50 protein-coding genes are annotated in these 56,103 nt (G+C 72.1%); 30 read left to right on the top strand and 20 right to left on the bottom strand.

Going from position 1 to position 56,103, the window contains the following annotated elements; genetic code table 11:
• The first annotated feature begins 47 nt into the window (after positions 1-47).
• The gene (locus U9R90_RS11535) at positions 48-641 is read left to right on the top strand and encodes a DNA-3-methyladenine glycosylase I (protein WP_411056332.1); all 594 of its coding nucleotides are present in this window, start codon (positions 48-50) and stop codon (positions 639-641) included.
• A gap of 105 nt (positions 642-746) precedes the next feature.
• On the opposite strand, the gene U9R90_RS11530 is transcribed toward U9R90_RS11535, so the two are convergent.
• Positions 747-1,547, bottom strand: a complete 801-nt coding sequence (locus U9R90_RS11530; RefSeq protein WP_411056331.1) for an enoyl-CoA hydratase-related protein — start codon at positions 1,545-1,547, stop codon at positions 747-749.
• A 345-nt stretch (positions 1,548-1,892) separates the two neighbouring features.
• Here U9R90_RS11530 and U9R90_RS11525 point away from each other — a divergent pair, with 345 nt between their 5' ends.
• Positions 1,893-2,060: a DUF3117 domain-containing protein gene (locus U9R90_RS11525; RefSeq protein ID WP_003966491.1), complete on the top strand. Its 168-nt coding sequence runs from the start codon at positions 1,893-1,895 to the stop codon at positions 2,058-2,060.
• 111 nt (positions 2,061-2,171) lie between these two features.
• On the opposite strand, the gene U9R90_RS11520 is transcribed toward U9R90_RS11525, so the two are convergent.
• A complete protein-coding gene (locus U9R90_RS11520) occupies positions 2,172-2,888 on the bottom strand; it encodes an O-methyltransferase (RefSeq protein ID WP_411057713.1) in 717 nt (238 codons plus the stop codon).
• 142 nt (positions 2,889-3,030) lie between these two features.
• On the opposite strand from U9R90_RS11520, the gene sigE reads away from it, so the two are divergent.
• Together sigE and U9R90_RS11510 are read left to right on the top strand one after the other, a co-directional pair.
• A complete protein-coding gene (gene sigE, locus U9R90_RS11515; RefSeq protein WP_411056330.1) occupies positions 3,031-3,810 on the top strand; it encodes an RNA polymerase sigma factor SigE in 780 nt (259 codons plus the stop codon).
• Positions 3,807-4,763 carry a zf-HC2 domain-containing protein gene (locus U9R90_RS11510; RefSeq protein WP_411056329.1) on the top strand — a complete coding sequence of 319 codons (957 nt, stop codon included), beginning with the start codon at positions 3,807-3,809 and terminating at the stop codon, positions 4,761-4,763. Before sigE ends, U9R90_RS11510 begins: the two co-directional genes overlap by 4 nt.
• Before the next feature lie 509 nt (positions 4,764-5,272).
• On the opposite strand, the gene U9R90_RS11505 is transcribed toward U9R90_RS11510, so the two are convergent.
• Together U9R90_RS11505 and U9R90_RS11500 are read right to left on the bottom strand one after the other, a co-directional pair.
• Positions 5,273-5,818 carry a hypothetical protein gene (locus tag U9R90_RS11505; RefSeq protein ID WP_411056328.1) on the bottom strand — a complete coding sequence of 182 codons (546 nt, stop codon included), beginning with the start codon at positions 5,816-5,818 and terminating at the stop codon, positions 5,273-5,275.
• A gap of 33 nt (positions 5,819-5,851) precedes the next feature.
• Positions 5,852-6,967 carry a magnesium and cobalt transport protein CorA gene (locus tag U9R90_RS11500; protein WP_411056327.1) on the bottom strand — a complete coding sequence of 372 codons (1,116 nt, stop codon included), beginning with the start codon at positions 6,965-6,967 and terminating at the stop codon, positions 5,852-5,854.
• A 481-nt stretch (positions 6,968-7,448) separates the two neighbouring features.
• On the opposite strand from U9R90_RS11500, the gene U9R90_RS11495 reads away from it, so the two are divergent.
• The 4 genes from U9R90_RS11495 (at position 7,449) to U9R90_RS11480 (ending at position 10,727) form a co-directional block, all read left to right on the top strand.
• Complete coding sequence (locus U9R90_RS11495) at positions 7,449-8,051, top strand: suppressor of fused domain protein (RefSeq protein ID WP_411056326.1); 603 nt, start codon at positions 7,449-7,451, stop codon at positions 8,049-8,051.
• A gap of 313 nt (positions 8,052-8,364) precedes the next feature.
• On the top strand, positions 8,365-9,006 hold the full coding sequence (locus U9R90_RS11490) for a DUF6758 family protein (protein WP_411056325.1): 642 nt from the start codon (positions 8,365-8,367) through the stop codon (positions 9,004-9,006).
• 150 nt (positions 9,007-9,156) lie between these two features.
• The gene (locus U9R90_RS11485; RefSeq protein WP_411056324.1) at positions 9,157-10,020 is read left to right on the top strand and encodes a PHP domain-containing protein; all 864 of its coding nucleotides are present in this window, start codon (positions 9,157-9,159) and stop codon (positions 10,018-10,020) included.
• Positions 10,021-10,121: 101 nt separating this feature from the next.
• On the top strand, positions 10,122-10,727 hold the full coding sequence (locus U9R90_RS11480) for a MarC family protein (RefSeq protein WP_411056323.1): 606 nt from the start codon (positions 10,122-10,124) through the stop codon (positions 10,725-10,727).
• 149 nt (positions 10,728-10,876) lie between these two features.
• Here U9R90_RS11480 and U9R90_RS11475 read toward each other — a convergent pair whose 3' ends face one another.
• The gene (locus U9R90_RS11475; protein ID WP_411056322.1) at positions 10,877-11,029 is read right to left on the bottom strand and encodes a hypothetical protein; all 153 of its coding nucleotides are present in this window, start codon (positions 11,027-11,029) and stop codon (positions 10,877-10,879) included.
• Positions 11,030-11,191: 162 nt separating this feature from the next.
• Here U9R90_RS11475 and U9R90_RS11470 point away from each other — a divergent pair, with 162 nt between their 5' ends.
• A complete protein-coding gene (locus U9R90_RS11470) occupies positions 11,192-12,103 on the top strand; it encodes an NYN domain-containing protein (protein WP_411056321.1) in 912 nt (303 codons plus the stop codon).
• A gap of 20 nt (positions 12,104-12,123) precedes the next feature.
• Here the strand turns inward: U9R90_RS11470 and U9R90_RS11465 are convergent, their stop codons facing one another.
• From U9R90_RS11465 to U9R90_RS11445, 5 genes are all read right to left on the bottom strand, one after another.
• Positions 12,124-12,978, bottom strand: a complete 855-nt coding sequence (locus U9R90_RS11465) for an alpha/beta fold hydrolase (RefSeq protein ID WP_411056320.1) — start codon at positions 12,976-12,978, stop codon at positions 12,124-12,126.
• Positions 12,979-13,352: 374 nt separating this feature from the next.
• Positions 13,353-13,622, bottom strand: coding sequence for a hypothetical protein (locus tag U9R90_RS11460; protein ID WP_411056319.1), 270 nt, complete (start codon positions 13,620-13,622; stop codon positions 13,353-13,355).
• A 152-nt stretch (positions 13,623-13,774) separates the two neighbouring features.
• Complete coding sequence (locus U9R90_RS11455; RefSeq protein WP_411056318.1) at positions 13,775-14,002, bottom strand: DUF3107 domain-containing protein; 228 nt, start codon at positions 14,000-14,002, stop codon at positions 13,775-13,777.
• A 199-nt stretch (positions 14,003-14,201) separates the two neighbouring features.
• Positions 14,202-14,846 carry a TetR/AcrR family transcriptional regulator gene (locus U9R90_RS11450; RefSeq protein WP_411056317.1) on the bottom strand — a complete coding sequence of 215 codons (645 nt, stop codon included), beginning with the start codon at positions 14,844-14,846 and terminating at the stop codon, positions 14,202-14,204.
• A gap of 193 nt (positions 14,847-15,039) precedes the next feature.
• A complete protein-coding gene (locus U9R90_RS11445) occupies positions 15,040-15,252 on the bottom strand; it encodes a hypothetical protein (RefSeq protein ID WP_411056316.1) in 213 nt (70 codons plus the stop codon).
• Between the two features lie 152 nt (positions 15,253-15,404).
• Here U9R90_RS11445 and U9R90_RS11440 point away from each other — a divergent pair, with 152 nt between their 5' ends.
• From U9R90_RS11440 to moeZ, 7 genes are all read left to right on the top strand, one after another.
• Positions 15,405-16,388 (top strand): alpha/beta fold hydrolase, encoded by a 984-nt coding sequence (locus U9R90_RS11440; protein ID WP_411056314.1) that lies wholly within the window; start codon positions 15,405-15,407, stop codon positions 16,386-16,388.
• A 7-nt stretch (positions 16,389-16,395) separates the two neighbouring features.
• Positions 16,396-18,069 (top strand): DUF3152 domain-containing protein, encoded by a 1,674-nt coding sequence (locus tag U9R90_RS11435; protein ID WP_411056313.1) that lies wholly within the window; start codon positions 16,396-16,398, stop codon positions 18,067-18,069.
• 288 nt (positions 18,070-18,357) lie between these two features.
• On the top strand, positions 18,358-20,220 hold the full coding sequence (locus U9R90_RS11430) for a DUF3492 domain-containing protein (RefSeq protein WP_411056312.1): 1,863 nt from the start codon (positions 18,358-18,360) through the stop codon (positions 20,218-20,220).
• On the top strand, positions 20,217-21,605 hold the full coding sequence (locus tag U9R90_RS11425; protein WP_411056311.1) for a hypothetical protein: 1,389 nt from the start codon (positions 20,217-20,219) through the stop codon (positions 21,603-21,605). Before U9R90_RS11430 ends, U9R90_RS11425 begins: the two co-directional genes overlap by 4 nt.
• Before the next feature lie 141 nt (positions 21,606-21,746).
• Positions 21,747-22,700 (top strand): NAD-dependent epimerase/dehydratase family protein, encoded by a 954-nt coding sequence (locus U9R90_RS11420; RefSeq protein ID WP_411056310.1) that lies wholly within the window; start codon positions 21,747-21,749, stop codon positions 22,698-22,700.
• A complete protein-coding gene (locus U9R90_RS11415; RefSeq protein ID WP_411056309.1) occupies positions 22,688-23,440 on the top strand; it encodes a spherulation-specific family 4 protein in 753 nt (250 codons plus the stop codon). The genes U9R90_RS11420 and U9R90_RS11415 overlap by 13 nt, the downstream gene beginning before the upstream one ends.
• Positions 23,441-23,503: 63 nt before the next feature.
• Complete coding sequence (gene moeZ / locus U9R90_RS11410; protein ID WP_411056308.1) at positions 23,504-24,682, top strand: adenylyltransferase/sulfurtransferase MoeZ; 1,179 nt, start codon at positions 23,504-23,506, stop codon at positions 24,680-24,682.
• A gap of 109 nt (positions 24,683-24,791) precedes the next feature.
• On the opposite strand, the gene U9R90_RS11405 is transcribed toward moeZ, so the two are convergent.
• The 7 genes from U9R90_RS11405 to U9R90_RS11375 form a co-directional block, all read right to left on the bottom strand.
• Complete coding sequence (locus U9R90_RS11405) at positions 24,792-26,321, bottom strand: alpha/beta hydrolase (protein ID WP_411056307.1); 1,530 nt, start codon at positions 26,319-26,321, stop codon at positions 24,792-24,794.
• A gap of 57 nt (positions 26,322-26,378) precedes the next feature.
• Positions 26,379-27,941: an alpha/beta hydrolase gene (locus U9R90_RS11400; RefSeq protein ID WP_411057712.1), complete on the bottom strand. Its 1,563-nt coding sequence runs from the start codon at positions 27,939-27,941 to the stop codon at positions 26,379-26,381.
• A gap of 59 nt (positions 27,942-28,000) precedes the next feature.
• Entirely contained in the window at positions 28,001-29,533 is a 1,533-nt protein-coding gene (locus U9R90_RS11395; RefSeq protein ID WP_411056306.1) for an alpha/beta hydrolase, read from the bottom strand.
• Between the two features lie 95 nt (positions 29,534-29,628).
• Positions 29,629-31,704 (bottom strand): ABC transporter permease, encoded by a 2,076-nt coding sequence (locus U9R90_RS11390; RefSeq protein WP_411056305.1) that lies wholly within the window; start codon positions 31,702-31,704, stop codon positions 29,629-29,631.
• Positions 31,701-32,459 (bottom strand): molybdate ABC transporter substrate-binding protein, encoded by a 759-nt coding sequence (modA, locus tag U9R90_RS11385; protein WP_411056304.1) that lies wholly within the window; start codon positions 32,457-32,459, stop codon positions 31,701-31,703. Before modA ends, U9R90_RS11390 begins: the two co-directional genes overlap by 4 nt.
• A 71-nt stretch (positions 32,460-32,530) precedes the next feature.
• Positions 32,531-32,926 carry a TOBE domain-containing protein gene (locus U9R90_RS11380; RefSeq protein WP_411056303.1) on the bottom strand — a complete coding sequence of 132 codons (396 nt, stop codon included), beginning with the start codon at positions 32,924-32,926 and terminating at the stop codon, positions 32,531-32,533.
• Between the two features lie 111 nt (positions 32,927-33,037).
• Entirely contained in the window at positions 33,038-35,776 is a 2,739-nt protein-coding gene (locus U9R90_RS11375) for a lysylphosphatidylglycerol synthase domain-containing protein (RefSeq protein ID WP_411056301.1), read from the bottom strand.
• 119 nt (positions 35,777-35,895) lie between these two features.
• Here U9R90_RS11375 and U9R90_RS11370 point away from each other — a divergent pair, with 119 nt between their 5' ends.
• The 7 genes from U9R90_RS11370 (at position 35,896) to U9R90_RS11340 (ending at position 47,375) form a co-directional block, all read left to right on the top strand.
• Positions 35,896-36,267, top strand: a complete 372-nt coding sequence (locus U9R90_RS11370; RefSeq protein ID WP_411056300.1) for an MGMT family protein — start codon at positions 35,896-35,898, stop codon at positions 36,265-36,267.
• Between the two features lie 239 nt (positions 36,268-36,506).
• Complete coding sequence (locus tag U9R90_RS11365) at positions 36,507-40,001, top strand: ATP-dependent helicase (RefSeq protein WP_411056299.1); 3,495 nt, start codon at positions 36,507-36,509, stop codon at positions 39,999-40,001.
• 102 nt (positions 40,002-40,103) lie between these two features.
• Entirely contained in the window at positions 40,104-40,808 is a 705-nt protein-coding gene (locus U9R90_RS11360; RefSeq protein ID WP_411056298.1) for a hypothetical protein, read from the top strand.
• A 92-nt stretch (positions 40,809-40,900) separates the two neighbouring features.
• The gene (locus U9R90_RS11355; RefSeq protein WP_411056297.1) at positions 40,901-44,410 is read left to right on the top strand and encodes an ATP-dependent DNA helicase; all 3,510 of its coding nucleotides are present in this window, start codon (positions 40,901-40,903) and stop codon (positions 44,408-44,410) included.
• A 10-nt stretch (positions 44,411-44,420) separates the two neighbouring features.
• Positions 44,421-45,839: a dipeptidase gene (locus U9R90_RS11350; RefSeq protein WP_411056296.1), complete on the top strand. Its 1,419-nt coding sequence runs from the start codon at positions 44,421-44,423 to the stop codon at positions 45,837-45,839.
• A 91-nt stretch (positions 45,840-45,930) separates the two neighbouring features.
• The gene (nudC, locus tag U9R90_RS11345) at positions 45,931-46,872 is read left to right on the top strand and encodes an NAD(+) diphosphatase (protein WP_411056295.1); all 942 of its coding nucleotides are present in this window, start codon (positions 45,931-45,933) and stop codon (positions 46,870-46,872) included.
• A 56-nt stretch (positions 46,873-46,928) separates the two neighbouring features.
• Positions 46,929-47,375, top strand: coding sequence for an OsmC family protein (locus tag U9R90_RS11340; protein WP_411056294.1), 447 nt, complete (start codon positions 46,929-46,931; stop codon positions 47,373-47,375).
• 80 nt (positions 47,376-47,455) lie between these two features.
• Here U9R90_RS11340 and U9R90_RS11335 read toward each other — a convergent pair whose 3' ends face one another.
• Positions 47,456-47,698, bottom strand: coding sequence for a mycoredoxin (locus tag U9R90_RS11335; protein ID WP_411056293.1), 243 nt, complete (start codon positions 47,696-47,698; stop codon positions 47,456-47,458).
• Between the two features lie 214 nt (positions 47,699-47,912).
• Between U9R90_RS11335 and U9R90_RS11330 the strand changes: the two genes are divergently transcribed.
• The 5 genes from U9R90_RS11330 to U9R90_RS11310 all read left to right on the top strand — a co-directional run bounded on the left by U9R90_RS11330 (position 47,913) and on the right by U9R90_RS11310 (position 51,834).
• A complete protein-coding gene (locus U9R90_RS11330) occupies positions 47,913-50,105 on the top strand; it encodes an ATP-dependent DNA helicase UvrD2 (RefSeq protein WP_411056292.1) in 2,193 nt (730 codons plus the stop codon).
• Between the two features lie 161 nt (positions 50,106-50,266).
• On the top strand, positions 50,267-50,629 hold the full coding sequence (locus U9R90_RS11325; protein ID WP_411056291.1) for a hypothetical protein: 363 nt from the start codon (positions 50,267-50,269) through the stop codon (positions 50,627-50,629).
• Positions 50,630-50,802: 173 nt separating this feature from the next.
• Positions 50,803-51,174: a WhiB family transcriptional regulator gene (locus U9R90_RS11320; protein WP_411056290.1), complete on the top strand. Its 372-nt coding sequence runs from the start codon at positions 50,803-50,805 to the stop codon at positions 51,172-51,174.
• Positions 51,171-51,494, top strand: coding sequence for a hypothetical protein (locus U9R90_RS11315; RefSeq protein ID WP_411056289.1), 324 nt, complete (start codon positions 51,171-51,173; stop codon positions 51,492-51,494). The genes U9R90_RS11320 and U9R90_RS11315 overlap by 4 nt, the downstream gene beginning before the upstream one ends.
• Before the next feature lie 139 nt (positions 51,495-51,633).
• Positions 51,634-51,834 (top strand): hypothetical protein, encoded by a 201-nt coding sequence (locus U9R90_RS11310; protein WP_411056288.1) that lies wholly within the window; start codon positions 51,634-51,636, stop codon positions 51,832-51,834.
• Between the two features lie 69 nt (positions 51,835-51,903).
• Here the strand turns inward: U9R90_RS11310 and U9R90_RS11305 are convergent, their stop codons facing one another.
• Positions 51,904-53,340, bottom strand: a complete 1,437-nt coding sequence (locus U9R90_RS11305) for an ABC1 kinase family protein (RefSeq protein WP_411056287.1) — start codon at positions 53,338-53,340, stop codon at positions 51,904-51,906.
• Between the two features lie 41 nt (positions 53,341-53,381).
• Complete coding sequence (locus U9R90_RS11300) at positions 53,382-54,566, bottom strand: TOMM precursor leader peptide-binding protein (RefSeq protein ID WP_411056286.1); 1,185 nt, start codon at positions 54,564-54,566, stop codon at positions 53,382-53,384.
• Positions 54,567-54,806: 240 nt separating this feature from the next.
• Here U9R90_RS11300 and U9R90_RS11295 point away from each other — a divergent pair, with 240 nt between their 5' ends.
• Positions 54,807-55,400, top strand: a complete 594-nt coding sequence (locus U9R90_RS11295; protein WP_411056285.1) for a M48 family metallopeptidase — start codon at positions 54,807-54,809, stop codon at positions 55,398-55,400.
• Between the two features lie 104 nt (positions 55,401-55,504).
• Positions 55,505-56,103: TerD family protein (locus U9R90_RS11290; RefSeq protein WP_411056284.1), on the top strand; the 599-nt coding region annotated here is incomplete at its 3' end.

The following is a 56,103-nucleotide window of genomic DNA, read 5'->3' as shown; positions in this document are numbered from 1 at the left end:
CCCGCTGCCGCGCCCGATTCGCCCGCCCCGTCCGAGGAACCGCACCAGTGAGCGACACAGCCGCACACGCACCGGCCCCCGCGGGTCCCGACGGCACGCCCCGCTGCCCCTGGGCCCTCTCCGCGGACGACTACATCGCGTACCACGACGAGGAGTGGGGCCGCCCGGTCCACGGCGACGACGCGCTCTTCGAGCGGCTGTGCCTGGAGGCCTTCCAGTCCGGCCTGTCCTGGATCACGATCCTGCGCCGCCGTGAGGGCTTCCGCCGCGCCTTCGCCGACTTCAAGATCGCGTCGGTCGCGGCCTTCACGGACCAGGACGCGGCCCGACTGCTCGCCGACCCCGGCATCATCCGCAACCGCGCCAAGGTCGAGGCGACGCTGGCCAACGCGAAGGTGCTCGCGCAGTGGCCCGCGGGCGAGCTCGACGCCCTGATCTGGTCCTACGCCCCCGATCCGGCGACGCGCCCGGCGCCGCCCACGATCTCGGACGTACCGGCGATCACCGACGAGTCCAAGGCCCTGTCCAAGGCGCTGAAGGCCCGCGGCATCCGCTTCGTCGGCCCCACGACGGCGTACGCCCTGATGCAGGCGTGCGGCCTGGTGAACGACCACGTGGCGGGCTGCGCCTGGCGGAATTGAGCCTGTCCGGCGATTGAGGACGAGCCCGAAGGGCGATCGGGGTCTGGGGGCTTGCCCCCAGTTTCGGGAAGGGGCGGGGCTGGGGAAGAAACCCGCTTCCGCCCCCTAGCGGCCCAGATACCTCGGCTGCTCCTTCGCCACGAACGCCTGCACGGCGATCGTGTGGTCCTCCGACGCGCCCGCCCGGCTCTGCAGCTCGTCTTCCTTGTCCAGGGTCGCGTCCAGCGTGTGCCCCGCCCCGTACGCCAGCGACTCCTTGATCGCCGCGTACGCGAGCGTCGGCCCCGCGGCCAGCGAGCGGGCCACCTTCGCCGCCTCGGCCGCCAGGTCCGCGCCCGGGACAACCCGGCTCGCGATGCCCAGCTCGTACGCCTCCTGGGCCTTGATGGAGCGCGGGAACAGCAGCAGATCGGCCGCCCGGCCCGGCCCCACCACGCGCGGCAGCGTCCAGGAGACCCCGGAGTCCGCGGTCAGCGCGACCCCGGCGAAGGAGGTGTTGAAGGAGGCCGTGTCCGCGACGACGCGGTAGTCCGCGGCCAGGGCGAAGCCGAATCCCGCACCGGCGGCGACGCCGTTCACCCCGGCGACCACCGGCTTGGGCATCTCGGTCAGCGCCCGGACCACCGGGTTGTAGTGCTCGCGCACGGTGCTCATCATGTCGCCGGTGCCGGCCTCACGGGCGGCGGTCAGCGTCCCGATGTGCTCCTTGAGGTCCTGCCCGACACAGAAGGCCCGCCCGGTCGCGGTCAGCAGCACCGCGCGCACCGCCGGGTCCGCCGCGGCCGCCTGCGCCGCGTCCCGCAGGGCGACCTTGGCCTCCGTGTTCATGGCGTTCATGGCGTCGGGACGGTTGAGCGTGATCGTCGCGAGCCCGTCGGTCACCTCGTAGAGCACGGTGTCGGCCATGGCGGGGGTCCCCTTCGTCGAGATCGGTAGCGATCCGTAGAGATCACATACGTGCAGAGCACAGCATGACGGAGACCACACGGTGCCGGCAGGCGCCGAAGGGTGTGACCTGCGTCAAACAATTCGGGGTCGTCCAGGTGCCCGCGGTGGCGCAGTATCGCAGCCACATCGCCGAATTGAGTGGTTTTGGTCGAGCGCGTTGCGCAAGCGATGCAGACCGATGTTGTTCATCGGGTCCCGCGATGCGGGATAATGACCTGGAAGCAATGTGTTCGATGCCGGTGACACAGCACCTTTCATGGGGCCGCCGGCTGCGATGAGCTGGTTTCAGGAAGGGGAACGAGCATGGCGGCCATGAAGCCGCGGACGGGCGACGGCCCGCTCGAGGTGACCAAGGAGGGGCGGGGCATCGTCATGCGCGTTCCGCTCGAAGGCGGCGGTCGGCTTGTCGTCGAGCTGACCCCGGATGAAGCCGACGCGCTCGGTGACGCCCTTAAGAAGGTCGTCGGCTGAGCGGAAGCGCCCTTCACTTTTCACTGCCCCGGCACACTAACAGCGTGCCGGGGCAGTACTGCGTCCAGGTCCGGTTCGCCCGGGTTGCCACCTTCTGGCCATGGGGCGCGGTCAGCGTCTGACGGCGCAGAGCAGCCCGTCGCCCACCGGCAGCAGCGAGGACACCAGGTCGTGGCTCTCCCGCACGGCGCGCAGGAGTTCCCGCACCTTGAGTACCTCGGCCGGCTGCGGCCCCGAGTCGACCGTACGGTCGTCCGCGAAGACGCCCTCGAAGCAGACCAGACCGCCAGGTCGCAGCAGGCGCAACGATTCAGCGAGGTACTCCGGGAACTCGAACCGGTCGCCGTCGCAGAACACGAGGTCGTATCCGCTGTCCGCGAGCCGGGGCAGCACCTCCAGGGCGCGGCCAGGGATGAACCGCGCGCGGTTGCTGGCGAACCCGGCCTCGCGGAAGGCCTGGCGGGCGAACTGCTGGCGCTCGGGCTCGGCGTCGACCGTGGTCAGGACGCCGTCGGGGCGCATGCCGTGCAGCAGATGGATGCCGGACACCCCGGTCCCGGTGCCGATCTCGGCCACCGCCTTGGCGTCCGCGGTCGCCGCGAGCATCCGCAGTGCGGCGCCGGTACCGGGAGACACCGCGCGCAGCCCGGACGCCCTGGCCTGGTCCCTGGCCCAGAGCAGCGCTTCGTCCTCGGCGACAAAGGCGTCGGCGAACGCCCAGCTCGTCTGCCGGTTGGCGGTAATGAGCCTCTCCTGTCCCCGTAGTCGGCGGTAGCTCGGCGGTTGTACGGCGGTGGTACGGCGGCCTTGACCTGCCCGTGACTGTATCCGTTGGCGCCGGGAACCCGCAGATGGGACCGGGCGTTATGAGGAGGTGAAGAAGAAGCGCCCCGTCAGCGGCACCGAGCCGCGGTGCGGACTTCCAAATTCACGTAAAAACGCTTATCCGGAGCTAACGGGCGAGGTGGCTATGGTAGGGGCTCCACTGGACACCACCAGAGCCGACAGGGGAGGTGCGGCTGCGGCCGGTGATCGGGGCGGAGTGCCGCGCTGGCGGCGCCTTCTCAGGTCGGCGGGCGAGCCGAAATCCGTGACCAACACCGCTGACGTCCGTTCCCGCTTTCCCTCCGCACAGACCGCGACCTTCGCCACCGACGCGGATGCGCAGGCGTGGACTCCGCCCACCTGGGAGGAGATCGTCAGCACGCACAGCGCACGGGTCTACCGCCTCGCCTACCGTCTGACGGGCAACCAGCACGACGCCGAGGACCTGACCCAGGAGGTCTTCGTCCGCGTCTTCCGCTCGCTGTCCACGTACACGCCCGGCACCTTCGAGGGCTGGCTGCACCGCATCACCACCAATCTCTTCCTGGACATGGTCCGCCGTAAGCAGCGCATCCGCTTCGACGCACTCGGAGACGACGCCGCCGAGCGGCTGCCCAGCCGGGAGCCGTCCCCGCAGCAGGTCTTCCAGGACACCCACTTCGACGCGGACGTGCAGCAGGCGCTGGACACCCTGGCGCCCGAGTTCCGCGCCGCCGTGGTCCTCTGCGACATCGAGGGGCTGTCGTACGAGGAGATCGCGGCGACCTTGGGCGTGAAGCTCGGCACGGTCCGCAGCCGTATCCACCGTGGCCGCTCCCAGCTGCGCAAGGCCCTGCAGCACCGCTCGCCCCAGGCCCGCGCCGAGCGCCGCTCGCTCGCGGTCTCGGCCGCCGGGGCGCTGGAGGGAGGGGGCGCGACCGCGTGAACGGCTCCTGTCCGACACCTGCCGAGCAGCATCTCGGGGACCGCCTCGCCGCCCTGGTGGACGGCGAGCTGGGCCATGACAGCCGCGAGCGGGTCCTCGCACACCTAGCGACCTGCCCCAAGTGCAAGGCGGAGGCCGACGCCCAGCGCCGCCTCAAGACCTACTTCGCCTCCACCGCGCCCCCGGGCCCGTCCGCGAGCTTCCTGGCACGCCTCCAGGGGCTCCCCTCGGACGACGAGGACGACCAGGGGGACTCCGGCGCGCCGCTGGGGGGCCTCCTCGCCGACAGAGCCTTCGGGGCGCAGGCCGAAGGCGTCTTCGGCGTGCGCCAGGACCGGTTCGGCTACGGCCCCTCTGACGCCCACGGCGGGATAGTGCCCGGCGCGCCACGCGCGCGGGGCTTTCGTATCCATGAGGTCGGCCGCTCCACCTCGCCCGAGCGCTCCGGTGGTTCACGTGGCCGCCGGTTCGCCTTCGCGGCCGCGGGGGCGATGTCGCTGGCCGCGATCGCGCTCGGCGGGGTGTCCACGGGCACCCCGACACCGGCCGAGTCGGCCGAGGCGCGGGGCGCCAAGGCGAGTCCGCAGCAGCGGGTGCCGAGCGGCAGCGCCGCCAGCAGCGCCGAGGCGCAGCGCCGCCGTGGCAGCGGCCAGTCCTCGGTGTCCCAGGGACAGCGGTCCGACGTGCTCGTCGCACCGGTCGCGTCGCCCGGCATCGCGGGCCCCGCGGTGCCAGGACCGCCGCAGCGGCCGCCGCAGACGTTCACCGGACCGTATGCCACGCCGCTGCTCGCGGACGGCGGGTACGCGCTGTTCCCCGCGGACGCCGCGCTCTGGCCCCTGATACGCAGGGGCGTCGAAGCGCCGCTGTATCCGACCCGGCCCCACCCCGCCGGCACGCCGTCCCCCTCGCCGTCGGCACCGCTCGGCGACGCGCAGGCGGCCGGGCACTGACCGGCCGCTGCCCGCACCCTCGTAAACCTGATTGAATTCTCGGTGGGCGTGCCCGCCGAAGCGGGGGTGCGGCCCGTAGGCCGCGCCGTGCACCAGCTGTGGGGAGAACATGGACGAGGGGAAGCCCACCGGGGCGAAGGCGAATTGGTGGAGCCGTCCCCGGCAGGGACAGCTGGGCGCCGCCACGGAGCCGGGCACGGACCAGCCGCCTGGCAGCGAGCCCGAGGCCGCGACCGCGGCCCCCGCCGCCATGGACGAGGCACCCGCGCCGGAGGCCGAGCGCCGCCCGCTGCACGCCCCCGACCGGTACGGCACACCGCCCTACGGCGAGCCGGGCCCCTGGGCCCCNCCCCATTGAGCAGGGAGGGACCCCCTTCGACGCACGGCCGAATCACCCAAGTACGTCCAGTACGAGGGCGATCCGGCCGCACGCCGATGCACCGCACCGCGAGACATCAGCTGCTTCGCAGCGGGCGCAGGCTGATCCGCGAAGATCGGAGAGACGCCCCCTAGCGCTTGCGGCGCTTCATGAGGAGCCGGGGGAGTGCCGCGGGCGCCGACTGGCGGGTGGTCGCCGGGGTGGCCACCGGCGGCGCCGCGAGCGACCCGGTGGGCAGGTCCGTGGAGACGGCGTCCGGCTCCAGGCGCAGCACCCGGCAGTCGCGCGCCCAGCGCTCGGTGAGCTGGTCGCTGTCCACCGCGTTCAGCCGCTTGCCCTGGAGCTCCGCGACGGCCGCGTCCCACTGGGGCGACCGGGGCGCCAACTCGACCGCCTTCGCGGTCCAGACGACGAGCCGACCGCCCTTGTCCTTGCTGCGCACGGTGACCGTCACGGTCGCGCCGTCCGCGATGTCCGGCAGCGGCTGCTCGCCGGGCCCGTCGCCCACCAGATGCGCGGCGCCGTCGTGCCACGCGTGCCACAGCGCACGCTCCCGCCCGGCGCCCCGCACCCAGATCAGGCCGGACTTCTTGGTGGCCTCCTCGGCCAGCGCCCGGTCGAGCAGAAGCGCGGGAGTCGGCTCTTCAGTCGGCTCGGCGGCCGGGGCAGCAGTCATGCGCGAAGCTTAGCCACGGGTCCACGACGGGACCTAGAGCCACCCGTTGCGCTTCAGCGTGCGGTGGATGGTGAAGCAGGCGCCGATGATCCCGGCCAGCACCATCGGGTAGCCGTACTTCCAGTGCAGCTCCGGCATGTAGTCGAAGTTCATGCCGTACACACCGCAGATCGCCGTCGGCACGGCGATGATCGCCGCCCAGGACGTGATCTTGCGCATGTCCTCGTTCTGGGCGACCGTCGCCTGCGCCAGGTTCGCCTGCAGGATCGAGTTGAGCAGCTCGTCGAAGCCGACGACCTGCTCCTGCACCCGCGCCAGGTGGTCGGCGACGTTACGGAAGTACTTCTGGATGTCCGGGTCGATCAGCCGCATCGGCCGCTCGCTCAGCAGCTGCATCGGGCGCAGCAGTGGCGTGACCGCCCGCTTGAACTCCAGTATCTCCCGCTTGAGCTGGTAGATCCGTCCCGCGTCGGCGCTCCGCGAACTGCCCTTGCGGTGCGCGGAGAAGACGTCGATCTCCACCTCGTCGATGTCGTCCTGCAGCGCGTCGGCGACCGCGAGATATCCGTCCACGACATGGTCGGCGACGGCGTGCAGCACCGCGGAAGGCCCCTTGGCGAGCAGCTCCGCGTCGTCCTGGAGCCGGTGCCGCAGCGCCCGCAGCGACCCCTGCCCGCCGTGCCGCACGGTGATGAAGAAGTCCCGTCCGGTGAAGCACATCACCTCGCCGGACTCCACGACCTCGCTGGTGGCGGTGAGTTCGTCGTGCTCGACGTAGTGGATGGTCTTGAAGACCGTGAAGAGCGTGTCGTCGTACCGCTCCAGCTTGGGCCGCTGGTGGGCGTGTACGGCGTCCTCGACGGCCAGCGGGTGCAGCCCGAACTCCGCGGCGATACCGGCGAATTCGGCCTCCGTGGGCTCGTGCAGGCCGATCCAGGCGAAGCCGCCGTCGCGGCGCACCCGCAGCATCGCCTCGTGCGGGGTGAGGGTGGACTCGCTCTCGACGCGGTGGCCGTCGCGGTAGACGGCGCAGTCCACGACGGCCGTGCCGACGCCGGGGTCGCGGGTCGCGTCGTACGGGCTGTACGGGGCGCGGCTCTTGCGCAGGGACGGGCGGACGGCGGCACGCAGGTCGCGGATCATCGACATGGCAGGCTCCTTCGCGCGCAACGCGCTGCCCGCGGGGGTGGCACAGCCCGGAATGGGGACGTACGGCTCACGTCACGTCGCCAAAGCGGGCGGCACCGCACCGTCGCGGCGGCAGCTTCGCTACTGACACAGATCAAGCACAGAGATCAAGCGGAACGGATCAAGCGGAGACGAGATGCTCTTCCGTCATGCGATGCGCCGTGGGCTTCAGGTGTTTACCCGGCTGCGCGTCGGGTACGGGAAGCCTCGGTGAAAAGGAGCAGTCACCTGGCGGAAGAACGGGTGGTACTGCACGGTCGACTTCGATCCATCAGCCCCACCTCCTCCGGCCGGTCCCCCGTAGGGGAGATCCTCATGTCGGGCTCGAAAGCCACGCTGCTGTGCTCGTTGCGTGTCGCCCTGACCAGCGGCCAAGACTATCAGCCGACTGACGCGTCAAGGCGCCGCTTTGCGCGTTCCGTACGAGTTCTATGCTCGCCGCATGGCTGATGTTCTTGAGCTGGTGGAAGCCCGGCTGCGTACCGCCCTCGGCGAACCCGGCGCGCGGGCCGCGGTGACGTTCCTCGGGACCGACCGTATCGAGGTGCTGCGCTTCGCCGGACGGGATGTCGATTCCGACAGCGCGGTGGTCAGGTACGCCACGCTGGGGATGTCAGGGCAGCCGATGACCGACCCCACCGCGGCGCTCGCGGATCCGGTGCGCGGCCCGCGCGCCGAGCTGATCCTGTCGGTGCGCGGCGGCGTCGCCGACACCGACAAGGTGCTGCGCCCGCTGGCCGTGCTCGCCGCGTCGCCGCAGGTCGAGGGTCTGGTGGTGGCTCCCGGTGCCTCGCTCGACGTGGGTGAACCGCTGTGGCCCGGCGCGCAGTTCAGCTCCGTACTGGTCGCGGAGTCCGGCGGCCTGGTCGAGGACCTGGAGCTGCCGGAGCCGATGGACCCGGTGACCTTCCTGCCGCTGCTGCCGATGACGCCCAACGAGGCGGCGTGGAAGCGGGTGCACGGGGCGGCGGCGCTGCAGGAGCGGTGGCTGGCGCACGGCACGGACCTGCGCGACCCGGCACGGAAGTCGGTACCGCTCGACTGATGGCCCGTCGCGGCCCACGGTCTGCGGGGCGCTCTTAGGGGTGCCCTTCGACACCCGGTGGCCCCTGGAGGCACTCGGTCGGCCGCTGCGGTCTTGACCGCGCGGGCCTGTCACGCGACCGTGGAAGGCACCGGGTCGGCCGGTCGCGGCGGCCCGAAAGCGAGAGCCTGTGTCTGAACCCCCGTCGTCCGCGCGGAGCGCGGGCGCAGGCGGGGCGCGGGCGCAGGCGGGGGTTCAGACACAGGCTCTCACGGGCCCCCGGACGGGTGATCGTCCTTGACGCGGCGACGGCCGGGGAGGACTGTTGGGCGCTATGAGGGGCGAACCCAGTTGCCCGAAGTGCGGTGGCCGGGTCAGGGCTCCCGGCCTCTTCGCCGACGCCTGGCAGTGCGACGTGCACGGGATCGTGCATCCCCTGCAGCCTGTGGTCCCGCCCAGCGTCGAGGCACTCGGCGTCGTCGTGCACCGTACCCAGGTCCCCGTGTGGATGCCCTGGCCGCTGCCGGTCGGCTGGCTGTTCACCGGAGTCGCCATCGCGGGCGACGACCGCAGCGGCGGGCGCGCCACCGCCGTCGCCTGCTCCGGGCCCGCACCGCTCGGCGGTGTCGGCGAGCTGGTGCTGGTCGCCGAGGAGATCGGCGTCGGTCTGGGCGCGCGGTACGCGGGCATCGAGGGCCCCGACCCGGGCTCGTATCTGAGTGTCGAGAAGCCGCCGCAGGTAAAGGTGATGGCCGCCGGTCGGCCGACCCCGCTGTGGCATGTCTCCGGTGCGCCGGACGACCGGGCGGTCTTCGCCGGTGAGGCGTGCGGGCTCTGGCTCTGGGCGGTGGTCTGGCCCGAGCAGTCGGGACTGCTGCTGTACGACGAGTTGATACTGACGGATCTGCGGGACGCGGGCGCCGAGGTGGAGCTGGTGCCGTGCGGGGCATTGTCCCCGCGCCTGCTGCGCACCTGACCGCCTGTCCTGTCCTTGAGCCCCCGGTCTGTCCTTGAGCCCCCGCCCTGGTCCGGATCGCGCGGGGCGTCTGGTTCGGTGAAGGCGGCTCGGCGTGGACGTTATCCTTGAGCGTTCCCCGTACGTCCCGTCAGAGTCTGGAGTAGCCGCGTGCGCGTCGACCTGCACACCCACTCCACGGCGTCCGACGGTACGGACACCCCGGCTGAGCTGGTGCGCAACGCCGCCGCTGCCGGCCTGGACGTGGTCGCGCTGACCGACCACGACACCACCCGTGGACACGCCGCCGCCATCGCCGCGCTGCCGCCGGGGCTCACCCTGGTCACCGGCGCCGAGCTGTCCTGCCGCCTCGGCGGTGTCGGTCTGCACATGCTCGCGTACCTCTTCGACGCCGACGAGCCCGAGCTGCTCCGCGAGCGCGAGCTGGTACGGGACGACCGGGTGCCGCGCGCCCAGGCGATGATCGGCAAGCTCCAGGAGCTCGGCGCCCCGGTGACCTGGGAGCAGGTCGCGCGGATCGCCGGGGACGGTTCGGTCGGACGCCCGCACATCGCCGAGGCGCTGGTCGAGCTCGGCACCGTACGCTCGGTGTCCGACGCCTTCACGCCCGACTGGCTCGCCGACGGCGGCCGGGCCTACGTCGAGAAGCACGAGCTCGACCCCTTCGACGCGATCCGCCTGGTCAAGGCCGCGGGCGGGGTGACCGTCTTCGCGCACCCGCTCGCCGTCAAGCGCGGCGAGGTGGTCCCCGAGTCGGCGATAGCCGAACTGACCGCCGCGGGCCTCGACGGGATCGAGGTCGACCACATGGACCACGACCCGGCGACCCGGGCCAGGCTGCGCGGACTCGCCACCGACCTCGGGCTGCTGGCCACCGGGTCCAGCGACTACCACGGCAGCCGTAAGACCTGTGTGCTCGGGGAGTTCACCACCGACCCCGAGATCTACGGCGAGATCACCCGCCGTGCGGCCGGGGCGTTCCCCGTCCCGGGCGCTGGGGGACCGGGAGCGTAGCTCCGCCCCGCTCCCTGACGCTTCCCGCCTCCGGGCCGGGCGCCGCGCTGCGCTCCCCGACGCCCGTCCCCCTTTCAGCTCCTCTCTCGCAAGGCCTCACTGTGTTCGACGCTGCCGTTTTCGGATCCCTGTTTCTCACCCTTTTTGTGATCATGGACCCCCCTGGGGTCACCCCGATCTTCCTCGCGCTCACCTCCGGCCGCCCGGCCAAGGTGCAGCGGAAGATGGCCCTCCAGGCGGTCGCCGTGGCCTTCGGCGTGATCACCGTCTTCGGTCTGGTCGGCCACCAGATCCTGGACTACCTGCATGTCTCGGTGCCTGCGCTGATGATCGCGGGTGGCCTGCTGCTGCTTCTCATCGCGCTCGACCTGCTCACCGGCAAGACCGACGAGCCGAAGCAGACCAAGGACGTCAACGTCGCCCTGGTGCCGCTGGGGATGCCGCTGCTCGCCGGGCCCGGCGCGATCGTCTCGGTGATCCTCGCGGTGCAGAACGCGGACGGGGCCAAGGGCCAGGTCTCGGTCTGGGCCGCGATCGTCGCGATGCACATCGTGCTCTGGCTGGTCATGCGCTACTCGCTGCTGATCATCCGGGTCATCAAGGACGGCGGTGTGGTGCTGGTGACCCGGCTCGCGGGCATGATGCTCTCCGCGATCGCCGTACAGCAGATCATCAACGGGGTCACCCAGGTGGTCCAGGGCAGCTGACCGCCCCGGACACACCGAGCGCGAGCGCCCCCGTACCCATGTGTACGGGGGCGCTCGCGCGTTGACGTGCCGCTACGGCGTCGTGTGCCGTGGCGGCGTTATGAAGCGGCGTCCGTTATGAAGCGGCGTCCGTTATGAAGCGGCGTCCGTTATGAAGCGGCGTCTTCGGCCGGGCGGATGTAGATGCGCTGGCCTGTCGCGGCGGCCTGCTGCACGATCCGGTTGACGGAGGCGGCGTCCACGACAGTGCTGTCCACGGCGCTGCCGTTGACGTCGTCCAGGCGCATGATCTCGAAGCGCACAGTGCGTCTCCCTTCGTCTGATCCTCGGTGGGTCCCGTAGGGATAACGAAGTGCACCATACAAACATTCCCTACGCTAACGAAATTTTTCGCGAGCCTAACTACCTGCCGGTAATGAGATCGCTTGTGTTCGCTGTGTCAGCCCCCGGACAATGGGCGGCATATGAACGACGACCTGGCCGCTGAAGCCGACCTCGCGGAGATCGGTGCCCGCATCGAGCGCACCAACGAGCTGCTCAACCGCATGCTCGCCGAGGTGGCCAAGACGCCATCGACCCATGCGATCTTCGTGGATGCCGGCTATCTGTACGCCGCCGCGGGACGCCTCGCCACCGGGACCGAGGACCGCAGGGCCTTCGACCTGGACGCCGAAGGGCTGATCGACGCGCTGATCGACAAGGCCCGCACGATCTTCGCGGACAGCAGACTGCTCCGCGTCTACTGGTACGACGGCGCGCGGCGCCGCATCCACACCGCGGAGCAGCAGTCGATCGCCGAGCTGCCGGACGTCAAGGTCCGCCTCGGCAACCTCAACGCCAACAACCAGCAGAAGGGCGTCGACTCCCTGATCCGCACCGACCTGGAGTCACTCGCCCGGCACCGCGCCATCAGCGACGCCGCGCTGATCGGCGGCGACGAGGACCTGGTCTCCGCGGTCGAGGCGGCGCAGGGGTACGGCGCGCGGGTGCACCTGTGGGGCATCGAAGCGCCTGGCGGGCGCAACCAGGCCGAGCCACTGCTCTGGGAGGTCGACAGCCAGCGCACCTTCGACCTGGACTTCTTCAAGCCGTACGTCACCCGGCGCACCGCCACCGCCTACGACCCGACGGCGCCCCGGCCGACCCGGGACGACGTGCGCTTCGTGGGCGCCCAGGTCGCGGCCACCTGGCTCTCGGCGCGCGGCCGGGAGGCGCTGGTGGACCTGCTGCCCGGGCACCCCTATCTGCCGGGCTCCGTGGACCAGGAACTGCTGGTCGAGGCGGAGCGGCTGCTGCAGTACTCGCTGCGCGGGCAGGCGGATCTGCGCCGTGCGCTGCGGGACGGGTTCTGGGACCACCTGCGCGCGCAGTACTGACGGGGGGCGACCGGCTGGGGTCAGAGGGCGTCCCAGAAGCGGATCAGGGCCTCGGCCGTGATCTCGGGGCGGTCGGTGTTGGGGGAGTGCTCGGCGCCCGCGACGACGGTACGGCGCGCTGCGAGCCGTACCGCCATCTCGTCGAGCAGCGGCACCGGCCAGGTGTCGTCACGTTCACCGGACAGTACGTGCTTGGGCAGCGGGACGGCGGCCAGATCCGCGACCCGGTCCGGTTCGGTGCTCAACTGGCGCCCGGTGGCGATGAGCTGTGCCGGGCTGTTGCGCAGCCAGCGCGCGCGCAGGTCCGCCGCGTTGCCGTTGGTGTCGGTCTCCTCGGGGGGCTCCATCGCCTGCATCGCCTCCCACACCTGCGCGAGGTCCATCGCCATGAGCGCGTCGGTCAGGAGCCTGACCTTCTCCTGCTGGGACGGTGAGATCCGGGCGGGGCCCGAGGAGACCAGGGTCAGCGAGGCGAACGGCGCGGCGTCGAGCAGTACGGCGGCACGGGCGATCTGACCGCCGAGTGAGTGTCCCAGGAGGTGGACGGGGCCGCTGTCCAGGGCAGCGGCCTGGGCGAGCAGGTCGCGCGCCAACTCCTCCTGGGCGTAAGCCGATTCGTCGTCCCGTGGTCCGTCGGACTCGTACTGCCCCCGGCCGTCGACCGCGACGCACCGGTACCCGGCGGCACTCATCGGTTCGAGCAACGCGATGAAGTCCTCCTTGCTCCCGGTGTACCCGGGCAGCAGCAGCACGGTGGCGCGGGGGTTCTTCGTCGGCTCGGGGCGCGCGTCGAGTACGGCGAACGTGCCGCGCTCGGTGTGGAGTTGGCGGGCGCGGGCGCAGGGGGGTGGGGTGAAGGTGGGTGGCCTGCTCATGGCATGAGGCTAGGCGGTGGGGGTGTACTCGCTCACCCCGCCCCCGCCCGAAAGGGGGAGCCGCCGACACGACGACGGCCCGGCTCCTGTTCGGAACCGGGCCATCGTGTCGCGCGAGATCAGGCTTCGGCGGCCTTGCGGGTGCGGCGGCGTACGGGCTTGGCTTCGGCCTCGACGGTCTCCGCTGCGGGGGCTTCGGTGGCCTTGCGGGTGCGGCGGCGTACGGGCTNGGGCCCCCCTTCGACGCACGGCCGAATCACCCAAGTACGTCCAGTACGAGGGCGATCCCGCCGCACGCCGATGCACCGCACCGCGAGACATCAGCTGCTTCGCAGCGGGCGCGGGCTGATCCGCGAAGATCGGAGAGACGCCCCCTAGGCGGTCGCTGATCGTGAGCGGCGCAGGCTCCCGGAGGGGCGCAGCAGCAACGAGATCAGCGTCGCCGACAGGGCGAGGGCGCCGATGAGCGTGGCCACCGGAGCGGTGGTCACGGCCGAGTGCGTGATGAAGGCGCCGAGCAGGGCGCCGGTGGCGCCGGTGGCCAGGACCAGGGAGCGCGCGGGCAGCCGGTTGGGCAGCCGACGGGCCGCGAGCCAGGCCAGTCCCAGGCCGAGCAGGACGGAGCCGAGCGCTTCCAAGATCATGATCCCTCCCGAGTGCCGCCAGCTGCGAATCTTCCTAGCCGGTCTTACCCGGAGCGGACGGAACGCAACCATCCGCACACAACACGTGGGAGCGGCCCGGTGGTTGACCACCGGGCCGCTCCCGTCCGTGCTTGCCGAGCCGTCTGAACGGCTCAGAGCGCGCTGAATCCCACCTTGCGCGCGGTCGGCTCGCCGAGCTCGACATACGCGAGCTTGTCGGCCGGTACCAGGACCTTGCGGCCGTGGTCGTCCACGAGGGAGAGCAGCTCAGACTTACCGGTCAGCGCCTCGGACACCGCCTTCTCGACTTCCTCGGCGGTCTGTCCGCTCTCGATGACGATCTCGCGGGGCGTGTGCTGCACGCCGATCTTGACCTCCACGGCTATGTCCCTCCGACGGTCAGTGCTGTGCGCGGCCGTCCGCGCCGTACATGCGACACATTAGCCCGGTGAGGGGACGCGACAGTCCGCGGCGCCGCACGCTCGCAGCGAACACGTCCGTGGAATATCCGGCCGCGGAGCCGGTCCGCCGCTGGGGCGGACACGATCACCGCTGGGCGGACCGGAGCTACGGGCTCTGTTACGTGCTCTGCTCGGCGCCGTGCAGCGGGAAGCCCGCGATGCCGCGCCAGGCGAGTGAGGACAGCAGCTCGACCGCCTTGTCGCGGCCCACCGTGCTCTCGCTGTGCAGCCAGTACCTGGCCACCACCTGCGAGACCCCGCCGAGGCCGACGGCCAGCAGCATCGCCTCGTCCCTCGGGAGCCCGGTGTCCTCGGAGATCACCTCGGCGATCTCCTCGGCGCACTGCAGGGTGACCTTCTCGACCCGTTCGCGGACCGCGGGCTCGTTGGTCAGGTCGGACTCGAAGACCAGCCGGAAGGCGCCACCCTCGTCCTCGACGTAGGCGAAGTAGGCGTCCATGGTCGCGGCGACCCGGAGCTTGTTGTCCGTCGTCGACGCCAGTGCCGTACGGACCGCCTGCAGCAGCGACTCGCAGTGCTGGTCGAGCAGGGCAAGGTAAAGGTCGAGTTTGCCCGGGAAGTGCTGGTAGAGCACCGGCTTGCTGACGCCCGCGCGCTCGGCGATGTCGTCCATCGCGGCCGCGTGGTACCCCTGGGCGACGAAGACCTCCTGGGCCGCGCCCAGCAGCTGATTGCGGCGGGCCCGGCGCGGCAGGCGCGTGCCCCGCGGGCGCGCTGCCTCTGTCTGCTCGATGGCTGTCACGCCGCCTCCCACTTTGGTGAACTTCGGTTGTGCGGTGAGCGCCGCGTCGCCATCGTACTTTTCGGTAACCGTGGCGTGCGCGGTGCGGACGCAGAATATTTCACGGACCGGCGCAATGCGGGCGCGTCTCACATGCTCGAATGACGTCCCCCGTGGTATTTCGGTTCAGCAGTATCGGTTCAGCGGCATCGCTTCAGCGGTAGTCGTCTTCGTCCAGGTCGACGACCCGGGCCTGCTCGGCGGCGTCCGCCGCGTCGGCCTCCGACGGGTCGTAGTGCGGGCGCGGATCGTCCTGGTGCTGCCGCAGCTCGGCGTGCTGCTCCGCGGCGTCCGCCTCCGGGGTCTCCGAGTCGAGGGTCTCGTCCTCGTCCTCGTAGACCTCCGGGTCGGTCGGGTCAGCAGTCATGGCTCCCGCTCTCTCTTGAAGAAAAGGGGGCCGGGGCGTGGGCCCTCTCCTCTGAGCCTAGGAGACACCGATTCCGGGCGCTACGCGATCGGTGAGCGATCTGTGACCGCGAACACGTGAGCTATCGCGTGATCGTCTCGTAACATTGCCGCATGTCTTCGACCGAGCAGCCGGGAGCCCTGGCCACGACGGCGACCCGCGAGCCGCTTCCGGTCCGGGTCGCGGAGGGGGAACGGCTGCGTTCGGTCACCCTGCCCGGGCTGACGCTGAGCGTACGAGCCAGGCCGCCGGCCCGCCCAGGACTGCCGTCCGTGCTGTACGTACACGGGCTCGGCGGGTCCTCGCAGAACTGGTCGGCGCTGATGGCGCTGCTTGAGGACACGGTGGACGGTGAGGCGATCGACCTGCCGGGCTTCGGCGACTCGCCGCCGCCCGACGACGGCAACTACTCGGTCTCCGGGCACGCGCGCGCCGTCATCCGCTATCTCGACGCGGCGGGCCGCGGGCCGGTGCAGCTGGTCGGCAACTCGCTGGGCGGCGCGGTCGTCACCCGGGTCGCCGCGGCGCGGCCCGATCTCGTACGCACCCTGACGCTGGTCTCGCCCGCGCTGCCGGAGCTCCGGGTGCAGCGCACGGCCGTGCCGACCGCGCTGCTCGCCGTGCCGGGCGTCACCTCGCTCTTCGCGCGGCTCACCAAGGACATGACCGCGGAGCAGCGCACCCGCGGGGTGATGGCGCTCTGCTACGGCGACCCGCGGCGGGTCACCGCGGAGGGCTTCGCGAACGCGGTGCACGAGATGGAGCGGCGGATGCGGCTCCCGTACTTCTGGGACGCGATGACGCGTTCGGCGCGTGGCGTCGTGGACGCGTACACCCTGGGCGGACAGCACGGGCTGTGGCGGCAGGCGGAGCGGGTGCTGGCGCCGACGCTGCTGGTGTACGGCGGGCGCGACCAGCTCGTCTCGTACCGTATGGCGCAGAGGGCGGCGCGCGCCTTCCGCGACTCACGGCTGCTGACGCTGCCGGACGCGGGGCATGTGGCGATGATGGAGTACCCGGAGACGGTGGCCGCGGCGATCCGCGAACTGCTCGCCGACACCGGCGAATTGAGCTTCGGCTCGGGATCGGGAGGCTGAGCGGCGGGTGGGACGTCACAGGCGCGGGGCGACGGACACGGGTGACACCGGGGGCGTACCGGTAGTACCGGCCGACGGAGAGGGGCCGGGTGCGGGGCGCCGCAGACGCGCCTCCCCCGGCCAGCCGCAGGACGGGCCCCCGGCGCACGGGCTGCCCCGGATGCCGGCCGACTCCACTCCGCCGCGGGGCTTCCGCCCGGCTCCGGGTGCCCCGGGCGCGTCGCGCGGACCGTCCGTCCCTCCGGGGACTCCGGCGCACGGCGTCCCTCGGGTTCCGGGGCAGGGCGCGCCCGGGTTTCCGCAGCGCGGGACCCCGGCGCACGGCACTCCCGGGTTTCCGCAGCAGGGCACTCCCGCGCACGGCACCCCTGGTTTCTCGCACCCCGGCACGCCCGCGCGCGGTGTGCCGCAGGCGCGGCCGGGTGCCGCGGGCCCGGCGCAGGGAACGCCCAGGCAGGGAACGCCCGGGCAGGGCGTTCCGCAGTACGGGACCCCCGCGCACGGTGTGGCGCAGGTGCGTGGTGGGCACCCGGAGCAGCGGGAAGCCGGTGGCGGCTGGGGCGCCGTCGGTCGCGCGCCGGTGGCCGCCGGGCCCGGTGCGGCGCGTCCGCGGATACCCGGGCCGCGGCAGGAGTACCTCGCGGCGTTCGACGGCGGCCCGGCCACCGCCGACCCCGCCGACGACGTGTTCGCGGCGGGCGCTCCCCGGCGCGGCGGAAGGGACCCGTACGCGACCGTCACCGCCTGGGACTACGGCGTACCCAGCCCGGACGAGACGGACGCGGACGCCGACGACCCCGGCGGCCCGGACGGCCCCGACGGCGCGCCGTCGGCCGACGACCCTGCCAGCCCCCGTGGCGGCAAGGGCCGCGCCTTCACCGGCATCGCGGCCGCCGCGGTGACCACCGTGCTCGCCGTCGTCGTCGCCGGACAGGTGGCCGACGGCCCGTCCGGCGACACCCGGACCCAGGCCGCGGACGCCGACAGCCGAGGCCGCGACGACGACTCCGCCTCGCGGTCCGACGACCGGCCTACCCCGGCCGACCCCACGGCGGACCCCTCGCCCAGCGAGTCGGCCCCGGCGACGTACGCGCAGAAGATGGGCGAGAAGAACCCCTTCGACCCCGAGCTGAAGGGCGGCGGCGAGTTCGAGGCGATCGGCGGGCTCGACAAGGCGCCCGGCAAGGGCCAGAAGTTCCGCTACCGCGTCGATGTCGAGAAGGGCATCGGGCTCGACGGTGAGCTCTTCGCCGAGGCCGTACAGAAGACCCTCAACGACGACCGCAGCTGGTCGCACGGCGGCGGCCGTACGTTCGAGCGGATATCCAGCGGTCAGCCGGACTTCGTCATCACGCTGGCCAGCCCGGGGACGACCGGGGTCTGGTGCGCGAAGTCCGGGCTCGACACGACCCAGCAGAACGTGTCCTGCGACTCCGCGGCGACCGAGCGCATCATGATCAACGGCTACCGGTGGGCGCAGGGCGCCAAGACCTACGGCGACGAGATCCACGCGTACCGCCAGATGCTGATCAACCACGAAGTGGGCCACCGGCTCGGCTTCGGGCATGTGAACTGCTCCCGGGACGGCGGTCTGGCGCCCGTCATGCAGCAGCAGACGAAGTTCCTGGAGCGCGACGGGATCTCCTGCAAGGCCAACCCATGGGCCTTTCCCGGGCGTTGAGCCCGTGGTGACCCCCTGGTGAATCCCTGGTGAGCCCCCGTGGTGAGTCCGTGGTGAACGTCCGTCCGGCGAACCTTTATGGGCAGGCCCGGGCCTGACGCTCCGTAACGAAATTCCTTCCTAGCGCGACAGAACGCAACCTGCGCGGGAAAGTTACGACCGTTCACCCCTTTTGGTGGCGCGATGGACAACCGTCCGTCGCGCCACCTCCCGTACCGCTTACGTTCTTCCCGCTGCGGGCCGCCGGACCAACGGCGGCCCCCCACATGGGAGATCGGGGGTGTACGAGTGCGCATCGGACTGCTGACGGAGGGTGGCTACCCGTATGTCACGGGTGAGGCCAGACTCTGGTGCGACCGGCTCGTGCGCGGGCTCGAACAGCACGCGTTCGACGTCTTCGCACTGAGCCGGAGCGCGCACCAGGAAGAACAGGGCTGGGTCGAACTCCCGCCCCAGGTTCACCGGGTGCGTACGGCTCCACTGTGGACGGCCGAGGATGACGGCGTCGCCTACGGGCGCCGAGGGCGGCGCAGGTTCAGCGAGCACTTCGGGGAGCTCGCGGCCGCGATCTGTACCGTCGGCGGCCAGGCGGACCGTTTCGCCAGTGCGCTGTACGGCCTCGCCGACCTGGCCCGCGACGAGGGCGGTCTGGCCGCGGCGCTCCGCTCCGAGACCGCCGTACGCACCCTGGAGCGCGCCTGCCACGCACCCGGCGCGCTGCGCACCGCGCGTCAGGCGCGGGTGCCCGACCTGCTCGCCGTCGCCGGGCTCCTGGAGCGCGCCCTGCGCCCGCTGTCCCTCGCCTGGTACGACGACGTCGAGGGCGGCCTCGGCGCCGTCGACCTGTGCCACGCGACCTCCGGCGGCGCGGCCGCGCTCCCCGGACTGCTCGCCAAGCACTTCTCGGGCGTGCCGCTGCTCGTCACCGAGTACGGCGTCCAGCTGCGCGCCCAGTACCTGGGCGCTGCCGGCGAGCTGAGCCCCCCGGCCCGCGCACTGCTCGCCTCCTTCCACGGCCGGCTGGCCACCGAGGTGTACCGCCAGGCCGCGATCGTCACCCCCGGCAACACCCACGCCCGACGCTGGCAGGAGCGCTGCGGCGCCGACCGCGCCAAGCTGCGTACCGTCTACCCCGGCATGGCGGCGGCCCGCTTCGCCGACGTGGGCGAGAGCGGGGAGCTCTACGACCCCGACACGCTCGTCTGGGTCGGGCGGATCGAGCCCGCCAAGGACCTGATCGCCCTGCTGCACGCCTTCGCGGAGGTGCGCAGGCAGGAGCCGGGGGCCCGGCTGCGGATCGTCGGCGCGCCCGCCGACGGAGCCGATGCGGCCGCCTATCTCGCGCACTGCAAGGCGCTCGCCGCGCAGCTCTTCCCGGACGAGGCCGACGGCGAGCACGCGGTGGGCGCCAATCCGGTGTCCTTCGACGAGGTCGGCGGCCCGGAGGTGCCGGAGCTCGCCGACGCGTACGCGTCGGGCGGTGTGGTCGTGCTCTCCAGTGTCGTCGAGGGCTTCCCGATCAGTCTGGTCGAGGCGATGTTCTGCGGGCGCGCCACGGTCTCCACGGATGTCGGCGCGGTCGTCGAAGTCATCGGCGGTACGGGGCTCGTGGTCCCGCCGCGCAACCCGCGGGCCCTCGCCGACGCCTGTGTCGCGCTGCTGCGCGACCCGGAGCGGCGGGCGCGGCTCGGAGCCGCGGCACGCGCGCGTGCCGTCGAACTCTTCACGGTCGAACAGAACATCGAGGCGTTTCGCGGCATTTACCTGGAGATCGTCTCGCACTGCCCGGTACGCCGCGACACGGTGGACGCGGCGGGCGAACCACTGCCCTTCGCGCACCCGGCCGAGTCCCATGTGCCGGGGCGGTGGGCGGCGGGCAAGGGCGTGCCGCGGTTCGGGTACTGGCTCGCGGGGCGGGCGGCCATGAAGGACGGGCCGAGTTGGGTGGCGGAGCGGGCCGAGCCGGTGGGCGTGGTCGCCGCGGGTGTCGGTTCCGGTGTCGGTTCCGGCGTCGGTCCGGGCTTCGGTTCCGGCGTCGGTCCGGGCTTCGGTTCCGGCGCCAGCACAGGCACCGGCTACGGCGCCAGCACAGGCACCGGCTACGGCGCCAGTACAGGCTCCGGCTACGACGTGGAGCAGGGGGAGTCATGAGTAACAAGTCCCCTGTGGGCGCGGCCGCTTCGGAAGCGCCGTCGACCCCGGTCAGCCCCGGAGCCTGGGACGCCCGCTCCGACGAGGCGCTCACCGAGCCGGTGCCGGTGCGCGCGGCGCAGGCCAGCCCGCAGGCCACCCCGCAGGGCACCTCGAAGCCCCGTAAGCGCGGGGGTGTCGACCCGGTCAAGGCGCTGATGCACCGTCACCGCGAGCTCTGCGCACGGGCCGTCGACCCCCTGGAGATCGCGGCCGGCCTTGAGGCGCACGGCATGACCGACAGGACAGCCGCACGGTTCCGGCACCGGGACGTCTTCTCCCTCGCAGAGGAGATGTACGCGCGCGTGCCGCGCGACACCGCACCCCCGGCCGACGCGGTACCGCCCGCCCCCGCNATCGCGGCCGGCCTTGAGGCGCACGGCATGACCGACAGGACAGCCGCACGGTTCCGGCACCGGGACGTCTTCTCCCTCGCAGAGGAGATGTACGCGCGCGTGCCGCGCGACACCGCACCCCCGGCCGACGCGGTACCGCCCGCCCCCGCCGCCCCGGCCGCGCTGCCCGGCGGATGGGTGGCCCTGGCGCTGCTGCCGGGCGCCGTGTGCGCGCTCGCGGTCGCCCTGGTGCAGCTCACCTCGGGCCAGGCGCGGATCAGCGCGGCCCTGGTCGGTGCGCTGGCCGTCGCGGGCGCGCTGCGGATGGTCCTGCGGTACGGGCCGCTGCGCGCCGCCGGGCGTACGGTGCCCGCGACCCGGCTGTGGGTCTGCTGGCTGCTCGGGTACGCACTGCTCGGCGACGGGCTGCTGCGGGCCGCGCTCGCCGGAGGCACCGACGGACCCTGGCCGATGCGGCCCGCCGCCGTACTAGGACTCGCCCTGGCGGTGGCACCCGCGGCCTGGTGCGCCCGGCTCTTCAGCGTCCGGGCCGAGCGCAAGCTGGCCGTCAGCCGGGGCCTGGAGGAGTTCGCCGCGACCGTACGGCCCCTGCTGATCGGGGTGTTCCTGCTCTTCCTCACCGCGCTCACCGCCCTGCTGCAGCTCACCGGGCGGCTGCTCGACGAGGGCGCCGCGCTGGGCGGGGCGGGGGCACTCGGCGCGCTGCTGCTGCTGGCCAGGCTGCTGACCGTGCACGGGTTCCCGGGCGCACCCGCCGCCGCGCTGGGCGGTGCCTGCGCCGCGCAGGGCCTGGCCCTGGCCGCGGCCTTCGCCGGGCAGCTGCCGGGGCTCGGGTTCATCGCCGAGCCGGTCGACGCCGCGGTGCGGGCCTGGGGCGCAGGTGTGGTTCCCACCGTGGCCTGCGGCGCCGCGGCGCTCGCGCTCCTCGCCCACGCGGCCCGCACCCTGACCCGGGCCTCGGCCCACGCGAGCCCGGGGGCGATCCCGTGAGCCGCCCCCGCTCCCTTGACCTTCCCGCGGGGCCGACACCGCGGGCGCTATGCGAGACCCACGGCACCACCCCGAAGGAGAAGGCACGATGACCACCCCTCCCCCCGACCACTGCCACGAAGCGACCCAGGGGGCCGCCCGATGAGGGTGCTGCTGCTCGGAGCCAACGGATATCTGGGCCGCTTCGTCGCCGACCGACTGCTGGCCGACCCGGCCGTGCAGCTCACGGCACTCGGGCGCGGCGACGACGCGGACGTACGTTTCGACCTCGCGGGCGGCAGCCCCGGCGCGCTGACCCGCTTCCTGGACGCGGTCCACCCCGGGGTCGTCATCAACTGCGCGGGCGCGACCCGCGGCGGCGCCCGCGACCTGACCCGGCACAACACCGTGGCCGTCGCCACCGTGTGCGAGGCGCTGCGCCGCAGCGGCTGCGGGGCGCGGCTGGTCCAGATCGGCTGCGCCGCCGAGTACGGGCCGAGCCAGCCCGGCTCGTCGACCGCCGAGGACGCGGTGCCGCGGCCTGGTGGCCCGTACGGCGTCAGCAAGCTCGCCGCGACCGAGCTGGTGCTCGGGGCGGGCCTGGACGCCGTGGTGCTGAGGGTGTTCTCGCCCGCGGGCCCCGGCACCCCCGCGGGCTCGCCCCTGGGGCGGCTCGCGGAGGCGATGCGCCGCGCCATGCAGTCCGGCGACGGCGAGCTCAAGCTGGGCGGGCTCGGCGTACAGCGGGACTTCGTGGACGTACGGGATGTGGCGCGCGCCGTGCACGCCGCCTCGCTCTCGGCCGCCCAGGGCGTGGTCAACATCGGCTCCGGGCGAGCCGTCCGGCTCCGGGACGCGGCCGCCGTACTGGCCAGGGTCGCGGGGTTCGGCGGCGCGCTGCACGAGCTGGACGGGCCACCGGGGCGCGGCCCGCTCGGACATCCGCGCGCCGAGCCCGACCATGGCGGCCCGGCCGTCTACCCGTACCCGGACGGCTGCGGCAGCTGGCAGCAGGCGGATGTGCGCACCGCGCGCGACCGGCTGGGCTGGCGTCCCCGGATCAACCTCGAAGAGTCACTCGCCGACATCTGGATGGAGGCCGCATGTCGTATCTGATCTCCACGACCGCGAACCGCCCGGCCGAGACCGAGGCCGCGGTCGGGCTCGGCATCCCGGGCTACGCGCACCCTCTGGTGGCGCCCGTCGAGTGGGCCACGGCGACCTCGGCGGCCGCCACCACCCACTGGGTCGTGCTGAACGTCGCGGGCGGGCCCGGGGTCCGCCCCGACCCGCACTGCCTGGAGGCGGTGGGCCGGCTGCGCAACGCCGGGGTGCGGGTCCTGGGCCGTCTTGACCTGGCGTACGGCGCGCGCCCCTTCGGTGACCTGGTGCGCGACGCGCACCGCTTCCTGGACTGGTACCGGCCGGGCGGCTTCTACCTGGACCGCTGCCCCACCGAGCAGGCCGCGCTCGCCGACGTCAGCCGGGTCACCGCGACCCTGCGGGCCCTGTGTGACGACGGACACCTGGTGCTCGGCCACGGGACCCACCCGTGCCCCGGCTATGCGGAGATCGCCGACCAGCTGGTGACCTTCTCCGGCGCCTGGTCCGACTACCGCTGGTCGCAGGTCGCGGAGTGGACCGCCGCCCATCCGCCCGAGCGCTTCTGCCACTTGGTGTACGGAGTGCCGCGCGGTCATCTGGAGGAGGCGCTGCGGATCGCCCGCTGGCAGGGCGCGGCCACCGTCTACTTCACCGACCGCACCGACTGGGGTGGAACCGTCGACCCCTTCGCGGGGCTGCCCGGGTACTGGGACGAAATCGTCTCGCGGATCGGACGCTGTGTCTCGGAATGAAGAAGGGTGTGGCAGCGTTACCGACAGAACAACTGTTTCGAAAGACTGACCAACGGAGTCCCAGTGTCGCTGCCACCCCTGGTCGAGCCAGCATCTGAGCTCACCGTCGACGAGGTCCGCAGGTACTCCCGCCACCTGATCATCCCGGATGTCGGGATGGACGGGCAGAAGCGGCTGAAGAACGCCAAGGTGCTGGCCGTCGGTGCCGGCGGCCTCGGCTCGCCGGCGCTGATGTACCTGGCCGCGGCCGGCGTGGGCACCCTGGGCATTGTGGAGTTCGACGAGGTCGACGAGTCGAACCTGCAGCGCCAGATCATCCACAGCCAGGCGGACATCGGCCGCTCCAAGGCCGAGTCGGCCAAGGACTCGGTCCTCGGCATCAACCCGTACGTCAACGTGGTCCTTCACGAAGAGCGGCTCGAAGCCGAGAACGTGATGGAGATCTTCTCGCAGTACGACCTGATCGTCGACGGCACAGACAACTTCGCCACCCGCTACCTGGTCAACGACGCCTGCGTGCTGCTGAACAAGCCGTACGTCTGGGGCTCGATCTACCGCTTCGACGGCCAGGCGAGCGTCTTCTGGAGCGAGCACGGCCCCTGCTACCGCTGCCTCTACCCGGAGCCCCCGCCGCCGGGCATGGTCCCGTCCTGCGCCGAGGGCGGCGTCCTCGGCGTGCTCTGCGCCTCCATCGGCTCCATCCAGGTCACCGAGGCCATCAAGGTGCTCGCCGGTGTCGGCGACCCGCTGGTCGGCCGCCTGATGATCTACGACGCCCTGGAGATGCAGTACCGCCAGGTCAAGGTCCGCAAGGACCCCGACTGCGCGGTCTGCGGTGAGAACCCCACGGTCACCGAGCTCATCGACTACGAGGCCTTCTGCGGTGTCGTGTCGGACGAGGCGCAGGAGGCCGCGCTCGGCTCGACGATCACTCCCAAGCAGCTCAAGGAGTGGATCGACACGGACGAGAAGATCGAGATCATCGATGTCCGTGAGCAGAACGAGTACGAGATCGTCTCGATCCCCGGCGCCCGGCTGATCCCCAAGAACGAGTTCCTGATGGGCAACGCCCTCCAGGACATGCCGCAGGACAAGAAGATCGTCTTGCATTGCAAGACGGGTGTCCGATCCGCGGAAGTGCTGGCGGTCCTGAAGTCCGCGGGCTTCTCGGACGCGGTACACGTCGGCGGCGGCGTGATCGGCTGGGTCAACCAGATCGAGCCGGACAAGCCGATCTACTGAGCCTCGGCCGAGTCTCGGCGATCTGTTGAGGCGATCCGTTGAACGGAAGGGTCCGGCCCCCGCGGGATGGGGGCCGGACCCTTCGTCGTACGTAGCTGTCCTGGGCGTCCTACGAGCAGGTCTTGCCGTCGGCCGGGGCCTTGCCGTCCAGCAGGTGGCGGTCGACCAGCTTGGTGGCGCACGTGTTCACACCGTAGGTGCCGTGGCCTTCGCCGTTGACGGTCACATGGATGCCGACGCCGTCACCGAGCGCGTCGGCCATCTTCTGTGCGCCCTCGTACGGGGTCGCCGGGTCACCGGTGTTGCCGATGACCACGATCGGGGCGGCGCCTTCGGCGCTGACCTCGGGGGTCTTCCGCTCGCCCTTCACCGGCCAGTCCGTACAGCCCACCAGGCTCCAGGCCAGGGCCTCACCGAAGACGGGAGAGGCCTGCTTGAACTCCGGCAGGTGCTTCTTCACGTCGTCGATGGTGAGGCGCTCGCTGGAGTCGGCGCAGCGGATCGCGGCACCGGCCTCGTTGCTGTTGTCGTAACGGCCGCTCTGGTCACGGCCGTTGTAGGCGTCGGCGAGAAGCAGCAGCATATTGCCGGAGCCGGCCGTCTTCACCTCGGTCAGCCCCTGGGTGAGGTACTGCCAGGTCTCCTCGGAGTACAGAGTCGCGGCGATGCCGATGAACGCCGAGCTGTAGGTGAGGTCGCGGCCGTCCCGGGTCGGCAGCGGCTCGTCCTTGAGGCGTGTCAGCAGCGCCGAGATGTCCTCGCTGGCCGGATAGGCGTGCGGGCCAGGGGACTTCAGGTAGTTGTCCAGGGCCAGCTGGAACCCCTTGGCCTGGCCCAGCGACTTGGCGACCTTGCCCTCGGTCGGGTTGACGACGGCGTCGAAGACCGTACGGCCCACGTTCTTCGGGAACAGGTGGGCGTAGGTGCCGCCCAGTTCGGTGCCGTAGGAGATGCCGAAGTAGTTGAGCTTGTCGTCGCCGAGCACCTGGCGCATCAGGTCCATGTCCCGGGCGGTGTCGGTGGTCCGCACATACGGCAGCACCTTGCCGGACCGCTTCTCACACTGCGCGACGCTCTCCTTGTTGTCGGCGAGTGCTTCCTGCTCCTCGGCGGCGGTACGCGGCGGACCCTCGTCGGATGCCCGATCCTCGTCGATCTCCTTGTCGTCCACACAGTCCACGGTGGCGCTCTCGCCCACCCCGCGCGGGTCGAAGCTCACCAGGTCGTAGCGCTCGTTCAGCGTGCCGTAGTCCTCGGCGGCCGACGGCAGGGTGGCGACTCCCGAGGCGCCGGGGCCACCGAAGTTGAAGACCAGCGAGCCGATCCGCTCGGCCTTGTCGCTTCCGGTGGCCTTCTTGCGGATCAGCGCGACATCGATGGTCTCGCCGTCCGGCTTCTCGTAGTCGAGAGGGGCCTTCATGGTCGCGCAGTCCCAGGCCTGGCCCGGGGCCTCGCCGCCGCCCTGGGCGACGGAAGGGGCCGGGCACGTGGACCACTTGAGCTGCTGAGTGGCCAGCTCACCCGTCTTGGAGCCGGTGGAGCTCCCTTCGGACTTCTCCGATCCGCTGGTGCAGCCGGCCAGCAGAGCGGCGGCCAGGAGCGCGGCGGCCCCCGTGCGTATGGAAGGGGGATGGGGCATGCCTGATCCTGCTTTCGCGCCGAAGGTGCTGAGGGTGTCGGGAGGTGAACCGGGGGGCTAGTCGCAGACCTTGCCGTTCTCGGGGATCTTGTGGTCCAGGAGATAGCCGTCGATCGTGCCGTTCACGCAGAGGCCGCTGCCGTACGCGCCATGCCCCTCGCCCTCGTTGGTGAGGTGGATGCCGACGCCGTCACCGAGCTCGGTGGCCATCGTCTTGGACCCCTCGAACGGCGTGGCCGAGTCGCCCGTCGTGCCGACGACCAGGATCGGGGCGGCGCCGGGCGCGCTCACCTGCGTGGTGTCGTGCTCTCCTTCGACCGGCCACTCGTTGCACCAGCCCGCCGTGTCCCAGCCAAGGAAGGGGCCGAAGACCGGCGAGATCTTCTGGAACTCGGGCAGCATCTTCCGGGCCTCGGCGGGCGTCGGACGCTGCTTGGTGTCGGAGCAGGAGATCGCCCGCTGGGAGTGCTGCGCGGTGCTGTAACGGCCTTCGGCATCACGGTCGTTATAGGCGTCGGCCAGGTCGAGCAGCTCGCTGCCGTCTCCCTTGCGGGCCGCTGCCAGTGCCTTGGTCAGCGTCGGCCAGTAGTGCTCGGAGTACAGGGCCTGGACGATGCCGGTGGTGGCGAGGTTCTCGTTCAACTCGCGGTCGCCGGAGGTCGGCAGCGGCTCGCGGTCGATACGGGCCAGCAGGTCGGTGATCTCGCGGGTGCCGGTCTCGGGGTCCTTGCCGGTGGACTTCAGGTAGTTGTCCAGGGCCCGCTGGAAGCCCCTGGTCTGGTGCTTCGCGTGGCCGATCATGTCCGCGTTCGGGTCGACCACGGCGTCCAGGACCAGTCGGCCGACGTTCTTCGGGAACAGATGGGCGTAGACACCGCCCAGTTGGGTGCCGTACGAGAAGCCGAAGTAGTGCAGCTGCCGGTCGCCGAGCACCTGACGCATCAGGTCCATGTCGCGGGCCGCGTCGGTGGTGCGGATGTGCTCCAGGACCTCGCCCGACGTGCGGGCACAGCCCGCGCCGAAGTCCACGGCGTCCTTGAAGTACGCCGCCTCCTCGGCGGGCGTGTCCGGGGTCAGATCGACCTCGGTGTGCGCCTTCTCCGTCTCGGCGTCCGTACGGCAGCGCACGCCCTCGCTGGCTGCGACCCCGCGCGGGTCGAAACTCACCAGGTCGTAGCGGGTGTTGAGCTTCGTATAGCCGGGTCCGAACAGGGGCAGCCGCTCGACTCCCGAGCCGCCGGGGCCGCCGAAGTTGAAGATCAGCGAGCCGATCTTGCTGGACGGTCCCGTGGCCTTGGTGCGGACCAGGGCGATGCCGATGGTCTTGCCGTCGGGCTTGTCGTAGTCCAGCGGCGCCTTCATGGTGGCGCACTCCCACTTGTCGCCAGGGCGCTCGCCGGACGCGGGGGCCTCGCAGCGGCCCCAGTCGAGCTTCTGCCCGGTGAGGGCGGCGGGCAGGTCGGAGTCCACCGGACCGTTCGCCGACGGCTTTGCCGCCGAGCCCTGGCCCTTGGCGTCGGAGGTGGTGCCGCCGCCCGTACAGCCCGCGGCGAGTGCGACCAGCGCCAGCGCGGCGGCGGCCGCTCGCAGGCCTCGTACGGCCCGAACCGAACCCGTCATGCCCGTCATGAACGACTTCCCCCCTCGATCACCAGTCCGGTCATCCTACGGCGCCCGTTCTACGAGCAGACGGTCCCGGCCGACGGGGTCTTCCCGTCGAGCAGATAGCCGTTCACGGCGTCCTGGACGCAGGTGCTGCCGCTGTCGTACGCGCCATGCCCCTGACCCTCGTAGGTCAGCTCGACCCCGACGCCCTCGCCCAGCGCGTCGACCATCCTCTTCGCGCCCTCGTACGGTGTGGCCGGGTCACCCGTGTTCCCGATGACCAGGATCGGAGCCGAGCCGTCGGCGCGCACGTCGGGGTGGTCGGCGGCGCCGTCCACCGGCCAGTCGTCGCAGCTGACCATGGACCACGCCAGATAGTCACCGAAGATCGGTGAGGCCTCGCGGAACTCGGGGAGCTTCGCTTTGACATCGGCGACGGTGTACCGGGGCTTGGCGTCCGCGCAGTTGATGGCCGCGTTGGCCGCCTGGAGGTTGCTGTAGGTGCCGTCCGGGTTGCGGCCGTTCATGACGTCGGCGAGCGTCATCAGGATGTGACCGTCGCCGTCGTAGGCATCCTGGAGCCCCTCGGTCAGGAACTCCCAGAGGTCCTTCGAGTACAGCGACTGGGCGATCCCGCTGGTGGCGGCGGTCTGGGTGAGCTTGCGCTCGCCGCTGCCGGGCAGCGGCTCGGCGTCGAGCTCCTTCAGCAGCTTGGCGATACGGTCCTGCACGTCCTGGGGCGTGTCGCCGACCGGGCAGTCCTCGGTCTGCGAGGTGCAGTCCTCGGCGTAGTTCTCCAGCGCCAGCTGGAAACCCTTGGCCTGCCCGAGCGTGGCCTGCTCGGTCGTCTGGGTGGGGTCGACGACCGCGTCGAACACGGCGCGCCCTACCTTCTCGGGGAACAGGTGGGCATAGACACCGCCCAGTTCGGTGCCGTACGAGACGCCGAAGTAGTGCAGCTTGTCGTCGCCGAGTACCTGGCGCATCAGGTCCATGTCGCGGGCCGCGTCGGTGGTGCGGACATACGGCAGCACCTTGCCGGAGTTCTTCTCGCAGGCCTCGCCGTACGTCTTCACACCGTCGACGAGCGCCTTCTCCTCGGCGGTGTCGTCGGGCGTCGAGTCCTCCTGGTTGAGCGCGTCCAGTTGCTCGTCGTTCTCGCACTTCACCGGGGCGCTGCGGCCGACCCCGCGCGGGTCGAAGCTCACCAGGTCATAGCGGGAGCGGAGCTTCGCGTAGCCCTCGGCGAAGGCGGGCAGCGTCGCCACTCCCGAGCCACCCGGGCCACCGAAGTTGAACACCAGGGACCCGATGCGGTCCTTCTCCCGCCTCGCCTGGGCCCGGATCAGCGCGATCCCGATGGTGTCGCCGTCGGGCTTGTCCCAGTCCAGCGGCGCCTTCATGGTGGTGCACTGCCACTCGCCCCCCGCGGGCAGTGACGTGGGGGCCTCGCCGCCGCCCTGCGCCGAGTCCGGCTCGGGGCAGTCCTGCCACGACAGGCTCTGCGACGGCAGGTCCTCGGGCTCGTCGTCGCCGCAGGCGGTGAGGGCGGCGGTCAGCGCCAGCAGGAGCGTGGTGGCCAGGGCGGCGGTACGTGGGCGGGGCATGGGTCCATCCTGCGGGCGCCCCTGGTGGGGCGCGCGGGGCGGCGGCCGTAAGGGTTACCCAGCGAGTGCCCCAGGGCCTGCCCGGCGGACACGACCTAGAGTCCCACCAGCGTGACCTCCGTGGCCTTCACGCTCACCCATACCTCGACGCCCTCCGCGAGGCCCAGCTCCGCGGCCGCCCCCGGGGTCACCTCCGCCACCACTTCCGGCACCGCGTCGACCAGGACGCGCAACCGGCCGCCGTGGGCGGCGAGTTCGCGGACCACGCCCGGCCATACGTTGCGCGGGCTGCCCGAGGGGCGCTCGCGGTGCAGGGACACCGCCTCGGGTCCGACCACGCCCATCGCGGGGGCGCCGTCGTCGAGTGCGTCGTCGAGGGCCTTGGCGATGACCAGGTGGCCGCCGCCGGTCAGTTCCAGGTGGTCCGCTCGTACGGTGCCCGGCCAGGCGTTGCGGCCCAGCATCCGGGCCACCCAGGGCGAGCCGGGGTGCCGCGCGACCTCGGTCGTCTCGGCGTACTGCACCGGGCGCCCGTCCTCCAGTACGAGGACGTGGTCGGCCAGGGACACCGCCTCCACCGGGTCGTGGGTGACGATCAGGCAGACCCCGCGGAATCCGCTCAGATGCGCGCGCAGGGCGTGCCGTACGCGGGCCCGTGTCGTCTGGTCGAGTGCGGCGAGCGGCTCGTCCAGGAGCAGCAGGCGGGGGCGCGCGGCCAGGGCCCGGGCCAGGGCTACGCGCTGTGCCTGGCCGCCGGAGAGCTCGCCGGGCTTGCGGTGCGCGAGATGGCCGACGCCGAGCCGGTCGAGCCAGTCCTGTGCGGCTACGCGCGCGTGGTGCTTGGGCACGCCCTGGGCGCGCAGCCCGTACGCGGTGTTGGCGAGCGCGGTGAGGTGGGGGAACAGGGCGCCGTCCTGCGGGACCCAGGCGATGCCGCGCCGGTGCACGGGGAGGCCGTCGACGCGTACGGAGCCGAGCCGCAGTGGCCGGGCGTCGGCGCGCGGGGTGAGGCCGAGCAGGGCGCGCAGCAGGGTGGTCTTTCCGGCGCCGTTGGGGCCGACGACGGCGATGGTGGTGCCGGGGGCGGCGTCCAGTGACAGCTGGGTGTGGCCGGTGACTTCGGCGGTGAGGGGCCAGCCATCGGCGCCGGATCCGTCGGGGGTGTCCGAGCCGTCAGGAGTGTCCGAGCTGTCGGGGGCGCGCGAGCTGTCAGGGGTTTCCGAGCCGTCGGCGGTGTCCGACTCGGCCTGGGCGGCGGAGGGTTCGCGGAACTCGTCGGTGGCCGCGTTCGTTTCTCCGTTCGTACGGGGCGTGGCGCCCGCCCCGCCGCCAGCCGCCGCCGCCCCGCCACCGAGCCAACGTCCCCGCAGAGCCACCAGTACCGCCGTAGCGACCACAAGGAGCAGCAGAGAGACCGCCACCGCACCGTCCGGGTCGTTCTGCAGCAGCAGATACACCTGGAGCGGCAGCGTCTGGGTCGTGCCGGGCAGGTTCCCGGCGAAGGTGATCGTCGCGCCGAACTCCCCGAGCGCCCGCGCCCAGCACAGCGCCGCGCCGGCGATGAGTCCGGGCGCGACCATCGGCACGGTCACCGTGAAGAACGTCCGCAGCGGTGACGCGCCGAGCGACAGCGCCGTCTCCTCGTACCGCTCGTGCAGCGAGGCGATCGCCCCCTCCAGGCTGATCACCAGGAACGGCATCGACACGAAGGAGGACGCGACGACCGCGCCCGCCGTGGAGAACGGCAGGGTGACGCCCAGGTCGGCCAGCCACGGGCCGAGCAGGCCGCGCCGCCCGTACCCCTGGAGCAGGGCGACACCGGCGACCGTCGGCGGCAGCACCATCGGCAGCATCACCAGCACGCGCACCAGGGCCTTGCCGGGGAACTCCACGCGGGCCAGCAGCCAGGCCAACGGCACCCCGAGCACGAGCGAGAGGAGCAGCGCCCACCCGGACACCACCAGCGAGAGACCCAGCGCCTCGGTCACCTCGGGCGAGGTCAGCCGCTCGGGCAGCGACTGCCAGGGGGCTCCGGCGAGCACGCCCGCGAGCGGCAGGAGGAGGAAGGCGACCGCCAGCACGCCCGGCAGCGCGAGCGCCAGGGGAGCCCGGCGCCGTGGTCTTCCGTACGAACGGGTGCGGGTGCGGGTGCGGGCGAAGGTCCTGGTCATGGCGCCTGGAACCCCGCGTCGCGCAGCAGCCGCTGAGCCTCGTCGGATGACAACCACGTCACGAAGTCGGCCGCGGCGTCGGTGTTCCGGGAGCTGGTGAGGGTGGCCGCGGGGTAGGAGGCGATCGCGTTCTGGCCGTCGGGGATGGGCACCGTGGAGACCTTGCCTTCGGCGGATGCCGCGTCGGTGGCGTAGACGATCCCGGCGTCGGCCTCGCCGAGCTCCACCTTGCTCAGTACGGCGCGGACGCTCGGCTCCTGGGACACGGGTTTCACGTCGGCGTCCTGTGCGTCGAGGATCTGTCGGCTGTAGAGCCCGACGGGCACCTCGGGGGCCGCGAGTACGACCTTCAGGCCGCTTCTGGTCAGGTCCGTGAGGCCGGTGATCCGCTCCGGGTTGCCCGGGGCGGTGGCGATGGTGAGCCGGTTCCTGGCGATCACGGTCGGCGGGCCTGTCTCGGACTTCAGTCCGTCCATCGTCGCGGTGTCGGCGGTGACCAGCACGTCGGCCGGCGCTCCCTGGCGCACCTGCGCGGCCAGCTCCTGCGAGCCCGCGAAGGAGAACTCCACCTTGGCGCCGGGGTGGTCCTTCTCGTACGCCGCGCCCGCCGCCTTGAACACGTCGGTGAGCGAGGCCGCGGCGAGCACGGTCAGCCTGGTGTCCCTGCCGTTGCCGGAATCCTGCTGGCCGCCGCAGGCGGCGAGTGGCAGCAGCAGGGTGGCGGCTGCCAGGACGGCGACGGTGGTGCGGCGCATGGGATTCCCTCGATCGGAGAGGACGTCAGTCGGACGCGGTCGATTCGATTGATTCAGTCGATTCGGTTGATTCAGACGCGGTCGATATGGACATTGGTCGACTTCACCCGGGCCACCGCCTCCATCCCGACCTCGAGCCCGAGCTCCTCCACGGCCTCCCGCGTCAGCAGCGAGACCAGCCGATGCGGCCCGGCCTGGATCTCGACCTGCGCCGCGACATCGCCGAGCTTCACGGCCGTGATGATCCCCGGGAAGGCGTTGCGCGCGGAGGTGTACGGCTCTTCGCCACCCTCGTCCGTCTGATGCGCGAGCGTGACCGCGTAGGCCGCCAGATCCGGGCCGTCGATCAGCCGCCGGCCGGAGTCGTCCCTACGGGTCGGAATCCGCTCGGCGTCGGCCCAGCGCCGGACGGTGTCCGGGCTGACGCCGAGCAGCCGGGCCGCCTGCTGAGTGGTATAGGACCGCATGTGCGGCAATGTAGGCAGGTCTGCCTCGCATCTGCAAGGAAGACTGGGCGATGCTCCTGGCAACTGCGATGTGACTTGTGTAAAGCCCTAAAGCCCTAACGCCCTGAAGCCCTAAAGCGCGCCCTTGCGCGTCAGATGGTTGAAGAACAGCCACCCCGGCAGCACCGGCAGCCACAGCGTCAGCAGCCGGTACAGCAGCACCGCGGGCGCCGCGACCTCCTTCGGCAGCCCGACCGCGACCAGACCGAAGGTGAGCGTCGCCTCGACCGCGCCCACACCACCGGGTGTCGGCGCCGCCGACCCCAGCGCGTTGCCCGCGAGGAACACCACGGCGACGCTGGCGAGGCTGAGCGACACCGTGCCCTCGGTCGAGAACGCCTTGACCGACGCGTGCAGGCACATCACGAAGAGGCCGGTCAGCAGCAGCATCCCGCCGATCCCGGCGAGCAGCTTCTGCGGTCGCTGCAGGACGTCGAGCATGCGCGGCACCACACCGGCGAACAACGACCGCACCCGCGTGGCCACGAACTTCCGCAGGAACGGAACCGCGGTCACCACCAGCACCAGTACCGCGGCCGTCAGCAGCCCGGCGATCACCGTACGAGACGGCGCGAAGTCCGGGGTCTTCTCCGTCCCGGTCAGATAGCCGAAGGTCAGCAGCAGCACGATGTGCGAGCCGAGCCCGAAGAGCTGCGAGGCGCCCACACTCGCCACCGCGAGCCCGGAGCGCACTCCGGCCCGCTGCAGGAAGCGCGTGTTCAGGGCCACGCCGCCGACCGCGGCCGGTGCCACGATCTTGACGAACGACCCGGCGACCTGCGCCGCCACCGCGCGCAGGAACGACACCCGCTCCGGCACGAAGCCCAGCAGGCTCAGCGAAGCGGCGAAGTAGGTCAGCGCCGAGAACGCCGCCGCGGCCGCCACCCAGCCCCACTTGGCCGAGGCGAACAGCTCGTTGAAGTCGATGTCGGTCAGCTGGGTGAGCAGGAAGTACGCGCCGAACGCCCCGGCGATAAAGCTGATCAGCGTACGCGGCTTGATCCGCTCCAGCTGGGCGGGCTCGACCGGAGCCTGCGGCTTGATCCGCAGCACCTGGTGGCGGATCAGGGTGAGCAGGTCCTCCTCGCGGGCCTCGCTGAGCGCCACCTCCATCGCCCGCTTCTCGGCCTGCTTCTCCGCCTTCAGGGCCTTGCGGTCCAGGGTGCCGTGCTCCGCGGTGCGCGCCTGCTTGGCCCTGCTGGTCGCCGCCAGGACCGCCTCGCGCTCGCGCTGCGCCCGCTCGCGGCCCAGCCTGCGCAGCGTGGAGCGGGTGTGCCGGGAGAGGGCGAGCGGCTGCAGCAGCGGCATGCAGTCGGCGATCGCGTCCGGGCCGAGCACCTCGACCGCGGCGGCGGCCGCGCGCTCCGCCCCGGTACGCAGGCCGAAGGTGGTCAGCAGCTGGGCGATGTCCATCCGCAGCAGCAGGTCGCCCGCCGCGATCTCACCGCCGCGCAGGTCCGTGATGATGACCTTGCCGGAACGATCCACCAGGATCGCGTCGCCCTCCAGCCTGCGGTGCGCGATACGCCGCGACTGCAGCGCCTCCACCTGCCGCCAGGTGTCGCGCATCAGACCGTCGGTGAGCTCGTCGTCGCCCAGCTGGTCCAGGGAGCGGCCGCCGAGGTGCTCGTACACCAGCATGACCGCGTCCGGGCCGAGCTCGGAGGTCGCGATCAGCTTGGGCGCGTTGGCACCGGCCGCGATCGCCGCGTACGCCAGCAGCGCCTCCTGCTCCAGGGCCTGGCGCAGCGACGGCAGGCTGCGCCGGGTGGTGATGCCGCGCAGCGTGAGGCGGCGCCACACCCGGTAGAAGAATCCTTGCGCCTGCTGCTCCCGGTCCACCACCGTGATGTCCAGGGGCGGTCCGTCCTCCAGGGTCACGAAGTACCGTCTGCCCCGGTCGCCGATGTCGGGCGCCTGCGGCAGATCCTCGGCGCGCACCGCGCTGATCGGGTGGAAGCCGACGTGGCGCAGCCCGGCGAGCAGGTTCTGGCCGGTGGGCCGGACGTTGGGGGAGCCGACCGCGTACAGCGTCCCGTAGGCGACGGTCCAGCCGATCAGCACCGTGAGGATGATCGAGAACGGTGTGGTGTAGCCGACGATCAGCATCGACACCGCGTCCAGCAGCAGCACCGTCCACAGCAGGACCCGCCAGCGCGGCCTGCGGGCCATCCCGACGGCCGTCATATAGGCGATGACGGGCGCGAGATAGCCGTGCACCGGTGCGGTCAGCTCGCCGATGGCGCCGGTCGGCGACTGCCGGGTCAGGGCGTCCTGGATCGCTTCCGGGGCGCCCTGGGTCACCCACAGGTCCGTGGCGAGCGTCACGCCGTGCGCGAGTACGGCCGCGAGCACGCCGTCGGCGATGCGCAGCCCGTCCCGCTTGATCAGCCGCTCGATCGCGAAGGCGACCGGGACCAGCAGCACGGCGATGCTGGAGGCCAGACCGGCGAACTTGCTCAGCAGGTCGGGGGCCTGTCCGGTGCCCTTGGTGATGTCCTCTTCGAGGCCGGCGGCGGTGCCGTGCGCGAACCCGGCGATGGCCAGCACCAGGGCGATGCCGAGGATGCCGATGAGCATCCGCATCAGGTCGGACGGGCGGTGCACGCGCGCGGGGAGCAGGGGCTCGTCGCGCTCTACCTGGTCGACCGGGGTGTCAGGGTCACAGTGGCGGTCGTCACTGTGGTGCCCGGTGTGGTTGTTCTCGCTCGGCGGAGCAACATCCGGGCGCGACAGTGCCTCAGGAGTGCGCTCGCTGTCGCGAGGCTGCCCCTCCTGAGTCCGTTCTGTCTCTTTTTGCTTTCGTATCACCAGTCACCGCCCGCACGATGGTGGCACGTCCAGCCGCCGAGTGTGGCCTCGAGGGGGCGTTCGACCAGCGCGATGTGCTGCTGACCACAGTGTCGTACGAGTGCGGCAGGATAGGTCGGATGAGCGACGAATGCGTACCGGAGCCGCCGGGACTGCCGGAGTACGCGGAGCGCGTCCTTGAGGTCGCGGAGCTGATTCCGGCCGGGCGCGTCATGACGTACGGGGATGTCGCCGAGTGGCTCGGCGTCGGCGGCCCGCGGCAGGTGGGGCGGGTGATGGCGCTGTACGGCGGGGCCGTGCCGTGGTGGCGTGTGGTCCGGGCCGACGGCGTACTGCTGCCCGGCCACGAGCCGCGCGCCCTGGAGCAGTACCGCGTCGAGGCCACCCCGCTGCGGACCACGGGCGACGGCGGGCACCGTATCGACATGCGGCGGGCGCGCTGGGACGGCGGCGGGGCGCACGGCGACGAAGGACAGGCTCCTCACATATGACAGCTTCCGCCATCCCGCCCCCGTACGGGCGATCGGTGGCCCGTCCGAGGGAAGTGGCGAAGCGCGCCGAAGCCCCGCATCCGACCCGCCGACTGGCGTAGCGTCGGGCCCGGCGGTCACCGCACCACCGTCCCGCACGGCGGACGCACCGCGCCCCGCGGTCACCACGGCCACCGGGCCGCCACCGCACGCGCGGGGCCGCTCATCACCCAGTACACCCACCAGGACCGGCGAACCACGTGAGCTCCTCTTCTTCCACTCGGCGCCAGCCGTACCCCTCGATACGGCCGGGGAACCCCGGCGCGTACCGACTGGTGCGTACCCCGCCGATCCCGGAGGACCCCCCTCATCTGGACGCAGGTCAGCGCGCTGTGGTTGACCATACGGACGGTCCGCTGCTGGTCCTGGCCGGTCCGGGTACCGGTAAGACCACCACGCTGGTGGAAGCCGTGGCCGCGCGGATTGCCAAGGGTACGGACCCGGAGCGCGTCCTGGTGCTCACTTTCAGTCGCAAGGCGGCCGTCGAGCTGCGGGACCGGATGGCGCTGCGGATCGGGGCGGCGTCGGCTCCGCAGGCGACCACGTTTCACTCGTTCTGCTACGCGCTCGTACGGGCGCACCAGGACGCCGACCTGTTCGTCGAGCCGCTGCGGCTGCTGTCCGGCCCCGAGCAGGACGTCGTCGTACGGGAGCTGCTGGCCGGTGAGGTGGAGCTGGCGAAGGACGGCCACGCGCGCGTGCGGTGGCCGGACGAACTGCGCGCGTGCCTGACCACGCGGGGGTTCGCCGACGAGGTGCGCGCGGTGCTGGCACGCAGCCGCGAGCTGGGTCTCGGGCCCGGGTCGCTGGCCGACTTCGCGCGCCGTATCGGGCGCCCGGACTGGGACGCGGCGGCGTCCTTCCTGGCCGAGTACCTCGACGTACTCGACGCCCAGGGAGTACTGGACTACGCGGAGCTGGTGCACCGCGCGGTGCTGCTCGCGCGCCGCGCCGAGGTCGCCGCGCAGCTGACCGCGCGCTATGACGCGGTGTACGTCGACGAGTACCAGGACACCGACCCGTCCCAGGTCCGCCTGCTGCACGCGCTGACGGGCGACGCCCGGGGCGGGCGGACCCTGGTCGCCTTCGGTGACCCGGATCAGTCGATCTACGCGTTCCGCGGCGCCGACGTGAACGGCATCCTGGACTTCCCCGAGCACTTCCGCCGCGCGGACGGAGGGCCGGCGCCGGTCGAGGTGCTGACCACGTCGCGCCGCGCGGGCGCGGGACTGCTGGCCGCGACCCGTCTCGTCACACGGCGGATGCCGATGACGCGGCTTCCCGCGGAGCAGGTGCGCCGCCACCGGGAGCTGACCCCGGTCCGGGACGGCGGGACCGTCGAGGTCTACACGTACCCCACCCCTGGCACCGAGCTCGACAACATCGCGGACCTCGTCCGCCGCGCCCATCTGGAGGACGGCGTCCCCTGGCGCGACATGGCCGTCCTGGTGCGCGCGGGCGGCCGCACCATCCCGGCGGTCCGCCGCGCGCTCACGGCGGCGGGCGTCCCCCTGGACATCGACGGAGACGACCTCCCCCTACGCCACGAGCCAGCCGTCGCGCCCCTCCTGACGGCCCTCCGCGCCGCGGCGGCGGCCGCCTCCACCACGGGGGACGGGCCTGTGACGGCCGCTCCGCCCGACGGCGCACCCGCTACGGGGGCGGGCTCCACGGCGTCCGACGCGGAGCCGGAGGACGCGCCTGCCCCTGGGGATGTCCCCCTCGGCGACGGGGAGCCCGCCGCCGTGGGTGCGGCGCCCTCCGCTTCGGGCGCGGAGCCCGGCGCGGGGGCTGTCGTCGAGGGCCCGGTGTCCGCCGGGACCTGGCTCGACACCGAGACGGCCCTCGCGCTGCTCGGCTCGCCGCTCGCCGGTCTTGACGCCGCTGATCTGCGGCGGCTGGGGCGCGCGCTGCGGGAGGAGGAGCGGGCCGCGGGGAACCGCGTGCCGCCGCCGTCCGATGAGCTGCTCGCGCGGGCGGTCGCCGAGCCGGAGCGGCTGGTCGCGCACGATCCGGCGTACGCGCGCGGGGCGCAGCGGCTGGGCGAGTTGCTGCGTAAGGCCCGTGAACTCCTCGCCGGGGGCGGTACGGCGGAAGAGGCCCTGTGGGAGCTGTGGAACGGCACACCCTGGCCGAGCCGCCTGGAGCGCGCCGCGCACCGCGGTGGCGCGGCGGGCCGCAACGCCGACCGCGACCTCGACGCCGTCTGCGCCCTGTTCGCGACCGCCGCCCGCGCCGAGGAGCGCACCGGCGGCCGCGGCGCCCTGAACTTCCTCGCGGAGGTCGAGGCGCAGGACATCGCCGCCGACACCCTCACCCAGCGGGCCGTACGCCCCGACGGGGTGCGCCTGATGACCGCGCACCGCGCCAAGGGCCTGCAGTGGCGCGTGGTCGTCGTCGCGGGCGTCCAGGAGGGCCTGTGGCCCGACCTCAGGCGCCGCGGCTCGCTGCTCGAAGCGGACCGGATCGGCCGCGACGGCCTCGCCGAGCCGCTCACCCCCGGCGCCCTGCTCGCCGAGGAGCGCCGCCTGTTCTACGTCGCCGCCACACGCGCGCGTGAGCGCCTGGTCGTCACGGCGGTGAAGGCCCCGGCCGACGACGGCGACCAGCCCTCGCGCTTCCTCACCGAACTCGGCGTCGAACCGAAGGACGTCACCGGTCGCCCCCGCCGCCCCCTGTCCGTCGCCGCGCTCGTCGCCGAGCTGCGCGCCACCACCGTCGACCCCAGGGTCTCCGGCACCCTGCGGGAGGCCGCCGCACAGCGCCTCGCCCGGCTGGCCGCGCTCAGCGACGACGAGGGCCGCCCCCTCGTACCGTCCGCACACCCGTATCGCTGGTGGGGCATGTACGAGCCGACCCACAGTGAGATCCCCCTACGGGACAGGGAACGCCCGGTCGCGCTCTCCGGCAGCGCCCTGGACCAGCTCGCCAACACCTGCTCCCTGCAGTGGTTCCTGGGCCGCGAGGTCAAGGCGGACGCTCCGGCGACCGCCGCCCAGGGCTTCGGCAACGTCGTCCACGTACTGGCCGACGAGGTCGCCTCCGGACGCACCCCCGCCGACCTCGCCGTCCTCATGGAGCGCCTGGACTCGGTCTGGGACGCGCTCGCCTTCGACGCCCCCTGGAAGTCGGCCCAGGAGAAGGACCACGCGCGCGTGGCGCTCGAACGCTTCCTCCAGTGGCATGTGAACGACCGCGCGGGCCGCACCCCGCTCGCCAGCGAGCACGACTTCGACGTGACCCTCGGGGCGGGCGAGTACGAGGTGCGGATCCGCGGCTCCATGGACCGGGTCGAGACCGACGCCGAAGGCCGCGCCTACGTCGTCGACTTCAAGACCGGCAAGAACGCCCCGACCGCCGCCGACGTCGCCCGCCACCCCCAGCTCGCCGTCTACCAGCTGGCCGTCCGCGAGGGCGCGCTGGACGCACCCCTGGACGGGCTGCGCCCCTCGCCGGGCGGCGCCGAACTGGTGCAGCTGCGGCAGGGCGCCGCCAAGAAGGACGGCGGCGACACCCTGCCCAAGGTGCAGGCGCAGGAGCCGCTGGCCGGCGAATGGGTCGGCGAGCTGCTCGCCACGGCGGCGGGCAAGGTGCTCGACGAGCGCTTCACCCCGGCCACCGGCCAGCACTGCACCCACTGCGCCTTCCGCGCCTCGTGCAGCGCACGCCCCGAGGGCCGCCACATAGTCGAGTGACCCCGTACCGGGTGCGCCCGTTCACACCAGGGTGGGCGGGGACCAGCCCCGCCGCCCCCGTAGAGTTCCCGAAGTTCCTGTACACCGCGCGAGGAGAAACACATGGCAGCCCACCGGAACTACCTGGCAGCGGCGGTGGTCTGCGCGGCCGCGCTCGTCGGCGTCACCGGCTGCTCCAGTGACGACGACAAGCGCCCGTTCGACGGCATGAGCGCCGACGACATCGCCGAGAAGGCCAGCAAGGCCACCAGCGGGGCCAAGTCCCTCAAGATCGACATCAAGTCGACCGAGAACGGCCAGAAGAGCGAGGTCAGCTACGAGGTCGCCGGGACGGGCGTCTGCAGGGGCACCATGGACATGGCGGACGTCGGCAAGGTCGAGCTGATCGCCGTGGACAAGGCGTCCTACACCAGGGGCGGCGACGCCTACCGCGAGCGCGTCCTGGGCAGCCCGGAGGCCGCCAAGAAGACCAAGGGCAAGTGGCTGAAGGCGCCGGAGGAGCAGGCGGCGCGGACCTGCGACCTGGACGCCATGTTCAAGGCCTCCGACCTGAAGGGCGCCGAACGGGGCGACGACTCCGAGGCGAACGGCAAGAAGACGGCCACCCTCGTCAAGGACGGCGCCGCCGGCGAGAAGGTCACCTACCACATCGCGACCGAGGGCGAACCGTACTTCGTGAAGATCGACAGCAAGGGCGGCTCCGGGCCGACCACCCTGACGCTCTCCGACTTCGGGAAGAAGTTCCAGGTCACCGCCCCGCCGGCAGACCAGATCGAAGACCCGAAGGACGTCATCAAGGGCTCCTGACGCGGGGGACGTGACCGCAGAGGCAAGCGTCACAGCGGCCACCGGCACCCGATACGCCCCGGTTGTCAGTGGCCGCCGCTAGCCTCTCTGAGGTGTCCGCACGTATCACCGACCCCGAGCAGCTCAAAGAGCTCCTCGGCATCCCGTTCACCCCGGAGCAGACGGCCTGCATCACGGCGCCGCCCGCCCCGCAGGTCATCGTGGCCGGAGCCGGCTCGGGCAAGACCACGGTGATGGCCGCGCGCGTGGTGTGGCTGGTCGGCACCGGACAGGTCGCGCCCGAGCAGGTCCTCGGGCTGACCTTCACCAACAAGGCGGCGGGCGAGCTCGCCGAGCGCGTACGGACCGCACTGGTCAAGGCCGGGGTCACCGACCCGGACGTCATCGACCCGGACCACCCCCCGGGCGAGCCGGTCATCTCCACGTACCACGCCTTCGCGGGCCGCCTGCTCACCGACCACGGCCTGCGCATCGGCCTGGAGCCGACCACCCGGCTGCTCGCCGACGCCACCCGCTTCCAGCTCGCCGCGCGCGTCCTGCGCGAGGCGCCAGGACCGTACCCCGCGCTGACCCGCTCGTTCCCCGACCTGGTCAGCGACCTCCTCACGCTGGACGGCGAGCTCGCCGAGCACCTGGTCGCCCCCGACCGGCTGCGCGCGTACGACACCGAGCTGCTCGCCACCCTCGACGGTGTCAAACTCGGCAACGCCGACCTGCGCAAGGTCCCCGAAGCCGCCGCCGCCCGCCTGGAACTCGCCGAGCTCACCGGCCGGTACCGCGCGGCGAAGCGCGTCGGTGACCTGCTCGACTTCGGCGACCAGATCGCCCTCTCCGCGACCCTGGCCCGCACCCGGCCCGAGGTCGGCCGGATCCTGCGCGACGAGTTCCGCGTCGTCCTCCTGGACGAGTACCAGGACACCTCCGTCGCCCAGCGCATCCTGCTCGCCTCGCTGTTCGGCGGCGGTACCGGGCACGCGGTGACCGCCGTCGGCGACCCCTGCCAGGCGATCTACGGCTGGCGCGGCGCATCCGTCGCCAACCTGGACGACTTCCCCGAGCACTTCGCGCACGCCGACGGCCGCCTGGCCGACCGGTACGCACTCAGCGAGAACCGCCGTAGCGGCGGCCGCCTGCTCGACCTCGCCAACGGCATGGCGGCCCCACTGCGCGCCCTGCACGAGGGCGTTCAGGCGCTGCGCCCGGCGCCCGGCGCCGAGCGGGACGGCGTGGTGCGCTGCGCCCTGCTGCGCACCCACGCCGAGGAGCTCGACTGGCTCGCGGACTCGATCGCCCACCTCGTGGGCACCGGCACAGCACCCGGCGAGATCGCCGTCCTGTGCCGCACGGCGGTCGACTTCGCGCAGATCCAGGGCGCGCTGGTCGCCCGCGACATCCCGGTCGAGGTGGTCGGCCTGTCCGGGCTGCTGCACCTCCCCGAGGTCGCCGACCTCGTCGCCGTCTGCGAGGTGCTCCAGGACCCGGGCGCGAACGCCTCGCTGGTACGGCTGCTGACCGGCCCCCGCTGGCGGATCGGACCCCGCGACCTGGCCCTGCTGGGGCGGCGCGCCCGCCTGCTCGTCCAGCACGCGCGCGTGGCCGACGACGCCCCGGAGGCCGACCCGGACCGCCGTCTGGCCGAGGCCGTCGAGGGCGTCGACCCGTCCGAGGTCATCTCGCTCGCCGACGCTCTGGACACCTTCCTGGACGGCGACGCGAGCAGCGACGACCTGCCGTTCTCGACCGACGCGCGCGTACGGTTCGCCCGCCTCGCCGCCGAGCTGCGCGACCTGCGCCGCTCGCTGGCCGACCCGCTGATGGACGTCCTGCACCGCGTGCTGTCCGCCACCGGCCTGGAGGTCGAGCTCTCCGCGTCCCCGCACGCCCTGGCCGCCCGCCGCCGTGAGACCCTCGCCAACTTCCTGGACGTCGCCGCCTCCTTCGCCGCGCAGGACGCCCAGGCCTCGCTGCTGGCCTTCCTCGCCTTCCTGCGGACCGCCGCCCAGTACGAGAAGGGCCTGGACAACGCCCTGCCCGGCGGCGAGAACACCGTCAAGGTGCTGACCGCCCACAAGGCCAAGGGCCTGGAATGGGACGTCGTGGCCGTCCCCGGCCTGGTCACCGGGACCTTCCCCAGCACCAAGGGCCGCGAGAAGTGGACCGCCCAGGCGAAGGTCCTGCCGCACGCGCTGCGCGGCGACGCGGACACCCTGCCGGACGTCGGGGCCTGGGACAGCAAGGGCCTCAAGGCCTTCCACGAGGCCATGAAGGACCACCAGCGGACCGAGGAACTCCGCCTCGGCTATGTCACCTTCACCCGCCCCCGCTCCCTCCTCCTGGGCTCCGGCCACTGGTGGGGCCCGTCCCAGAAGAAGCCCCGCGGTCCATCGGACTTCCTGCACGCCCTGTACGACCACTGCGTGGCGGGCCACGGCGAGATCGAGGCCTGGGCCGACGAACCCGCCGAAGACGAGGAGAACCCCGCCCTGCGCGAGGCATCCACGGACCACGCCTGGCCGCTGCCACTGGACCCCGCCTCCATGGAGCGCCGCCGTGCCGCGGGGGCCGCCGTGCTCGGCCACCTGGACCGCCTGGCCGCCACCGGGCCGCAGCCCGGCCACGCCCCCGCCCTCGGCCATGACCAGGCGCACCCCGCGACCCGGGCCCCGGACCCGGCGGCCACCGACGCCGCGTACGACCCCGACTGGCCGCCGCCTCCGGACGAGGACCCGTACGACCCGGACGAGGAACCGTACGAGGGCCCGGACGAGGACCCGTACGAGGACCTGTACGACGAAGACCCGCACGGCGACGAAGATCCGCGCGGCATCGAGCACCCCCCCGCCCGCGTGGCCGAAGTCCCCACCGACCCGCTCACCCCGGAAGAGCTCCGCACCCTCGACTCCTGGGACCGTGACCTGGAGGCGCTCGCCGCCGAGCTGCACCGGTCCCGTGAAGCGGTGCGCGAGGTCCACGTACCCCCGACTCTCAGCGCGTCACAGGTCCTGCACCTCGCCGCCGACCCCGACGACTTCGCGCGCGAACTGGCCCGCCCCATGCCCAAGCCGCCCCGCCCCGCGGCCCGCCGAGGCACCCGGTTCCACGCCTGGGTGGAGTCCCGCTTCGAGGCGCTGGAGCTCCCCATGCTCGACCCCGAAGAACTCCCCGGCAGCGCGTCCGAGATCGCCGACGAGCGCGACCTGGAGGCCCTGAAGGAGGCCTTCGAGCGCACCCCGTACGCCCATCGCACCCCGCACCGGGTCGAGGCGCCGTTCCAGCTGGCGATCGCGGGCCGCGTCATCCGGGGCCGTATCGACGCCGTCTACCGCGAGGACGCGGACGCCGGCGAGAGGGGCGACCGCGCGGTGTACGAGATCGTGGACTGGAAGACCGGCGAGCCCGCCACGGCCGACCCACTCCAGCTGGCGATCTACCGGCTGGCCTGGGCCGAACAGCACGGCCTGCCCCCGCACGCGGTCAAGGCGGCCTTCGTCCACATACGCACCGGCGAGACCGTACGCCCGACGGACCTGCCAGGCCGCGCGGGCCTCGAACGCATCCTGCTGGCCGCACCGGGCGACGAGCCGCCCCAGGTCGCCGGATAGGCTCGGGACCATGAGCTTGCCCGTTGACAGTGCCGTCAGCGCAGTCCGCGCGTACATCGAGACCCACCGCCCCGCCTTCCTCGACGACCTCGCCGACTGGCTGCGCATCCCCTCCGTGTCGGCCCAGCCCGAGCACGCGCCCGACGTGCGGCGCAGCGCCGACTGGCTCGCCGCCAAGCTGAAGGAGACCGGCTTCCCGACCGCCGAGGTCTGGCAGACGCCAGGCGCGCCCGCCGTCTTCGCCGAGTGGCTGTCCGACGACGCGGACGCACCCACGGTCCTGGTCTACGGCCACCACGACGTGCAGCCCGCGGCCCGCGAGGACGGCTGGGACACCGACCCCTTCGAGCCGGTGACCGTCGGAAACCGCCTCCACGCGCGCGGCGCGGCCGACGACAAGGGCCAGGTCTTCTTCCACACCCTGGGCGTACGCGCACACCTCGCCGCCACCGGGCGCTCAACCCCAGCCGTCCATCTCAAGCTGCTGATCGAAGGCGAGGAGGAGTCCGGCTCCCCGCACTTCCGCGCCCTGGTCGAGGAGCACGCCGACCGCCTCGCGGCGGACGTCGCGATCGTCTCGGACACCGGCATGTGGTCCGAGACCACCCCCACCGTCTGCACCGGCATGCGCGGCCTGGTCGAGTGCGAGGTCGAGCTGCGCGGCCCGGACCAGGACATCCACTCCGGCTCCTTCGGCGGCGCCGTCCCGAACCCGGCGACCGCCGCCGCCCGCCTGGTGGCGGCCCTGCACGACGACCACGCGCGCGTGGCGATCCCCGGCTTCTACGACGGGATCACCCCGCTCACGGACCGCGAGCGCGAGCTGTTCGCCGAGCTCCCCTTCGACGAGGACGCGTGGCTGCGCACGGCCAGGTCGCAGGCGGCCCACGGCGAGGACGGCTACTCCACCCTGGAGCGCATCTGGGCCCGCCCGACCGCCGAGGTCAACGGCATCGGCGGCGGCTACCAGGGCCCCGGCGGCAAGACGATCATCCCGTCGTCGGCGTTCCTGAAGCTCTCGTTCCGGCTGGTCGCGGGCCAGGACCCACAGCACGTCGAAGCCGCCGTACGCGACTGGGTGGCCGCGCAGATCCCGACCGGCATCCGCCACACGCTCACCTTCACCGGAGCCACCCGCCCGTGCCTGACGCCGCTGGAGCACCCCGCGCTCCAGTCCGTCGCCCGCGCCATGGGCCGCGCCTTCGAGCAGCCGATCCGCTTCACGCGCGAGGGCGGCTCGGGCCCGGCCGCCGATCTCCAGGACGTACTCGACGCGCCCGTGCTGTTCCTCGGCATCTCCGTACCGTCCGACGGCTGGCACGCGCCGAACGAGAAGGTCGAGCTGGACCTGCTCCTCAAGGGCGTCGAAACCACCGCATACCTCTGGGGCGACCTCGCCGCGAACTGGCGTGAGGCTGAGGCCGACTGAGGAGAACCGACACGACTGGCGTGAGGCCCACTGCACACAACCCCGCACCACCTGCCGAGCACCCATTCCATCGGGGGAGTTGGAAGCACTAGTGACCACCTGGACCGACCGCACCACCGACCGGCCCCTGTCGCTGACCGCCCCGAGCGGCATCGACCGCGCCGCCCACCACCGCCTCGACGAGGCCTGGCTCGCCGCGGCCTGGAGCCACCCCACCACCCGCGTCTTCGTGGTCTCCGGTGGCCAGGTGCTGATCGACGACACCCCCGACGGCCGTACGGAGCTGGTCACGACCCCGGCCTTCGAGGCCCCGGTCACCGAGACGCACCGCTACTTCCTCGGCACCGACGAGGACGGCGTCAGCTACTTCGCACTGCAGAAGGACTCGCTGCCCGGGCGCATGGACCAGTCCGCGCGCCCCGCCGGCCTGCGCGAGGCGGGGCTGCTGCTCTCGCCGCGGGACGCGGGCCTGATGGTGCACGCCGTGGCGCTGGAGAACTGGCAGCGGCTGCACCGCTTCTGCTCGCGCTGCGGCGAGCGCACAGGCATCGCGGCCGCCGGGCACATCCGCCGCTGCTCCGCGTGCGGCGCCGAGCACTACCCGCGTACCGACCCGGCCGTGATCATGCTGGTCACGGACGAGCAGGACCGCGCGCTCCTCGGCCGCCAGGTGCACTGGCCGGAAGGCCGCTTCTCGACGCTCGCGGGCTTCGTCGAGCCCGGCGAGTCGATCGAGCACTCGGTACGCCGCGAGGTCTGGGAGGAGGCGGGCGTCAAGGTGGGTGACGTCGAGTACGTCGCCAGCCAGCCCTGGCCGTTCCCGTCCAGCCTGATGCTGGGCTTCATGGCGCGGGCGACCTCGTCGGAGATCACCGTGGACGGCGAGGAGATCGAGGAGGCCCGCTGGTTCTCGCGGGACGAGCTGACCGCCGCCTTCGAGTCCGGCGAGGTGCTGCCCCCGTACGGCATCTCGATCGCGGCCCGGCTGATCGAGCTCTGGTACGGCAGACCGCTGCCGCGACCCCTGCCCTGAGCCGGGATACAAGACGCGACCCCTGCCCTGAGCCGGGAAACAAGAGAGGGCGCCCCATGGCCGACTACCGCATCGAGACCGTCCGCACCGGCTACCGGGACTGGACGGCCCGCAACGACCGCGGCGCCGAGGTCCGCATCGCCGCCGCCGACGACCCGGGTTCCCAGCCGTCCTTCACGCCCGTCGAGCTGCTGCTCGCGGCGCTCGGCGGCTGCGGCGGTCTGGTGGTCGACCGCACCGCCCGCGCCGTCGACCACGACGATCTGCGGATCGTCGTCGAGTCGGTCTCGGCCCCCGAGGACGACGGCCGCGTCGGCAAGGTCCGTATCAGCTACGAACTGGACATCCCCGAGGGCGCGAACGGCGGCCGCGCCGCCGAGGTCTTCGCCCGCGGCGTGCGCCTGACCCATGAGAAGCACTGCACGGTCAGCCGCACGGTGGAACACGGCGCCTGCGTCGAGGCGATCCTGCCCGACGGCACCACCGGCTTCGAAGCCGGCTGACGTCGCAGGCGGCTGGACACACGAGAGCCCCCGCACCAGGGCGGGGGCTCGCGAACGCGCTGTGCGGTCGGCCGAGTGCGTCAGACGCCGACCTTCTGCTTGACCTGGGCCAGCGACGGGTTCGTCAGCGTCGAACCGTCCGCGAAGAGCACGGTCGGGACCGTCTGGTTGCCGCCGTTCGCCTTCTCTACGAAGGCCGCGGACTCCGGGTCCTGCTCGATGTTGATCTCCGTGTACGCGATGCCCTCGCGGTCCATCTGGCTCTTCAGCCGACGGCAGTAGCCGCACCAGGTGGTGCTGTACATCGTCACAGTGCCCAGCATGTCGTGGGTGCTCCTTGGTTTGCGCTGACGGACGGGCGTGCGCTCCGGTTACCGGCGCGCACCTCACAGGAACACATCGAACCGGGTCACCATTCCCGCAGGAGACCGGATTCCCGCAGGGGGTCGGGCCACCATTCCCGCGTTAGTACGACCAATACTGTCCCCCTGTGGACAACCGGCTCAGGCGTCCCCGGCGACCTGGCAGCATGGCAGGGTGACAGCAGCAACGCACTCCACTCTCTTCCCGCAGGTGCCGGATTCCCCCGACGCCGTGCTGGCCGGGCTCGACCCGGAGCAGCGCGAGGTCGCCACCGCCCTGCACGGGCCGGTGTGCGTCCTCGCGGGAGCCGGCACGGGCAAGACCCGTGCGATCACCCACCGGATCGCGTACGGCGTGCGCGCCGGGATACTCCAGCCCGCGAGTGTGCTCGCCGTCACGTTCACCAACCGCGCCGCGGGCGAGATGCGCGGCCGGTTGCGCCAGCTCGGCGCGCAGGGCGTCCAGGCGCGCACCTTCCACTCCGCCGCGCTGCGCCAGCTCCAGTACTTCTGGCCCAAGGCGGTCGGCGGGCAGCTGCCCCGGCTGGTCGAGCGGAAGGTCCAGCTGGTCGCCGAGGCCGCGGCCCGCTGCCGTATCCGCCTGGACCGCAACGAGCTGCGCGATGTGACCGGCGAGATCGAGTGGTCCAAGGTCACCCAGACCGTGCCCGCCGACTACCCGGCAGCGGCCGCCAAGGGGGGTCGCGACGTGCCCCGCGACCCGGCCGAGATCTCGCAGATCTACGCGATGTACGAGCAGCTCAAGCAGGACCGCTCGGTGATCGACTTCGAGGATGTGCTGCTGCTCACCGTCGGCGTCCTGCAGGACCGGCACGACATCGCGGAACAGGTCCGCTCCCAGTACCAGCACTTCGTGGTGGACGAGTACCAGGACGTCAGCCCGCTCCAGCAGCGGCTGCTCGACCTGTGGCTCGGCGACCGGGACAGCCTCTGCGTGGTCGGTGACGCCAGCCAGACGATCTACTCCTTCACCGGCGCGACCCCCGACCACCTGCTGAACTTCCGCACCCGCCACCCCCAGGCAACGGTCGTGAAACTGGTCCGCGACTACCGCTCCACGCCCCAGGTCGTCCAGCTGGCCAACGGCCTGCTCGCCCAGGCGAGCGGCCGCGCCGCCGAGCACCGTCTGGAACTGCTCTCCCAGCGTGAGTCAGGCCCCGAGCCCCGCTATACGGAGTACGGCGACGAGCCCACCGAGGCCGAGGGCACCGCCCGCCGCATCCGGGACCTGATCGCCTCCGGGGTCCCCGCGGGCGAGATCGCGGTGCTGTTCCGTACGAACGGCCAGTCCGAGCTCTACGAACAGGCGCTCGCGGACGCGGGCGTCGCCTACCAGCTGCGGGGTGCCGAGCGGTTCTTCGAGCGCACCGAGGTGCGCGAGGCGGGCGCCGCGTTGCGCGGTGCGGCCCGCTTCGGCGCCAATGACGCCCTGCTGGACGACACCGTGGATGTCCCGTCCCAGGTCCGCGCGGTGCTGTCCACCAAGGGCTGGACGACCCAGCCGCCGGCCGGTTCCGGCGCCGTCCGGGACCGCTGGGAGTCCCTGGCCGCGCTGGTGCGGCTGGCCGAGGACTTCACCCAGGCCAAGCCGGACGCCACCCTCGCGGACCTGGTGGCGGAGCTGGACGAGCGCGCCGCCGCCCAGCACGCCCCCACCGTCCAGGGCGTCACACTCGCCTCGCTGCACGCGGCCAAGGGGCTGGAGTGGGACGCCGTCTTCCTGGTCGGCCTCACCGAGGGCATGATGCCGATCACCTACGCCAAGACCGATGAACAGGTCGAGGAGGAGCGCCGACTGCTCTATGTCGGGGTCACCCGGGCCAGGCTGCACCTGTCGCTGTCGTGGGCGCTGTCCCGTTCGCCCGGCGGCCGTGCCTCGCGCCGCCCCAGCCGCTTCCTGAACGGCCTGCGGCCCGGCTCCGCCGCCACCGCCCCCCGCACCGCGGGCGGCTCCGGCTCCGTCGAGCGCGGCGGTACGGGGCGGACCAGGCGGGGGCCGCGCGGCCCGGTGTCCTGCCGGGTGTGCGGGCGGACCCTGACCGACGCGGGCGAGATGAAGCTGATGCGCTGCGAGGACTGCCCGTCCGACATGGACGAGGGCCTCTACGAGCGGCTGCGCGACTGGCGCGCGGACCGCGCCCGGGAGCTCGGACAGCCCGCGTACTGCGTCTTCACCGACAAGACCCTGATGGCGATCGCCGAGTCCGCGCCGGAGGCCGACGCCGAGCTCGCCCGCATCCCTGGGGTCGGGGTGCGCAAGCTCAATCGGTTCGGAGCCGACGTCCTGGCCATCTGTGCAGGTCAGGAGCTGGCTGAGGAGCCCGCGGCGGCCGTCGAAGGCGACTGATACAAACTCGTCGAAAAAATAGTTTGCGCACGCCCCGACAATCCCCATAGGTTCTTAACCACGGGAACAGCGACTTCTCTGAAGCCCTGGTTCCGTGCTGTACTTGAAGACCTTTGGACCGTTCGCAGCGGTCCCCGAGACGCCGAGAGGAGGCGAGTCCAGTGATCAACATCAACGCCAGCACCACCAAAATGACCGACGTCGATCGCTCGGTCGTCGCCACCTGCCCGCTCGGTATCTCGATTCAGGCCACCGGTCTGTCCGGCGCCAGCGCCCTCTCCGGCGTCCGCGCCGTGCGTCCGGAACTGCGCCCGGAGCCTCTCTCCCTCCTTACGGTCCTGCCGGTCAGTGAGGGCAATGAAGGCAATGAGCGACCGACCAAGGCATCGGCGGCAGCAGTAGCAACGGCACAGGCGCATGCCTACGCCTTTGCGGCAGCCGGTGCCGGATTCCGGAAGCAGACGACGAAGCAGCAGCACATGTGGGCCTACCGCGGGCTCGAACCCTGGAGTGATCCAGCCTGATCCAGGATCAGGCCGGCGCCTTCAGGGCCGCGGAACCCCACCCGGGATCCGCGGCCCTTCTGTTTTCCCCGAACGGGGAGAGCGGAGCGAAGGGGCCATCGGGACAAGCAGTACCTGGTACCAGCCGCCACCCGGCCAACCGGCCGGAACGACCAGACGAGGAAGACGCCACCGTGCAGACCGAAACGCACGCACCGTCCGTACCCCCTTCAGAGACGAACCCGCCTCCCGGCCTGGAGAACCCCTTGACTTCGCTCAGCCCGCTCACGCCGCTCACCGCCCTCGACGACGCCATCGAGAACCTCGGCGAGCCCGTCCCCTGCCGCAGCTACGACCCGGAGGTCTTCTTCGCCGAGTCGCCGGCGGACGTCGAGTACGCCAAGTCCCTCTGCCGCACCTGCCCGCTGATGGAGGCCTGCCTCGCCGGCGCCAAGGAGCGGCGCGAGCCGTGGGGCGTCTGGGGCGGCGAGCTCTTCGTCCAGGGTGTGGTCGTGGCCCGCAAGCGGCCGCGTGGTCGCCCGCGCAAGAACCCGGTCGTCGCATGAACGCCGCCGGAACCATCGACCGCCCCCACACGCACGACCCCATGAAGCAGGCCCCGATGAAGCCCGTCAGCTGTGAGCCCGTCGGCTCCGCGACCCCAGACCCCACCAACTCCGGTGCGAACGCCTCGCGCCAGAACAGGACCCGAGAAATGCAACTCCAACCAGAAGCCCTGGCCCGTGCGCATATGCACGACCAGCTGCGCGCCGCCGAGACCGAGCGCCGTGCACTGCGCCTGGTGACCGCCCGGCGTATGCAGCGCCGTGCCGAGCGCGCCTCGCTGCGTGCCCGCCGCGCCCTGGCCATGGCGGTCATGAACTGACCACCGCGTCGACGGCCCCCGTTCCGGGGGCCGTTCCGCACCCCGACTGATCCACCCCCGCGGGGGCCGCTGCCGAACGGAGCGGCCCCTGCGGTGCGTTGCGCTGTCAGAACCGCCACCACGGCGATATCGTCGCCCGGTGAACCAGCCCACTCATCACCCTGCGCAGCAGCCGGGTGCCGAGAGCATCGTGTGTTCCCGCTGCGGCGTCGTGGCCGAAGGCCCACAGCTCACCTGGACCTGCTCCGTCGAGAACGGCACTCGCCGCTACTTCTGCGACGACTGCGCCCGCGCCAACATCAGATCGATCGAAGGCAGACTCGACTCCAACTGGTGGTGACGGCCGGTGCTGAGGGCTGGCGGTCGCAGCCGGTGGTGACCGCCGGTGGTGAGCTCCGCCGCGCGCGGCTCAGGCCCCGGCCGCGGTGGCCTCCGCTTCCGGTTCGGGCTTGTCGGCCGCATCGGCCGCAGCGTCCGCATCGGCGTCCTCGGCCAGGAAGCCGGGCACCCATGCCTCAAGCTCGTCCCGCAGCCGCACCGTCGCGCCGAGTTGGCAGAGCACACCGATCGTGCTGAGCGTCACCCGGTGTATCAGCAGATACGACGGCGGCAGGTTCAGCTGCTTGCCCATCTGGTGGGCGGGGGAGCGGGGGTCGCCGATCCGCGTCGCCTGCGCGCGCAGCCAGTCGCGGGTGAAGACGAACTCCTCGGCGTGCACCGGCTCGATGATCGGCAGCAGATAGTCGAGGACTTCGTTCGCGTCGAGCTTGATGGACTCCTTGACGAACCCCTCCTCGCACAGCATGTCGTACACCGCGTCGGCCTCACCGCTGATCGCCATTCGCAGCGACTCGCCGATCGGGCCGGGCAGCCCGCCGGGGAGCCGGTCCACTGTGCCGAAGTCCATCACCCCGAGCTGCCAGCCGTCCGCTCCGCCGGCCGCGTCCCCTTCGTCAGCCCCGTCCGCACACACCGGCAGCAGCCGGAAGTTGCCCGGGTGCGGATCGGCGTGCAGCAGCCCGGTGCGCGCGGGACCCGAGAACAGGAACCGGGCGAGCAGCTGCCCCGCACGGTCGCGCTGCTCGTCGGTGCCGTCGGTGATCACCTCGGAGAGCGGTATCCCGTCGATCCACTCCGTCACCAGTACCTGGTCGGCCTGGTGCACCACATCCGGCACCCGCACATCGGGGTCGGCGGCGAACTCCTCGGCGTGCGCCCGCTGCGCCTGGGCCTCCAGGGCGTAGTCGAGCTCCTCGGACACCCGGTCCCGCAGCTCGGCGATGAGCGGCTTGATGTCCATCCCCGGAATCAGCGGCGCCAGCATCCGGGAGAACCGGGCGAGCTGGTTGAGGTCCGAGACCAGTGCCTCCCCGGCGCCCGGGTACTGCACCTTGACCGCGACCTCCCGCCCGTCGTGCCAGACGGCCCGGTGCACCTGGCCGATGGACGCCGCGGCCGACGGCTTGTCCTCGAACTCCAGGAACCGCTCCCGCCAGTCCGCACCGATCTGCTCCGCGAGTACGGAGTGCACCGTGCTCGTGGGCATCGGCGGCGCCGCCTCCTGAAGCTTCGTCAACGCGGCCCGGTAGGGCCCGGCGACCTCCTCGGGGAGCGCGGACTCGAAGACGGACAGCGCCTGCCCGAGCTTCATAGCGCCGCCCTTGAGCTCGCCGAGCACCTTGAACAGCTGCTCCGCCGTGCGCTGTTGCAGCTCGCGCCCCACGATCTCGGCCGGCTTGCCGCCTATCCGCTTGCCGAGCCCCCAGGTCGCCCGGCCCGCGATGCCGAGTGGCAGCGCGGCCAGCTTGGCGGTACGAGTGACCGCTTTCCGGGGTAGATCAGACATACGCCCCTCCAAAACCCAGACAGCCGCGCCTTGTCAGGCGGTTACCGGAACATTGTCTCGTGCCGCTCCCGAACCTCACTGGTGCCCTCCCCCTCACCGCCCCGAGCCGCTCCGCAGGAGCAATCCGGATGCGGCTCCACCCGCTGTGACGACCAGGCCAGGGCGGGCAGCGACACCTCGCAGCGCACTCCCGCACTCGCCGGCGACTCCCCGTCCACAAAGGCCAGGGCATGCCCCGCGGCCAGCCCCGCCACCGCCGTCGACAGCGCGAGCTCACCGGCAGGTACGGGACGGGCCTGCCCCGAGCGCCACTGCGCCACCAGCCGCGGCCACTGGGGATCACGCTCCGTACGGGCGATTTCAAGACAGCCCGCGCAGGCCGACGAACCCGGCAGGACGAGCGGCCCCACCACGCCCGTGCCCTCGATCACCCCCGCGTAAAGGTGCGGGGTCCCGGCCGCCATCAGCTGTGCGGCGGCCGCCGGGTCGGGCGCGTATCCGTCCAGACCTTCGCGCGGGGCCAGGACGACGAGCGAGAACCCGGGTTCCGCATGCCGTTCGGTACCCGGCGCCGCACCCCCGGCCGAGCGCCTTGGTCGTATCGATCGGGGTAACCGGCCGGGTGCGCATCGACGCACCAGCCGTCGCGCGGCATCCTCCCTGCGCCCCCCGATGGACTCGGCCGGCAGCCCACCGGGCGCCACGTCCCAGGGCTCGACACAGCCGCCGTCCCGCACCTCGACGCCGCCCACGCCCGCCCCGGCCAGTACCGCGGCCACACTCGACCCGACCCGGCCCAGGCCCCGGACCTGCACGCGTATGGTCCGTCTGGCCGCCAATCGCCTCAGGGCGCCGCCCGGTTCACGGTCGACCAGAGACAGCGCCGCCAGATCCGGTCGCAGGCGGTCCAGGACAGGACCCGCCCGCGTCCGTAACTCCTGTGCCGCCGCGCCGCCGCCGGTCGTGTCGTCCAGCAGGCCCGCCGCGGCCAGCCGTGCCACCAGCCGGTCCACCTGGCCTTCGGGCAGGCCCGCCCCGCGGGCCTCCTCGCGCAGCAGCGGCAGCCCGCGGGTGCCGTCCAGCAGCCGCAGCAGCCGCGCCGTGACGGTGTCCAGCGGGCCCAGCACCATCGCGTGCGCGGGGGCGACCCCGAACTGTGCGGTCCGCAGATCCCGCCAGCCGCGCCGCAGCGCGGGCTTCAGCATCGGATGCTTGACGGTGTTCATAGTGGTTCCCCCGTGAATCGTGCGCATGAGCCGTGCCCGTGAGGCCCGCTCGTGAACTGGTCGGATCGACGGTGCTGTCCTGCGATCCACCGTCAGCTTGCCCGCCCCGCCGAGCGGCTGCACAGAGTTATCCACAGGCGGTGGCTGATAGTCGTACAAACGATGCATGTGGTGGGTGGATCGGCCGCGAACCCCCGCGGAGTGAGGACTTCCCCCGCTGCCAGCGGGTAACGTCAGGGCGTGCCCGCCGATCCACTGCATGCCGGAAGCCCGCAGCGCAGCGCGACAAGCCAGCCGCCACGCGGCTCAGGGGTGAGCGCGGTCGAGGTCCGCAGAAGCGCACGCCGACGCAGAACGGTCTCCGCGTACCGCGAGGGCGACCGCACCATCGTGCTGATCCCCGCCCGGATGTCGGAGGCGGAGGAGCAGCGCTGGGTGGGTGTGATGCTGGACAAGCTGGCGGCCCAGGAGAGCAAGCGGCTGCTCGGCGACGCCGAACTGGCCGAGCGCGCGGAGCAGCTGTCCGAGCAGTACTTCGACAGCCGGGCCAGACCGACCTCGGTCCGCTGGGTCACCAACCAGAACACCCGCTGGGGCTCGTGCACTCCGGCCGAGGGCAGCATCCGGCTCTCGCACCGGCTGCAGGGGATGCCCGAGTACGTCGTCGACTACGTACTGCTGCACGAGCTGGCGCATCTGCTGGTACCCGGGCACGGCGCCGGTTTCTGGCAGCTCCTGGAGGCGTATCCGCGGACCGAACGGGCCCGCGGCTTCCTCGAAGGCGTGGTCGCCGCCGACCGGCTGCCCTATCTGCCCGCCGCGCGCGACGAGTAAGCGACGGTTCTGTACCGAGCGCGACCCGACTTGGCCCGATGTCGCTGCTTGCCGATAGCCTGGCGCACCGGGTTCACAGTCAGGATGGGGGACGGTAGGTACGCATGAGCAGGCAATTCCAACGAGGCCACAAGGCCAAGATCAGCGACCTCACCGCGGGTACGGATCTGTACGTCGGCGTGCAGATCTCCAGCCCGGGGCTGACCTTCGACATCAGTTGCTTCGGCCTGGACGCCTCCGAGCAGCTGTCGGACGACCGCTACTTCATCTTCTTCAACCAGCCGAAGTCGCCCGAAGAATCGCTGCAGCTACTCGGGCAGCAGGCGGGTGACACCGAGTCCTTCCGGGTGACGCTCGACCGGATTCCGCCGCAGATCCAGAAGCTGTCCTTCACCGCGACGATCGACGGCGCCGGCCAGATGTCGCAGATCGCCCCCGGATATATCCGGATCGTCGCGGGTGGCGAGGAGGTGGCCCGGTACGCCTTCGACGGCTCGGAGTTCTCCACCGAGCGTGCCGTGATGCTGGGCGACTTCTACCTGAAGGACGTCTGGCGGTTCGCCGCGGTCGGCCAGGGCTTCGACGGCGGACTCGACGCACTGCTGAAGAACTTCGGCGGCGAGGTCGCCGAGGAGGAGCCTCAGGCGCCTCAGCAACCGCAGGGCGCCACCCCCGGGTTCGCCCCGCCGGCGCAGGCCGCCGC

The sequence above is a fragment of the Streptomyces sp. E11-3 genome (assembly GCF_046540415.1).
GTDB lineage: Bacteria > Actinomycetota > Actinomycetes > Streptomycetales > Streptomycetaceae > Streptomyces.
The sequence above is the reverse complement of the archived record's forward strand: the minus strand, read 5'-3'. Positions and strand labels throughout refer to the sequence as shown.

Excerpts from the sequence above, each read along its gene's own strand:
- U9R90_RS11530 (WP_411056331.1), bottom strand. The coding sequence starts at position 1,547 with ATGGCCGACACCGTGCTCTACGAGGTGACCGACGGGCTCGCGACGATC.
- U9R90_RS11525 (WP_003966491.1), top strand. The coding sequence starts at position 1,893 with ATGGCGGCCATGAAGCCGCGGACGGGCGACGGCCCGCTCGAGGTGACC.
- sigE (WP_411056330.1), top strand. The coding sequence starts at position 3,031 with ATGGTAGGGGCTCCACTGGACACCACCAGAGCCGACAGGGGAGGTGCG.
- U9R90_RS11505 (WP_411056328.1), bottom strand. The coding sequence starts at position 5,818 with ATGACTGCTGCCCCGGCCGCCGAGCCGACTGAAGAGCCGACTCCCGCG.
- U9R90_RS11500 (WP_411056327.1), bottom strand. The coding sequence starts at position 6,967 with ATGTCGATGATCCGCGACCTGCGTGCCGCCGTCCGCCCGTCCCTGCGC.
- U9R90_RS11495 (WP_411056326.1), top strand. The coding sequence starts at position 7,449 with ATGGCTGATGTTCTTGAGCTGGTGGAAGCCCGGCTGCGTACCGCCCTC.
- U9R90_RS11490 (WP_411056325.1), top strand. The coding sequence starts at position 8,365 with ATGAGGGGCGAACCCAGTTGCCCGAAGTGCGGTGGCCGGGTCAGGGCT.
- U9R90_RS11470 (WP_411056321.1), top strand. The coding sequence starts at position 11,192 with ATGAACGACGACCTGGCCGCTGAAGCCGACCTCGCGGAGATCGGTGCC.
- U9R90_RS11465 (WP_411056320.1), bottom strand. The coding sequence starts at position 12,978 with ATGAGCAGGCCACCCACCTTCACCCCACCCCCCTGCGCCCGCGCCCGC.
- U9R90_RS11460 (WP_411056319.1), bottom strand. The coding sequence starts at position 13,622 with ATGATCTTGGAAGCGCTCGGCTCCGTCCTGCTCGGCCTGGGACTGGCC.
- U9R90_RS11445 (WP_411056316.1), bottom strand. The coding sequence starts at position 15,252 with ATGACTGCTGACCCGACCGACCCGGAGGTCTACGAGGACGAGGACGAG.
- U9R90_RS11440 (WP_411056314.1), top strand. The coding sequence starts at position 15,405 with ATGTCTTCGACCGAGCAGCCGGGAGCCCTGGCCACGACGGCGACCCGC.
- U9R90_RS11420 (WP_411056310.1), top strand. The coding sequence starts at position 21,747 with ATGAGGGTGCTGCTGCTCGGAGCCAACGGATATCTGGGCCGCTTCGTC.
- U9R90_RS11415 (WP_411056309.1), top strand. The coding sequence starts at position 22,688 with ATGTCGTATCTGATCTCCACGACCGCGAACCGCCCGGCCGAGACCGAG.
- U9R90_RS11405 (WP_411056307.1), bottom strand. The coding sequence starts at position 26,321 with ATGCCCCATCCCCCTTCCATACGCACGGGGGCCGCCGCGCTCCTGGCC.
- U9R90_RS11400 (WP_411057712.1), bottom strand. The coding sequence starts at position 27,941 with ATGACGGGTTCGGTTCGGGCCGTACGAGGCCTGCGAGCGGCCGCCGCC.
- U9R90_RS11395 (WP_411056306.1), bottom strand. The coding sequence starts at position 29,533 with ATGCCCCGCCCACGTACCGCCGCCCTGGCCACCACGCTCCTGCTGGCG.
- U9R90_RS11390 (WP_411056305.1), bottom strand. The coding sequence starts at position 31,704 with ATGACCAGGACCTTCGCCCGCACCCGCACCCGCACCCGTTCGTACGGA.
- modA (WP_411056304.1), bottom strand. The coding sequence starts at position 32,459 with ATGCGCCGCACCACCGTCGCCGTCCTGGCAGCCGCCACCCTGCTGCTG.
- U9R90_RS11380 (WP_411056303.1), bottom strand. The coding sequence starts at position 32,926 with ATGCGGTCCTATACCACTCAGCAGGCGGCCCGGCTGCTCGGCGTCAGC.
- U9R90_RS11370 (WP_411056300.1), top strand. The coding sequence starts at position 35,896 with ATGAGCGACGAATGCGTACCGGAGCCGCCGGGACTGCCGGAGTACGCG.
- U9R90_RS11360 (WP_411056298.1), top strand. The coding sequence starts at position 40,104 with ATGGCAGCCCACCGGAACTACCTGGCAGCGGCGGTGGTCTGCGCGGCC.
- U9R90_RS11350 (WP_411056296.1), top strand. The coding sequence starts at position 44,421 with ATGAGCTTGCCCGTTGACAGTGCCGTCAGCGCAGTCCGCGCGTACATC.
- U9R90_RS11340 (WP_411056294.1), top strand. The coding sequence starts at position 46,929 with ATGGCCGACTACCGCATCGAGACCGTCCGCACCGGCTACCGGGACTGG.
- U9R90_RS11335 (WP_411056293.1), bottom strand. The coding sequence starts at position 47,698 with ATGCTGGGCACTGTGACGATGTACAGCACCACCTGGTGCGGCTACTGC.
- U9R90_RS11315 (WP_411056289.1), top strand. The coding sequence starts at position 51,171 with ATGAACGCCGCCGGAACCATCGACCGCCCCCACACGCACGACCCCATG.
- U9R90_RS11305 (WP_411056287.1), bottom strand. The coding sequence starts at position 53,340 with ATGTCTGATCTACCCCGGAAAGCGGTCACTCGTACCGCCAAGCTGGCC.
- U9R90_RS11300 (WP_411056286.1), bottom strand. The coding sequence starts at position 54,566 with ATGAACACCGTCAAGCATCCGATGCTGAAGCCCGCGCTGCGGCGCGGC.